The organism is Pseudomonas hunanensis, from assembly GCF_013393325.1.
In the GTDB taxonomy this organism is placed as follows: domain Bacteria; phylum Pseudomonadota; class Gammaproteobacteria; order Pseudomonadales; family Pseudomonadaceae; genus Aquipseudomonas; species Aquipseudomonas putida_P.
Genome location: NZ_QJRC01000092.1, coordinates 55,997 through 96,881, shown reverse-complemented (window position 1 = coordinate 96,881; position 40,885 = coordinate 55,997). Strand labels below are relative to the sequence as shown.

Below are 40,885 nucleotides of genomic sequence, written 5' to 3'. Positions count from 1 at the left end.
CAGGGATCGCGTCTGGGCTTAGTCGTTAGGCACCGGCAAGGGGGCCTCACTGTTCCAGGCCGTAACCGGTCGGCTGAACTGGTTCTCGGTCTGAAAATGCGCCATGCGCCACTGCCCCTCCTCCAGCGCAAAGCGCACCGTCAGCCGCGCAGCATTCAGGTGCGATGCACCGTCGGCAAAGGTGCTGGTCTGCAACATCACCCAGCGCCCCACACCCTGCTCGCCGTCCATCTCGATCACCTCACTGGTGAGAAAGTGCACGTTCAAGGCAAAGTGCGCCGGGGTTTTCATGTAGGTGGCAAACATCGCACGGATCGCCTCACGGCCACGGTAGCCGCCAAAGCTGGCGGCATACCGGGCGCCCTTGCCTTCCCACACGGCTTCACGGGTAAACAAGCCAGCCAGTTCGTCCAGCGGGGTGCTGCAATCGAGCTGATCGCACAGTTCCATATAGCGATTGATGCACACCCGAATGGCCTGCTGACGCTCGAACACCTGCAAGCGGGCCTGCAACTCATGCAAGTCAGTCATTGCTGCCCCCGTTGCCGCCATACAGGTTGAGCAACAAACGCTCGGCCACTGCCAACAGCTTCTCGTCCGCACCTTTGGCCCCCACCAGTTGCAGGCCCACCGGCAGGCCGGCCTCGCTACCCAGTGGGATGCTCAACGCCGGGTGCCCGGACAGGTTGAACGGCCGCACCAGCGAGGTCATGCCCAGTACGGCGCGAGTGTCGCTGGCCTCCTCCAGCCGCAGCGGGAAGTCCGGCATGGTCGGCAACGCCAGTACATCGTAACGGGCAAGGGCTTGGTCGACTTCCTCGGTAAACCGCTGGCGTACCGCCTCTGCCTCAGCCAGCGCGGCATCATGGGTCTGCCCCGCCGCCGCCAGGCGCCCGGCGATGTCACTGCCAACCTTGCCGGTTTCCAGCAGGTGGCCACAGGCCTGGAAGGTTTCGCGGTTGATCACCACCATGCCAGCCTCATACGCCGCGCCAAAATGCTTGAGCTCGACATTGCCCAGCGGCAAGCCGCTGGCGCTGAGCGCCCCCTGCACCGCCTTATGTATGCCTACTTCGGCCGTTACCCGCAGCACACCGATACGCGCCTTCGCAGGTACCTGGGCGGGCACGAACGTCGGGTCTATCATGGCCATGGCGCGCACCAGCATCGGTAGGCTCGCAGCGAACGGGCCAACACAATCGAGGCTGCTGCTGGCCGGCATCACCCCTTGGCGGCTGACCCGGCCAAAGGTCGGCTTCAAGCCGAACACGCCACAGCAACAGGCCGGCACGCGCACCGAACCACCGGTGTCGGTGCCCAGGCTGAAGTCGACCAGGCCAGCAGCCACTGCAGCCGCCGAACCGCTGGACGAGCCTCCGGGAATACGCCCCGGAAAACGCGGGTTGGCCGCCGTGCCGGTGTGGTGGTTGATACCGGTAGTGCCGAAGGCCAGCTCGTGCAGGCCGACCTTGGCAGTCAAGCGCGCACCGGCCGCCAGCAGGTGGCTGACCACCTCGGCATGCCGCACCGCCAACGGCGCATCCTCCAGCGCTTGGCTAGAGGCACGGGTGGCGGTGCCGGCGACATCGATGGTGTCCTTGATCGCGACCCGCGGGCCGCTGCCGCCAAGGTCGAGGGGTTCTACGATTATTGTCATTGTCATACCGCCCTTTGGATGATGGAGCCTTGCCAGATACTTGAAATGTCAACTGAATATTCCAGCACCTAGGCGCACCTTTGTAATAGCCAAATGCATGGAAACGTCTATGATGTCGCGACTATTTCCGCACACGTAGTGAAGCGATGAGCACTTCGAAGAACACAGGCCACAGCCATCACGATCCGGCCAGCGATGAGTTTCGCAAGGAAGACTTCCCTTTTTACTGGCTGGCCCGTGTGCATGGCCGCTACACCCAGAACATGGAACGGCTGCTGAAGAAGATCGACCTTGACGTGCCGCGCTGGCGCGTATTGTGGATCCTCAACGAGAACGGCGAATCGAGCATTTCCGAAATCTCCACCCATGCCATCGCCAAGCTGTCGACCATCACCAAAATCGTCTATCGGATGAAAGACGACGGCCTGGTCGACACCGCCCCCAGCCCCGAGGACGGCCGCGTGACCCAGGTACGCATCACCGAGGCTGGGCTGCAGAGCATCGCGCGCATGCAGGATGTGACCCGCGACCTGTTCCAGCGCAGCTTCAAGGGGCTGACCGAGGCGCAGGTGCAGCGGTTGAACAAGATGCTCGAAGTGGTTTTCCATAACCTGGATACCTTCTAGGCCGCAGGAGCGCGTTCAGCAGGCCTTGGAGGTTTCGCACACCCGGTGATACGCGCGGTTGAAGTACACCAGCCCATCATCGGCACCGCCCTGGCGGATGTCCTGGATCTCGCAGTAGAAAATGCTGTGCGAGCCAACTTCATGCACCTGGGCAATGCGGCAGTCGAAGTTCACCAACGCCTCCTGCATCACCGGCGCCCCGCTCTCCAGGACCGTCCACAACGTCGAGGCAAAGCGTGCTTCCATGCTCAGGTTGCGGTTGGCGAACACCCCGGACAACTCCTGATGGGTGCCGGCCAGCACGTTCACGCACAAGGCGCCGTTGGCCTTGAACTGCTCGTTGGAATACGAAGCACGGTTCATGCAAACCAGCAAGGTGGGCGGTGAGTCGGTCACGCTGCACACCGCCGAAGCGGTGAAGCCGAAGCGCCCGGCCGGGCCGTCGGTGGTAATGACCGAGACGGCGCCACCGAGCATGGCCATCGCGTTGCGAAAACGGGTTACCTCTACCATGGTCATGCTCCTCAGATATCCAGCACCAGCTTGTTCGACTTGGCCCGCGAGCAGCACACCAGGATCTGGTCGTTCGCGGCCTTCTCTTCATCGGTCAGGTACACATCGCGATGGTCGGGCTCGCCTTCGAGTACCTCGCACATGCAGGTGCCGCACACACCCTGCTCGCAAGAAATATCGATGCGTATACCCACCTGGGCCAAGGCATCGAGGATGGTCTGGCCCTTGGCGACCTGCACAGTCTTGTTGCTGCGCGCAGCGACCACTTCGAAGCCCTGGCCAGTGGCGTCGACCTCGACCTGGAAGTACTCCTTGTGAATGTGCTCCTCGGCATAGCCCTGCTGGCGCGCTCCTGCGATCACCCAGTCCATGAAGCCCGACGGGCCGCAGGTGTACAGGTGTGTACCGGGCATGCCAGCGCCGAGTACATCGGCCAGGTTCAGGCGCTGCGTCGCCTCTTCATCGTCAAAATGGGTAACCACCCGTGCCGCGAATGGCGCATCGGCCAGCGCTTCGAGAAACGCACTGCGGCTACGCGAGCGCCCACAGTAATGCAGTTCGAAATCGGCGCCCTGCTGGTGCAAGGCGTGGGCCATGGCAATCATGGGTGTGATCCCGATGCCGCCACCCAGCAGGATCGAACGGGCGGCGCCAGCCGCCAACGGGAACAGGTTGCGCGGTGCGCTGATCTGTACCTCGCGCCCCTCCATCAGGGCCTCGTGCACACCCACCGAACCACCACGGGACGCCGGGTCTTTCAAGACGCCCAGGCGATACACCGTCACATCCGCCGGGTCGCTGCACAGCGAGTACTGGCGCACCAGGCCGGGCGCCACATGGATGTCCACGTGCGCGCCGGCCTCGAAAGCCGGCAAGGCAGCGCCGTCGGCTCGCCCAAGGTCGAGTACGACCACGTCGGCCCCTTGAATCTCGCGCTTGCGCACGACTACGTTCAACAGTTCTTCATTCATGCTCGGTGTCCTGTAGTAACCAGGGGCGCGCGGGCGCCCCGTCAATGTCAACGCATGAACAAGCCGCCGTTCACATCCCAGGTCGCCCCGGTGGTGAAATAGGCCTCGGGCCGTGCCAGTTGCACGATCAGGTCACCCAGAAAGTCGGCATCCCCCAGGCGCTGTACCGGAATGTTGGCCAGAAGGCCCGGCAGCCGTTCGACCGGCACCGCGGCATGCACCGCCGGCGAGTCGACAGGGCCCGGGGCGATGGCATTGACGGTAACGCCGCGAGCGGCAAACTCCTTGGCAAACACCTTGGTCAGGGTGATGATCGCGCCCTTGCTCGCCGCATAGTGCGCGCCGGTGGCCGTGCCGCCGTTTTGCCCTGCCAGCGAAGCCATGTTGATGATCCGCCCGTAACCGGCCTCGGCCAGGTACGCGCCGAACACCTGGCAGCCGAGGAACACGCTGCGCAAGTTCAGGCCGACCACGGCGTCGAACTCTTCCGGGCTGATCTGCATCAGCGGCGTGGTCCTGGTCACGGCGGCGTTGTTCACCACCACGTGCAAGCCGCCGAAGCGCTCAAGCACCTGGGCCAGGGCCTGCTCGAAATCGGCCTTGCTGGCGACATCCAGCTTTACCGCCAACGTGCGTCCAGCCTGCCCTTGCAGCTGTTCGGCAGTGGCCTGGGCAAGTGCCAGGTCACGGTCCGAGACCACTACGTCGAAGCCTGCGGCCAGCAGCCGGGCGCAGAAACGCTGGCCCAGGCCCTGGCCGGCGCCGGTTACCAATGCGACTTGGTTCATGGCCTTGCCCTCAGAGGATGTAGCCGATACCGGCGAGGGTATCGTCACTGTTGATCAGGCTGATCACCTTGCGATGGACCCTGAACCCGCCCTCGGCTCGCACCAGGGTGTACGTGAGGTCGGCGCTGTAGTGCTTGAGGCTTTCCTTGCGGAACTCGCGCACGTTCTGCGCAGCGCGCACGGTGACATTGACGCCGTCGTCCGCGAGCACACGGATACGCGAAATCGTGCGCACGGTACGTGGCTGCGGGCTGGTCGAGATCGACTCGCCACCGATGAGCCGCTGCACACGCAGGGCACGCATGTGGTGGTCGTCATAGGCGTAGTTCAAGGTGTTCTCGTAGTCGCTTTCCTTGGGGTCGATCGGGATGATGTAGGTGCCTTTGTCAGTCCACAGGTTGAGCCAGGCGTCGTACTCGCCATGGTCGAGCATGTCGCCTTCCTGCCAGATGAACGCGGTGACTTCGTTGAACAGGTTCAGGTTCATCATTTGGCCTCCGCGGTCATCATCTTCTTCCACTGCTGGTACGCCGCGCGCATGCCGGTCTCGGCACTGACGTCGGAAATCAGGCCATCGGCGCTGGGCTTTTCACCCACCAGGCCACGGTTGAGCATGATCCACAGGTCTTCACCGGCGCGGGCGCCCTTCTGCACCCGCTCCCACGCCTCGGAATCGTCCGGGGTGCCGAAGCCCATCGGCCCCTGGAAATGCTCGTGCAAGCGCAGGCGATAGCGGTTGGCCGCCGCCGGGCCGCCATCCATGGTGATTACCGCATGATGGATTTCGGTTTCGCTCACCGAAATCGGCTGCAGCACACGGAAGAACGCCATCGAACAGGCCACGTTGGGGAACAAATTGAGGTTGAAGCCCGAACCACCGACCGCGCGGACGATGCGCCGCACCTGCGCCTCGTCGATGCCTTCGTCGCGCAGTTCGGCGGCAAGGCTTTCGAAGCGCTCCGGGATCGGTTTGTCGAGGTCGGCCTCCAGGTCGACCAGTTCGGGGATCATCACCATCACGCTGTGGCCGTTGCCCAGGTCTTCGACATAGCCAGGGCCCTTGACGAAGTCGAACAGCTCCAGGGTCTGCTCATCGACCGAGGACAGGAAACTTTTGTGCACCAGCGGGAAGTGGTAGGCGTCGGTGGTGTTTTCCAGCTGGATCTTCCAGTTGCCGGGGAAGCGGAAGCGGTGCTCGCCCGGCACTTTGATGCCATAACCGGCGCCCTGCTTCATGAACAGGTCCATCCACTTCTTCGCCGCACCGAGAAAGTCCTCCAGCGGCTCGATGTCATCCTTGAACGTGGCGAAGACCATGCCGGCGTAGCTTTCGGTGCGCAGGCTGACCAAGGGCAGCTCGGCCTTGTCCAGGCAGTCGCCGTAGCTTTCCGGGTGCGGGATACCGCGCAGCGAACCATCCAGGGCATAGCCCCAGCCGTGGTACGGGCAGACAAAGCTGTTGGTCTTGCCCTTCTTGTGCTCGCAGACGGTGGCGCCACGGTGCCGGCAGCGGTTGAGCAGCACGTTGATGGCCTTCTTGCGGTCGCGTACCACGATCACCGGCTGCTTGCCGATGTAGGTGGTCTTGTAACTGCCGGCTTCGGGGATTTCGCTTTCATGGGCGACCCAGATCCAGGTGCTGTGGAAGATTTTTTCCAGCTCGGCATCGAACAGCGCCGGGTCGGTGTACAGAGAGGTGTGGACACGGTCGGGCTGCACCAGCTCGGCCGGATCGATTGCCAGGTTGATGGCGGGAATCAGGTTGCTCACGGGATTATTCCTCTTCTCAGGCGCGCTGGATGATCAGTTCACGGCCAACACGGGCCTCGACCTTGGCGTAGCGCCACAGCTTGTAAGGCCCCTCGCCCACCGCCGTGGTGCGGAACAGGTTGCAGGCGGCGTGCACGGCCTCGATGTTGGGCACATCGGCCAGCAGGTAGGTGGTCCAGGGGAAGCCATCGGACGGCCCGACCATGGCTTGGTCATCGTCCATGTTGCCCAGCACGCGTACCCCGGGCAGGTCGTGGATGCCGTTCCACATGGCGCTGAAGGCGGCCCACACCTGCAGTTGCTCTTCACGCGGGGCATCGAAGAAGTTCTGGTTGATGCCCATGCAGAACAGCACGCGCAAGGCTTTTGTGTCGCTCATGACAAATCTCCCGAGGGTTACAGGTAGCCCGGCAGGGGCTGTTTGCCGAAGAACATGGCTCCGGCGTTCTGGTAGGTGACGTCGCCCATGAAGGCGTGCTGGGTGACCACTTGCGCATCGTTGACGCAGCGCGCCAGTGGGCTCTCGTTGTAGATGCCAGTCATGCCGGACAGCAGTTGCGCACTGCGCGCCACTTCGGCGGCAACGCGCGCGGCATGGGTCGAGGACAGGCGCAGCAGGTTGGTCACCTCGACCGGCACCGGGTCGCCAGCCAGCACATGCCCCCAGGCCTGCTCGATGGCTTCGTAGAAGAAGGCCCGCGCCGAACGCAGGGCGGCCTCGGCCTTGGCCACGTCCACCTGGGCCAGCGGCCGGTCGGCCAGGGCCGGGGCGCCGGTGACCGAAATGCGCCCGCTGGCCATGCCCGACAGCTCGTCCAGTGCGGCGCGGGCAATGCCCAGGCCGACCACCGACAGCACCTGGGTGGCGAACGACAGCGACGGGTAGCGGAAGAACGGCTCGTCCAGGTTCGGCTTGCCGCCGCGCACGAAGGTCCACTGCTCGCCCACCCGCACATCCTCGACCACCAGGTCGTGGCTGCCGGTGCCGAGCAGGCCGACGGTGTCCCAGGTTTCTTCGATGCGCGCCTGGCTGCGCGGCAGCACCGCCAGGCGCGGCAGGTCGAGCTTGTCGCCGTTGCGCGGGGTGATACCGACGCCAACGATATCGGCGCCCATCGAGCCGCTGGAGTACTTCCAGCGGCCGTTGACCTTGAAACCGCCGGGCACGGTTTCGGCCGGCTGCGGCGGGAAGATGCCACCGGCGAACACGGTGTCAGGGCTGTTGCCGTAGATTTCGGCGATGGTATCCAGCGGCAGCGCCGCCAGGTACACCGGGCTCATGCCGAAGCTGGCGACCCAGCCGGCAGAGCCGTCAGCGTGGGCGATGCGCTCGATCATTTCGCAGAAGGCCGCTGGCGAGCACTCCAACCCACCAAAGCGCTTGGGCACCAGGGCGCGGTATACGCCATGTGCTTTGAACGCATCGATCACGTCGCGGGAAATATGGCGCTGGCGATCGAACTCGCCGAGGCGGGCACGATCACGAACGCCGTCAAGCAAGGCCTCGAAAGCAGGGCCGCAGGCAAGCGCCGACAGGGGCGCGTCACGCAGGCAAAGCGAATCCATGGACTATCTCCGTCTCAGGCGCGGTTCGGGTGTTGAGGCTGGGAATGGCGGGCGGCGCTGGCCACTGGCAAGCACCGGCCACGCGGGGAAGCGAAGGCAGGTTGGGGCGGCATATCTGTCTCTCTTGTTTTGGGTGCCGGTGACAGATATTTGCGATTATTTACGTGAATTGTCAATTGAATTTTCACGCTAAATACAAAGAAAGTTACCTCGCTCATTTGCGCTTGAAGACAGATAAAACCACGTTAATCATTGATTTATGTGGGTTTTTTATAAGAAACAGATGGACCTAGGCTCACGCGCAAGCGAAAAATATTTAGACCACTTTTCACGTAATTTGGCGAGGGATATTTCGAAAGGACCAGAGGGGGGAAACAGAAGGGAAATGCAGATGGATTTTCAGCGGACAGCAAAAAGCCCAGGCCCTCCCCGCACGGAAAGGCCCAGGCAAAAAACACAGTGAAAGACGCTCAGAATGCCGGGGGCTGCTGCGCAGCCCCAACGTTCTGCGCCTGGTACTCAGCCTTCCTGCAACGCACGCGGCCGGTGGCTGCGCGCCTCGGCCTCCGGCGCCGCGGCCCCCTGCAGGTGGAAGTCGAACGAAAGCTCGGCAAAGCGCTCGCCTTGCACGCCACGGTCACGCGCCGCCGCCGCATCTTCGACAAAGCGCAGCTCGCCAATCAGCCCGTCACGGGTGGCGTAGGCAAAGTCGTCCCACAGGTACTTGTCACCCTCGAAGTTGATCTGCGTGGTCAGGTGGCGGTACCCCGGCGCCGAGATGAAGAAGTGCACATGCGCCGGGCGCTGGCCATGACGGCCGAGCAGGTCCAGGCATTCCTGGGTCGGCCCCTGCGGATCGCAACCATACCCCGACGGCACGATCGAACGTGCACGGTAGCGGCCCTCGGCATCGGTGATGATGCGCCGGCGCAGGTTGTAGTCGGACTGGGTCGAGTCAAAGTACGAATAGGTGCCCTGGGTGTTGGCATGCCACAGGTCGACGGTGGCACCGGCCAACGGCTTGCCGTCGGCATCGAACACCTGGCCCTGGAGGAACATCACCACACCTGGGTCGGTGCCGTCGTCCATGCGCACTTCGCCTTGCGCCAGCGGCGCCCCGGCGACGTACAGCGGGCCTTCGATGGTGCGCGGAGTGCCGCCAGCAAGGCCGGCTTCGGCGTCCTTGGCGTCTTGCAGCAGGTCGAGGAAGTGCTCGATGCCCAGGCCAGCAGCCAGCAGGCCCGCCTCGTTACGGCCGCCCAGGCGGTTGAGATAGTCAACGGCGTGCCAGAACTCGTCTTCGGTGATCTCCAGGTCTTCGACCAGGCGTGCAGTGTCTTGCAGCACGCGCAGGATGATCTGCTTGAAGCGCGGGTTGCCTTCGGCATGGTCCAAGCCAGCAACCTGCTTGAAGAAGGCTTGAATGTCGGCAGTGTGGGAAATTTTCACGGTCATCGTGCTTACCTCATATTGTTCTTGTCAGGTAGACAGGTGCGAATCAGCGGTCGTCGCTGTGGATCGACGAGGGATGCCGGCACAGGCCGTCGACCTCGATGTCCATGTACGGGAACAGTGGCAGCTGCATCAGCGTGTCATGCAGCGCCTCGACGCTGGGCACATCGAATACGCTGTAGTTGGCGTAGTGCCCGGCAATGCGCCACAGATGGCGCCAGGTGCCTTCGCGCTGCAGGCGCTGGGCCAGTTCCTTTTCGTCGGCCTTGAGCTGGGCGGCCTTGGCCGGGTCCATGTCGACCGGCAGTTTCACGGTCATCTTCACGTGGAACAGCATGGTTATCTCCTTGCTTGCTTATCAGCGACGGGCGAAGCGCGCCAGGCGCTGTTCGTCCAGGGTCAGGCCCAGGCCTGGGGTACGGGGGATGTGCAGTTGGAAGTCGCGGTACTGCGGCGGCTCGTTGACGATTTCCTCGGTCAACAGCAGTGGCCCGAACAGCTCTGTGCCCCAGGTGAGCTGGCGCAGCGTGAGGAAGGCATGGGCCGAGGCCAAGGTGCCGATCGAGCCCTCGAGCATGGTGCCGCCGTACAAGGCGATGCCGGCGGCCTCGGCGATCTGCGCGGTGCGCAGCACGGCGCGCGGGCCACCGTTCTTGGCGATTTTTAGGGCGAAGATGCTGGCGGCGCCGTCGGCGGCCAGGCTGAAGGCGTCTTCGACGCTTTCGATCGACTCATCGGCCATGATCGGTGCCGGGCTGCGCTGGTTCAGGCGCACCTGGCCACCGCGATTGATGCGCGAAATCGGTTGCTCGATCAGGTCGATGCCGTTGTCGCCCAGTACCTGGCAGGCGCGAATGGCCTGGGACTCGTCCCAGTATTGGTTGACGTCGACACGCACGCTGGCGCTGTCGCCCAGCTCACGCTTGATCGCCACCACGTGTTTGAGGTCCTGCTCCACCGGGTTGGCGCCGATCTTCAGCTTGAACACACGGTGGCGGCGGATTTCCAGCATGTGCTGAGCTTCGGCGATGTCGCGGGCGGTGTCGCCGCTGGCCAGGGTCCAGGCCACTTCCAGGCTGTCACGCACACGGCCGCCCAACAGCTCGCTGACCGGCAGGCCCAGGCGCTTGCCTTGGGCGTCGAGCAAGGCGCTTTCGAGGCCGGACTTGGCAAAGGTGTTGCCCTTGGCCAGCTTGTCCAGCTTGAGCATGGCGGCATTGATGTTGTCTGCCGGCAGGCCGATCAGCGCAGGCGCCAGGTGCGCGTCGATATTGGCCTTGATGCCCTCGGGGCTTTCGTAGCCATAGGCCAGGCCGCCGATGGTGGTGGCCTCACCGATACCTTCCACGCCATCGCTGCAGCGCACGCGCAATACCACCAGGGTCTGCTGCTGCATGGTGTGCATTGCCAGCTTGTGCGGGCGAATGGTCGGCAGGTCGACGATAATTGCCTCTATACGTTCAATCAGCGCACTTGTCATTGTTGCCAGGTCCCGTCAGATCGGGCTGCCAGTTGCAGGCCCGAATGGTGCATTTACTTGATTGTTCAAGGATTGCGCGAGACCCTGATGACAGTCCAATATCAAATGAATCTCCCACCATACCCTGGAGGTCTGATGGAGCTGCGCCACCTGCGTTACTTCAAGGTTCTGGCCGAGACCCTGAACTTCACCCGCGCCGCCGAGTTGCTGCACATCGCTCAACCGCCGTTGAGCCGGCAGATCAGCCAGCTGGAGGACCAGCTCGGCACCCTGCTGGTGGTGCGCGAACGCCCGCTGCGGCTGACCGAAGCGGGTCGCTTCTTCTACGAGCAGACCTGCACCGTGCTGCAGCAGTTGCAGAACATCAGCGACAACACTCGTCGTATTGGCCAGGGCCAGCGCCAGTGGCTAGGCATCGGTTTTGCCCCCTCCACCCTGTACAACGTGCTGCCAGAGCTGATCCGCGAGCTACGTCAGGACAGCGAGCTGGAGCTGGGCTTGAGCGAGATGACCACGCTGCAGCAAGTGGAAGCGTTGAAGACCGGGCGCATCGACATCGCCTTCGGGCGCATTCGCATCGATGACGCGGCCATTCAGCAACAGGTACTGCGCGAAGACCCGCTGGTGGCCGTACTGCCCAAGGGTCACCCGCTGGCGGGTAGCCCGCTCAGCCTGGCCCAGCTGGCGGGCGAAGCGTTCATCCTCTACCCGGCCAACCCTCGGCCCAGTTATGCCGACCATGTGCTGGCGCTGTTCGCGCAGCACGGCATGAGTATCCGCGTCAGCCAATGGGCCAACGAACTGCAGACCGCTATCGGCCTGGTGGCTGTAGGTGTAGGGATAACCCTGGTGCCGGCGTCGGTACAGCAGCAGCATCGCACCGATATCGAGTATGTCGGTTTGCTGGATAGCGGCGCGGTCAGCCCGATCATCCTTAGCCGGCGCAAGGGGGATGTGAGCCCGGTGGTGCAGCGGTGCCTGGCGTTGATTGCGCAGCAGGCAGTCTGAGTGAACAGCACAGGGCCTTGGGGGCAAGCGTTTTAGCGGACATCGTTTGTTGCGGGTGCACTGCGAGATTCAAGGTCGATTTCCGTTGGCCACCGGACCTTGGGCGCTAGGCGATGCATGGGGCTAAGACCATCGTCATCGTTCCAGTCCCGGGGTGGGTGGACGAATTTTGGTAGGGCGTCAGGGCCTCAGCAAAGCCACGACTCCTCTTAAGCTGAACGTTGATCTTGGTAGTTCTAGATACACGTCATCATAGTAATTGGGTGATGGCCTTACATTTTTCACGTCGCATCTGAGATCAGGTATTTCTCTGACATGGGGCAAATCGTAGCTCCACCCAAGCGACCGCTCCCATTGAGTTTTTGATCCGCGATTAATCATTTTCCCCTCGCTCACATACCTCTAGGTAAGCACTCGGAATAGTCCGATCTAGCCAATACATGACCAACAGCGTTGCTCCAGTTATTGTGTGCTTCCCGACAGTGGGCATAAGCTCCACTACGCCTGAAACCTCCAACCAGCAAACACCGTTCTGCTCACTATATTTTCGCTGTTTTATTACTATAGAATCAGCTTTATAGTCGGGTATCCTTGGTGGGGTGAAACTAGAAAATCTTGTAGATTTCGATAACTCCTCTTAGTGATAGCGTGAAAGTCATCAACAACAATGGTCTCTCCACCTTTGTACTCAGGAAACTCTCCGTCGCCGACGCGGTGGACAATTAGAACCCAGCGAAAAGCAGAAGCACCATCTCTATAGTTTGGCAAAACCACCTGAAATCTAAGTTTTTGCTCTGTCACCAGACCCACTAGACCTCCAATTTTCGGCGCTGCGGGATCTGTTACCATGCTCGACTCAAAATTTAACTTCGCCTTAACACCAAGAACTGCTGCATTAAGCTCTGCAAACGCAATATCTGCGTATTCAGGCGCATCCCAATGTACTGCCGGTGCTTCATCTCCTTTTCCAAACCAGCAGCGCCTTGCCCAACGCTCCAATGCTGAAGATCTATTTTTTTCAGCCTGCTTGCTCAATGCAAATGCAGTCAAGCTCAATATTACAGCGAGGCCTAAAGGTCCTAAAATTAGCGATTTAAATACGGCACCAGCAAAAGCCACAGCACCTATTCCGTAGAATACAGCAGAAGTAGCATGAAGAATCCGCGCTGTTTTATCCCCCGCTGCCGAAGCTCGCTTGGCGGCGGATATTGCTTGTGCGGTATCGAAAACTCCGGCTACTGCACTGAACAAGGCGCCGAACTTAACGAGCGCTACTCCAACTGCTGGTACGCCGCGGGTCCAAGGCGCTTTTATATAACCAGCGCTGGAGCGCATAACGAGTCCAACCAGTTCAATCTGCCCTCCCAATATCCCCAGCTGCGCTCCCTGCAGCGCCAGCTTGGCCTCATGCGCTTTCGGTCCAATCTCCTCCTCCGCTTTTTCCTGATTCCTGACCAGGCTGTCGTATTGAAAGTACAGCCCTCCAATTGCCAGCAGTACTTCCCAACTTCCCGCCACACCGCGCAAGCCGCGAAAGCCGGTTCGCACCAACTGCGCCGCCTGCTGCGAAGTGATCCTCATCCCCTGCAACACCTTGCGCGCATTCGCCTCCAGCGTCCCCGCCGCCACCGAGACATCCACCAAGGCTATCTGTGCCGCGCTGCTGGCCTGAGTCACCTTCATATTGGCCTCTTCAAACAACCGGCCACGCACCTCTTCAGCCGTGCCTTCGACCCACACCGTCACGCTGATCATGGTGTTGGTGAACCGTGGGTCGAGCACTGCCAGGCTCATCAACCCATGCTGGATGATCGGGCGCACCTTGCGGAACGCCTTCATCGAGCCAAATTCGAAGTCATCGATGCTGCGATGCATCCGGTCCCGTGCCTCGGCGATAGAGGCATTGGCCTTGTGCTGCAATTCGCGCAGGTGGGCACTTTGCAAGGCGTAGTACTCGCCCAGCTTCATCTTCACTTCCAGTTCGATCAGGTGCACGCCGTTGTAGAGGAACTGCGTCGCGCTGTTCAGGTGCCGCACCGCTTTTTGAATGCCAGGGAGCACGTTGGGCGCCAGGCGCTGGCTGGCCGCGTTGAGCGCGCTCTGCGTTTCGGCGATGGCCTGTTTGAGGGTGTTGCGCATGCGCAGGCCCGCGTCGTCGCTGGCAATGATCTTGCTCAAGATGCCGTAGAGCTTGTCGCTGTCGTTCCAGTTGATGGCTTCGGCAGCGGTAAAACTGGGCAGCAGCCCGGCCAGCAATGCACGGTCCCGCATCAACAACGCGCGGTAAGGTGGGCTGTCGGGGTCTTGCAGCCATTTCAGCCAGAGCGTTTCGCTGGTGCCGGCCGCTGGCACCGTACCAAGCACCACGGCCTCGGTAATACCGCCCCCCAGGCACAACGCCATGGTCTTGGCATACGCCACGCCAGACTCACGATGATCACCGTCGTAATCGTACTGCTCGGCCACCTTGAACATGGGCGTGTCGAACAGTGCGGCATACGCACGGGCGTCCTTGTCGATGTAGCGCTGGAACTCGGCTTCCTGCTGGTCGTACTCGGCCTGGAACGCCGCCCGTTGCGGTTCGTGGTAGCGCTCTTCAAGCCGCTCGTCACTTTCCAGCTGCGCACGCTCGACCAGGCGCTGACGCTCTACTGCCGGATCCACGAACACCGGAGGCCCGTCGCCGGTCATTGGCTCCAGCGACGGTATTTTCTGTGCCGCCCACTGCCGGTGCGTCGCGCGAATGATCTGCAGAATTTGTGAAGTCTGCAGTTGATACGCCCGCATGGGCTCTTCGCGCCAGACCTGGCGTTTCACCACCCAGTTCAGCCGTTGATGGTTGTACTCCTGAATCAAGCCAACCGTATCGTCGAGCACCACCGCCAGCACGCCGTTTTCCAGCGTGTGCCGGTTCATCGCGTTGACCAGATACCCCTTCAGGGCGAACCGGCGTAGCCAACGGCTGTGAAAGCCATGCGCACTGTCGAACGGCGAACACCCGTGCTGCGCGTACTCAAGTACCTCCTTGTCGATTTGCAGGTTGTCAGGCGTCATGGCGATGCCCAGCAATTCAGGGTTGTTGCGCGCCTGGGTCAGGTCCAAACCCTCAAAGCGATGTGCAGGTGCCGTGCCGCGTTTGTAGGCATTCAGCACGCTCACCGGCCAAGGGTCGCTCGAAAAGGCCAGCCAGGCACTGCCATAGCGGTCGGTATCGATGTTCAGGAAAGATGAGGGAATGTCGTGGTTTTCATTCACGCACTTTTCGGGGAGTGGTGCGGGCAGGCCGTCGGAAGGTTCATAGGGGTTGAAGCGGCGCAGGTGGCCCTGCTCGCTGACTTCGTAGGCATGCCAGACCTGTTGGTCCAGCAGCACGTACAGGTAGCCCATGCGCAAGGTGCGCAGGCCCATTTTCGTCGAAACATGTAGGCTGCCGGCAACAGTGGTGACACAACCAGGACGTGCATCCGGCACTAAGGCGCGGCGCAGTGGCAGAATCGGCAGGCCTTGCCGCTCGCAGGACATGCACTGGTCGTGCGGCAGCCCGGCTTCGGCTACCGCAATGGCGATACGTTGGCTAAGGGGCATAAGCGACCTCGCGTAGAAAGGGACCCTGATGGTCCCTGAACCCTAACGAGGAATCGCTTGCCGGAGGCTCAGTGGGCTTCCTAAAAACCTGTAGGAAACTTCTCTAAATCAACCACTGGACGGTCACGCCACTGTCGGCTCATTAATTGTGCTCACGGCGACGATGGTAAGCCACCAGCAAAAACACGAACCACAACGGCATCACGCATAGCGCCAACCGGGTATCCGGCTGCAGCGCCAGCAGCACCAGCACAAAGCCGAGAAAGCCCAAGGTCGTGACTGCCATCGGCACCCCGCCCGGCAACTTGAACAGCGAGGCGTCGTGCGCAGCTGGGTTGCGTCTGCGATAAGCCAGGTACGCAGCAAGGATCATCGACCAGGTGAAGATCACCAAAATCGCCGACACCGTCGAGATCAGCGTGAACACGGTCATCACCTCGGGAATGATGAACAGCAAGCTCAACCCGATCAACATGCACACCCCGGAAAACACCAGGCTGTACACCGGCACGCTCAGTGCCGAAAGCCTGGCGAACAGGGCCGGTGCGTTACGCCGCTCGGCCAGGCCGAACAACATCCGGCAACCTGAGTACACCCCACTGTTGGCCGATGACGCAGCTGACGTCAGCACCACGAAATTGATCATGCCCGCCGCCGCCGGAAAGCCCGCCAGCAGGAACAGTTCGACGAAGGGGCTGCGGTTGGCCGGCACTTCGGCCCACGACACCACGCTGATGATGCACACCAGCGCCAGGATGTAGAACAGCAGGATGCGCAGCGGGATGGTGTTGATCGCCTTGGGCAGCGAGCGATGCGGGTTCTTGGCCTCGGCGGCGGTGGTGCCGATCAGCTCGGTACCGGCGAAAGAAAACACGGCAATCTGGAACCCGGCAAAGAAACCGCTGATGCCATGGGGCAGCACCGCACCCGGCGCGACCACGTTGGACAGCGAGGCGACCACACCATTGGGTGAGGTATAAGAGGTAGCGATCATCACCGCCGCCGTGATGATCAACAGCACGATGGCGACGATCTTGATGATACCGAACCAGAACTCCACCTCGCCGAATATGCGCACCGCCAGCAGGTTCAACCCCAGCAGCACGAACAGGGTGAAGAACGCGGGCAGCCAGGCCGGCGCATCGGGGTACCAATACTGAAAGAACCCCGCCACCACGACCACGTCGCCGACCACCGCCACGCTCCAGCTCAGCCAGTACGACCAGCTCAGCACAAAGCCGGCGCGCGGGCCCAGGTAATGGGCAACGATGTCGGCGAACGACTTGAAGCGCAGGTCGGACAACAGCAGCTCGCCCATGGCGCGCATCACGAAGAAGACGAAGAACCCGAGGATGGCGTAGACCAGAAGGATCGAGGTGCCGGACAGCGCGATCACCTTGCCCGACCCCATGAACAGGCCGGTGCCGATGGCGCCTCCGATGGAAATCAGCTGGATGTGGCGGTTTTCCAGCGTGCGTTGCAGGTGCCCGTCACGGGCGGGCTCTGCCGGTTTGCTTTGCTCAAGGCTTGCGGACATGTCTTGCATGGGCGACCTCTTGTTATTGTTGGTCTGGCTAGTCGTGCTGTGCCGTGGCCAGCGTGGCCACGGCTTGTCGCGGGGCTTACTGCGCGCTTTCGAAGCCTTGCAGGGTGTTCACCGCGTTGATGCCGATCTCATCGACCATGTAGCCGCCTTCCATCACGAACAGGGTCGGGATGCCAGCACTGGCGATCTCGGCGCCCATGCGCAGGAAGTCTTCACTGGTGAGTTTGAAATGGCTGATCGGGTCGTCCTCGAAGGTGTCGACGCCAAGCGACACCACCAGGTATTCGGGCCGATGCGCGACGATGCGCTTGAGCGCGTCCTGCAGGGCCAGCTGGTACTGCGCCCAGCGCGTGCCTTTGCCCAGCGGGTAGTTGACGTTGAAGCCTTCGCCTGCGCCCACACCCTGCTCATGGGCGTAGCCGGAAAAGTACGGGTAGGACACGTGAGGGTCACCATGCAGGGAGGCGAACAGCACATCGGGGCGATCGTAGAAGATGTTCTGCGTGCCGTTGCCGTGGTGGAAGTCCACGTCCAGCACGGCCACACGCTTGGCGCCCTGGCTCAGGCAGCGCTCGGCGGCGATGGCAGCGTTGTTCAGGTAGCAATAGCCGCCCATGTATTCACGCGCCGCATGGTGCCCAGGCGGGCGGCACAGGGCGAAGGCACTGTCGGCACCGTCGATGATGCGCTGCATGCCGGTCAGGGCAACGTTGGCGCTGCTGCGTACCGCCTCCCAGGTGCCAGCGGTGATCGGCGCGCCGGCGTCCATGGCGTAGAAACCAAGCTTGCCGTCGATGAAGCCGGGCTCACGGTCGATGGCCAGGTCACGCACCGGCCACACCAGCGGCAGCGCGTCGTGGGTCTTGCCGGTGGCGGCCCATTCCTGCCAGGCGTTTTCCAGGAAGCTCACATAGCGTTCGCTGTGCGCCGCCACGTAGCAGGCACGGTCGAACGCCTGCTCGGCGATGACATCGCCCAGGCCGGTGCCGAGCACCCGGGCCAGCACGGTGTCGGCACGCTGGGGGTTTTCAAACGATGGCGTTATCGCGCCGTCCTTGAGTTCCGAGCCATGGTGCAAGCGGTGGTTGTTACTAAAGACTGTCAGCACGCGAATATCCTTTTTCAAGGGAGTTACCGGGTAACCAATTTTCGCGAGAGACCGCTGGAAATGCTTTGCTTTATGCTCAACCAAACCGGATTCTTTAGCAAAGTATTCACAGGACCACCAAGCCATGAGCAAAGCTTTTGCTATCGAAGAATTGGACGAAACCGATCGCGAGCTGCTGCGCCTGTTGCAGGCGGACGGCACCCTTTCGAGCGCGGCACTGGGCGAACGCCTGTCGATGACCGTGACACCCTGCTGGCGTCGGCGCAAAAAGCTGGAAGAGCTGGGCATCATCAAGGATTACCAGGCCAACCTCGACCGCAGGAAATTGGGGTACGACGTGATGGCATTTGCCCAGGTGCGCTTTGGCAACCACTCGGCCAATGCGCCGGACGAGTTCGAGCAGGTGATTCTGAAGCTGCCGCAGGTGCTGTCCTGCCACAAGGTGACCGGTGAGGCTGACTATGTGCTGACCGTGCTGGCGACCGACCTGGAGAGCTATGGGCGGTTTGTGGAAGAGGTGTTGCGCCGGCAGCCGGGGATTGCCTCGATCCAGTCCAGCCTGGCGTTGCGCGAAGTGAAAGCGGTTTCGCGTGTACCCGTACCCTGAAGGCCGCTCCTATACAAAGCGCGCGTCAGGGCCAGTGTCTACTCTGGCAAGCTATACCGCTCGGCAAAGTACTGCCGGAAAAAGTCCACCGCCACCCGCACCTTGGCCGAACTGGCCAATGGTGAGGTGTACACCGCCCAGATATCCGCTGGCTGGTGATAGTCCTCCAGCACCTGGACCAGGCGCCCATCCTGCAGGCTGTCGTGCACATCCCACCACGAGCGCAGCAAGATCCCGCGCCCGTCCAGGCACCACTGGTGCGCCACTTCGCCATGGTTGGTCGACAAGCCGCCGGTGACCCGCACGCCTTCCTCACCGTCCGGCCCCATCAACTGCCACACGCCAAACGGGTGATCACGTTCCTTGATCACCAGGCAGTCATGGCTGGCCAGTTCGCCCAGCACCTTGGGCGTACCGCGCCGGGCCAGGTAAGCCGGCGCGGCGCACAGTACCCGGCGGTTACGCGCCAGCGGCTTGGCGATCAGGTTGGGCGCAATGGCGTTGCCCACGCGGATGTCCAGGTCGACGCCTTCGGCAATCAGGTCCACCAACCGGTCGTGCACGTCCAGGCGAATGTCCAGGCGCGGGTAACGCTCGGCCAGCTCCGACAAGGCCGGCGCCACGAAGCGGCGGCCCAGGCCAAGGCTGCTGGCAATGCGCAATTGCCCGGCCGGCTCACGGTGCTGGGCACTGATGTCATCGCCCATGCGCTGCACCGCATCGAATATCTGCAGCGCCCACTGATACACCCGCTCACCCTCCTCGCTCACCGTCACCCGCCGGGTGGTACGGTGCAGCAGGCGTACTTCCAGGGTTTGCTCAAGCATGCGGATGCGCTTGCTGATGTACGCCGCCGACATGCCCAGCTCGTCCGCGACGGCGGCAAAGCTGGCGCGCTTGGCCACCTGAAGGAAGATATTGAGGTCGTCGAGGCTGGGCAGATTATTCACGTATCGTGTTCCAAGAATCCATGATTGGCCAGATTATCTCCGGATAAAGCCCTTATAGCATAACCAGCACCTGTTCCCTGGATAACGAGTGCACCCCATGAGCAAGACTTTCAGAATTGCGGCAATCCCCGGCGATGGCATCGGCAACGAAGTACTGCCTGAAGGCATTCGTGTAGTCGAGGCCGCTGCGCGCAAGCATGGCCTGGACATCAGCTTCGAGTTCTTCGAGTGGGCCAGTTGCGACTATTACCTGGCCCACGGCAAGATGATGCCGGACGACTGGTTCGAACAGCTCAAGGGCTTCGATGCCCTGTACTTCGGTGCTGTGGGCTGGCCAGACAAGGTGCCGGACCACATCTCGCTGTGGGGTTCGCTGCTCAAGTTCCGCCGAGACTTCGACCAATACGTGAACATCCGCCCAGTGCGCCTGTTCCCTGGCGTGCCTTGCCCGCTGGCAGGTCGTGAACCAGGTGACATCGACTTCGTGGTCATCCGCGAGAACACCGAGGGCGAATATTCGTCGCTGGGTGGGCGCATGTTCGAAGGCACCGAAAACGAGTTCGTGCTGCAGGAATCGGTGTTCACCCGTCGCGGCGTCGACCGCATTCTCAAGTACGCCTTCGACGTGGCCCAGACCCGCGAGCGCAAGCACGTCACCTCGGCCACCAAGTCCAACGGCATGGCCGTGAGCATGCCGTACTGGGACGAGCGCACCGCTGCGATGGCTGCCAATTATCCGGAAATCAGCTGGGACAAACAGCATATCGATATCCTCTGCGCGCGCTTCGTGCTGCAGCCGGACCGCTTTGACGTGGTGGTGGCTTCGAACCTGTTCGGCGACATCCTCTCCGACCTCGGCCCAGCCTGCGCCGGCACCATCGGCATCGCGCCGTCGGCCAACCTCAACCCCGAACGCAAGTTCCCGTCGCTGTTCGAACCCGTGCACGGCTCGGCACCGGACATCTACGGCAAGAACATCGCCAACCCGATCGCGATGATCTGGTCGGGTGCGCTGATGCTCGACTTCCTTGGCAACGACGGCGCCGACCCACGCTACCGCGCCGCCCACGACGACATCCTCAAGGCCATCGAGCAGGTCATCGCCGCCGGTGATGTCACCCGCGACATGGGTGGGCAGCAGTCCACCCAGCAAGTGGGCCAGGCCATCACCGCGCTGGTCGAAGCCTGACGCACAGGGGCCGATTGTCAGAAGTGTCTGACAATCGGCCCCTTGCCTCTTGCTAGCGGCGCAGATTGTATGCAGAATCTGTTAACCATTAGATATTAGTAAACTAAAGGTTAACAACCACGGAAGGAGTTGTACCGCTACACCCCGGATGCCTGCCGGGTATGACAAGTACGCCAACGTCCCAGGAGACGATGATGTCGCACAAGAATAAAAAGATTGATGTGTTCCTGATTACCGTGAGCCTGATTGCCGTGCTGCTCACCGTGATCGGCCTTGCAGCCTTCCCCGCCCAGGCTGAAAGCGCCGCCAACCAGTTGTTCGAGCTGTCCACCCGCACCTTCGGTACCAGCGTGCAGGTGCTGGTGTTCGCCAGTACCCTGGCGGTGCTGTACCTGGCTTTCAGCAAATACGGCAACATCCGCCTGGGCAGTGGCAAGCCTGAATACGCCACCGCCACCTGGGTGTTCATGTTCATCTGTGCCGGCATGGGGTCCTCGACCCTGTACTGGGGCGTGATGGAATGGGCCTACTACTATCAGACCCCAGGCCTGAACATCGCCGCCGCCACCCCCAAGGCGCTGGAGTACAGCGTGGGCTACTCGTTCTTCCACTGGGGCATCAGCGCCTGGTCGATCTACGCCTTGGCTTCGCTGGCCATGGCCTACCACTTCCATGTCCGCAAGAAGAGCGGCCTGAACCTGGCGTCGATTATCGAAGCGGTGACGGGTTTCAAGGCCACCGGGCCAGTAGGCCGTACTGTCGACCTGATCTTCCTGTTGACCATGATGGGCGCCCTGACCGTGTCGCTGGCCCTCACTGCCTCTACCCTGACGCGCGGCCTGCATGACCTGACCGGCACCCCGGATACCTTCACCGTGCAATTGATGGTGATCGGCGGCGTGGCGGTGATGTTCTCGCTCAGCTCCTACATCGGCATCGATGGCGGCCTGCAGCGCCTGAGCAAGATGGTGTGCATCGGCGCGCTGGTGTTTGCCGCTGTCGTCCTGCTGGTCGGCCCAACCCAGTTCACCCTCAACAACACCGCCAACTCGATTGGCCTGATGATCCAGAACTACGTGCACATGAGCCTGTTCACCGACCCGGCCGGCGACGGTGCCTTCACCCGCAACTGGACGGTGTTCTACTGGCTGTGGTGGGTGTCGTACGCCCCGGGCGTAGCCATGTTCGTCACCCGCGTTTCGCGCGGCCGGCAGATCAAGGAAGTGGTCCTGGCCCTGCTGCTGGGCGGCAGCTTCGGTTGCTGGTTCTTCTTCGGCGCACTGGAAAGCTACAGCATGCACCAGTTCATCACCGGCGCGGTGGACGTACCGAAGATGCTGGCCGAGCAAGGTGGTGAATCGGCTGTAACCCACCTGCTGCTGGCGTTGCCGTGGGGCCAAGTGTTCCTTGGCGTGTACCTGTTCATCATGGCCATCTTCTGCGCTTCGCACATGGATGCCGCAGCCTACGCGGTGGCAGCCACCAGCACTCGCAACCTGCGTGAAGGTGACGACCCGACACCGACCCACCGCCTGTTCTGGTGTGTGGTATTGACCCTGGTGCCGTTGGCCATGCTGTTCGCCAAGGCTTCGCTGTCGACCATGAAGACTGCCGTGGTGCTGACCGCAATCCCGTTCATGGTGATTCTGCTGGTGAAGATCTACGGCTTCCTCAAGTGGATGGTCGCTGACTACGGCCAGGTACCGGCCCACATCATCGAAGAAGAGGCTGCACGGATGGCCGGTGAACAACCTGCCGAGCATGCACCGCGCAGCGCTGCTGCCGTGCATTGATGAAATCAAAGGGGCCGCACTGCGGCCCCTTTGAAGGGTTGCAAATTTTTTTGCCTGATCTGTTAACCAACAGATACGCGTTAACCAACAACTAAAAACCGAGCTTGTGAGAAACCTGTCATGAACGACTTCAAACGCCTGCCCGCCGATTTCTGCGCAAACGCCGACGAGGCCTTCACCATCCCGGCCAATTTCTACACCAAGGCCGCAGTGTTCGAACACGAGAAAGAAGCCATCTTCGCCCGCAGCTGGATCTGCGTGGGCCACCGCAGCGAAGTGGCAGACAACAATGCCTACATCACCCGCGAAGTAATTGGCGAAAGCATCATCGTCGTGCGCGGCCGTGACAGCGTGCTGCGTGCGTTCTACAACGTCTGCCCGCACCGTGGCCACCAGTTGCTCAGCGGCAGCGGCAAAGCCAAGAACGTCATCACCTGCCCATACCACGCCTGGACCTTCAAGCTCGACGGCGAACTGGCCCACGCCCGCAACTGCGACAACGTGGTGAACTTCGACAAAGAGAACTCCACCCTGGTGCAGCTGCGCGTAGAGGAATATGCCGGCTTCATCTTCATCAACATGGACATGGACGCAGGCTCTGTCGAAGACCAGTTGCCAGGCCTGCAAACGCGCATGCGCGAAGCCTGCGCGGTGATCGACGACCTGCACCTGGCAGCACGCTTCGTCAGCGACACCCCTGCCAACTGGAAGTCGATCGTCGACAACTACCTCGAGTGCTACCACTGCGCCCCGGCGCACCCAGGCTTCTCCGACTCGGTCGACGTCGGCCAGTACAGCCACACCATGCACGGTAACTGGACCCTGCAATATGGCCTGGCCAAGCCTTCGGAACAGTCGTTCAAGTTCGACGAAAACGTGAAGGACCCGTCGTTCGCCGGCTTCTGGGCCTGGCCGTGCACCATGTTCAACGTGCCGCCAGGGGCCAACTTCATGACCGTGATCTACGAGTTCCCGGTCGATGCCGAAACCACCCTGCAACACTACGACATCTACTTCCTCAACAAGGACATCACCGAGGAACAGCAGAAGCTGATCGACTGGTACCGCGAAGTGTTCCGCCCAGAAGACCTGCGCCTGGTCGAAAGCGTGCAGAAGGGCCTCAAGTCGCGAGGCTACCGTGGCCAGGGCCGCATCATGGCCGACCGCGAACGCAGCGGTATGAGCGAGCACGGCATTGCCCACTTCCACAACCTGATCGCCGTGGCCCACCTCGACGATTGATGGCAACCGCTCCACGTTTTTTTGCACGTAAAGGTGCGCGGCAGGGCCTGCCGCGCGCCCAGGCAGTCGAGGTGAACCATGGCCAACACTTATGAAATGTTCAGCGTCCGCGTAACCGACGTGGAACAAGCCACGCCGCTGATCAAGCGCTTTACCCTGGCCCGCGAAGACGGCGCGGCGATGCCCGCCTTCACCGGCGGCAGCCATGTCATCGTGCAGATGCAAGGCGCCGACGGCAGCCAGTTCAGCAACGCCTACTCGCTGATGAGCGACCCGCGCGACACCCGCAGCTACCAGATCGGCGTGCGCCTGGAAGAGCAGTCCAAAGGCGGCTCGGCGTTCATGCACCAGCAGGTGGAGGTCGGCACTCGCCTGACCATCTCCTCGCCCAACAACTTGTTCGCCCTCGACCCTTCGGCTGGCCGTCACGTGCTGATTGCCGGCGGCATCGGCATCACCCCGTTCCTGGCGCAATTGCACGAGCTGGAAGACGGCAGCACCGACTACGAGCTGCACTATGCCTTCCGTGCGCCAGAGCACGGTGCGTTCCAGGACCAGTTGGCCAACGGCCCGCACGCTGCCAACACGCAATTCTACATCGACAGCCTCGACCGCAAGCTTGACCTGGCCGCCTTGTGCGCGGGGCTGGACGCGCAAGCGCACCTGTACGTCTGCGGCCCCAAACCGCTGATCGATGCGGTCATCGCCTGCGCAGCCCAAGCCGGCATCGCCGAACAGCGCGTGCATTGGGAACAGTTCGCCGCCACCCCGGTCACCGGCAGTGCCTTTACCGTGGTGTTGGCGCAGTCGGGTGTGGAGTTGCAAGTGGAAGAAGGCATGACCATTCTGCAGGCCATCGAGAAGTCCAAGGCCGCCAAGGTCGAGTGCCTGTGCCGCGAAGGCGTGTGCGGTACATGCGAGACGGCCATTCTTGAAGGTGAAGCCGAGCATTACGACCAGTACCTGAGCGACGAAGAAAAAGCCGCGCAGCAGAGCATTATGCTGTGCGTCTCGCGCGCCCGTACGGCGCGGCTTGTGCTTGATCTCTGACAAATGCGGTCCCTGTAGGAGCGGCCTTGTGTCGCGATGGGCCGCACAGCGGCCCCAGGATCTTTGCCCTGGCACACAATTGCCGGGGCCGCTGTGCGGCCCATCGCGACACAAGGCCACTCCTACAAGGAGTTGCAAATCGCCCAGGGCCGTCAACCCAAAGTTGACAAGTTGCGTATACTGGCAGGCTCTTGGCCCAGATCAGGACACCCTGCCGATGTTGGAAAACAGCTTCGCCTTCCGCCTCAAGGAACTGCTCGAGCATCACAAGCTGACCCTGCAAGCCGTGGGCACGGCCTTGGGTATTTCGCGCACCGCCGTGCACAAATGGACCCGTGGCGGCGAGATCGACTACGACAACCTGCGCAAGCTGGCCGACTTTCTCAAGGTCAACTGGATCTGGCTGCGCTATGGCGACGAGGCACTGCAGAACATCCAGCAACCACAGGTGGTCGAGCTGCCCATGACCGACCTGCGCCGGCGCCTGACCGCCGAGATCATGGAAAGCGAAACACGCATGAAGCTGGCCCAGGAAGGCGCGCGCATCGTCACCTGGGAATGGAACCTGATCAGCGACGAAGTTACCTACTCGCCCAACGTCGAGCAGGTCTATGGCTGGCCGGTCCACCACAACGAAGACTTCTGGAGGCACCTGCCCGACGAAGACGTGCAGCGCATGCAGGGGATGTACGCCGACGCGGTGGCCGACGGCAGTGGCTGCGAATGCGACTTCCGCATCACCCGCCCGGACGGTGAAGTGCGCTGGATTTCTTCCCGCGCCACGGTCGTGCGTGACAGCGCCGGCCGCTCGGTGAAAATGGTCGGCATCAGCATGGACAACACCGAACGCCAGGTCGCCCAGCAGGCGCTGAGCCAAAGCGAGGAGCGCTTTCGGGCGATCTTCGAGCTGGCCTGGGGCGCCCTCGCCTACATCGACCCGGACGGCACCTGGCAGCGGGTCAACAACAGCCTGTGCGAGCTACTGGGCTACCGTGCCGACGAGCTGTATGGCATGACCTTCCAGCAGATCACCCACCCCGACGACCTGGCCCAGAACCTGCAGTTGCTGCAGCGCATGCTGGCCGGCGAAACCGAGCGTTACGAGGTGGAAAAGCGTGTGCGCCACAAGAGCGGCGAGTACATCTGGGTACGCGCGCGCACCTCGCTGCAGCGCCGTGCCAATGGCGAGCCGGAGCACCTGATCAGCGTGTTCGAAGACATCGGCGCCGAGCGCCAGGAGCATGAGCGGCTACAGGCGCACATCGCTGCACTCGAGGCTCGACTGGCGTCCCGCTAAGCAACCTACAGGACGTCGTCAAAAGCCGAGCGCACAGCGTGCACAACGCGCTCGGCCCGTGCGGCATCCTCCAGCTCCGGGTAAGCCTTTTTCAACTTGCCGGAAACCTGCCAGCCGTTTTCCTTGAGTGAGCGGATAATGCGACTGGCGTCCGGATCGGGCATTTCCAGCACGTCCTTCAGGTGCTCCTGGGCACGCCGGAATACCACCAGCACCCGCGCTTCATCGGCCATCTCCTTGCGCACGGTATGCTCGATGACTCGCGCGGTGTACAACACATGCGCGGTCAAATCCGGGTATCGCCAGGCGACGGCCGCATCATCGTACTCATCGAACATGAAGTTGCTCGAGGTGCCGTCCGTGTAAGTGGTGGCTTTGCCAAACCGATATGACGCCCCATAGCGCTGCATGAACGGCCTGGAAAATACTTCCAGCACCTGGTCGTATCCCACACGAAACGCGATCGAACTGGTGATGGTAGCGGACACCGGCAGGATGACCCCGGCAGGCATGGCCTTGTCGCGAATCAAGGTGTCATTGATGAGAAAACGATGGATGCGGCCATTGCCATCACGCATCGGGTGGATGTACACGAAACCAAATGCCAAAACGGCGGCCCTGGCTAAAGACTCGGCACCTCGTGTAGCTGCTTCGAAAGCCTTGAGCCCATCGATCAGCTCCGCGACCTGGCCGTAATGGGGCGCGATGTAGTGCACGATGTCTTCGCGCATGGTCGCCTGCCCGACAAAAACAGGGGACTGCCGCAACCCCAGACCAAGTGCTTCGTGCCCCAATATCCCGGCCTGCAACTTGTGCAGCGATCGCTCGCTCAGCGGTTCTTCGACAGTGCCACAATACCTGGCAATCACGTGCGCAAACCGTTGGATCCTGTCCGCTTGATCGGCTTCTTTCTCGATTAGAAAGCTGGCGCGCGACTCCTTGAAGGTCAACCAGCTGGCGCTGCGCAGCAGAATGTCGGCACCGAAGGCCTGGTCGAGTTCACCCAATGCAGCCGCCAGGTCGAATGCCAAGGCATTTTGAACCTCCTCGGTACGGCGTAGCACCGGGCAGAAACCTGACGTACCCGGCAAGTTGTCGTTTACCCGCCAGCGGCGCACACGCAGTGGCGAGGTACGAACCAAATATTTATGACTGGCGACGGCATCACAGTAGGCACCATTGCCGACATCCGGCACATCCAGTCGGGTGCCTGTGAGCCATTCGTAGAAAAAACCGGTACGGCGGGCAAACTGGCCAAAAGGGGATTGCCTGCACCAGGCCTCGACCGGCTCAGGGCCCACGGCAGCAAACAAGCGCGCAAAGAACTCGAGGTGAATGTCCTCGTATTTGAGGCCGAATTCGAAATGCCCTGCAAAATTGTCCGATGGCCGATAGCTTGGGGGGTATTGATTGCTCACAAGCCCGTCGCTGTCACGGCTCACCCGGGTGGTTCCGATCGTCGATTCGACACGAAGTGGCTGCACCATCGTGATGCCATATCGATCGGCCAACGCCCTGAATCCTACCTGCATTGCTGAGTCCTTTACCTTTTGCCCGAAAACGCTATCTACTCAAAGAATTTACGCGAAAACATTAACGCCGCAAGTACGAAATGACTAACGGATCAACGAAAACATTAACAAATGGCGATTTCTGGTGAAAAACGCTAACAGGGTGGCATCAAGCGACTACCACCGCAGTCCCCTGTCGCAACCAGTCGATAAACCGTGCAAACAGCTCCGACTGCGAGTTGATCTCCAGCTTCAGGTACAGGTTCTTGCGGTGCATGCGCACGGTCTCCGGGGAGATACCCAGTTCCAGCGCAGTGGACTTCACCGAATGCCCACGCAAGATCATGTGTGCCACCTCTCGCTCACGGTCGGTCAGCACTTGGCAGCCAAAACTGTCGAACGCCGCCTGCAGGCTGCCGCGCTCGGCTGAGGCAGGCTCGGGGTCCAGGTTGTGCCTGGCATAGCGCCCCAGCAGTTCGCGGACCATCGGTTCCAGCGCACGCAACAGGTCGATTTGCCCGGCACTCAGGCGCGTGCCGCTGCAGCCCTGGAACAGGCTCAGCGACAGCTTGCGGCCTGCGCTGAGGTCGACGATGTAGTAGCTGTCTTCACTGCAACCGGTGCCCAGGTAATAGGCCTTGTAGTAGTCGCTGTCGAAGAAGTTGTCGGGGGCGATTTCCTGCAAATGGTAAAAGCCTTCGGCCAGCCCGCTTTGCACGGCCAGGCAGAACGGGTCGAGCAGGTAGCCTGCGCTGAAATAGCGCTCCAGCACTGCGGCGCGGTGCAGCTCGGGAATACCTTGCTGATAGAGCAACTGCGGTGCGCACCCCTGGCACTCGAGGCTGATCATCATCGACTCCACCTGCACCAGCTGGCCGATGGCAGCGGCCACATATTCCAGTGCATCGGGGGTTTCGCTTTGCGCCAGCGCGCGCTGCAGCGCCGCGTGCCATTGCTGCAGCGCGCCCATCGTGAGGGTAAGCGGGGTGTCGGGAGAGGCCTGTGTCATGCCCGGCAGTCTAGCTTGCCAGGCACGCCCCCGCACAGCCCTTTGCGCCAGGTTCATCGGCCCTGGTACAGGCCAAGCGCAGTCAATTCACGTGCTGTTTCGATGATGCACTGGCGCAGGGTCTCGACGATTTCGTCCACCTGCGCATGGGTGATGATCAACGGTGGCGACATCACGTTCAGGTGCATGATCGGGCGTACCAGCAACCCTTTGGCCTGGGCCTTGCTGTGGATGCGCTCACCGATGTTCACCTCGTCCGGGAACAGCGCCTTGCTGGCTTTGTCGGCAACGAACTCGACACAGGCCATCAGCTTCATGCAGCGCACATCTCCCACCAGCGGCAGCTCGCGCAAGCTTTGCAGGCGCTGCTCCAGGTAACTGCCAACGTCCTTGACGTGATCGAGCAGTTGCTCGCGCTCGATGATCTCGATGTTCTTCAGCGCCGCCGTGCAGCACACCGGGTGACCACTGTAGGTGAAACCATGAGTGAAGCAGCGCCCCTTGCCCGGCTCGGCGATCACCTCCCAGATACGCTCGGAGAAGATGCACGCGCCCAGCGGCAAGTAGGCCGAGGTCAGGCCCTTGGCGGTGGTGATGATGTCGGGGGTGACGCCAAACAGTTCTTCACTGGCGAAGAAGGTGCCCAGGCGTCCGAACGAGGTCACCACTTCATCGGCGACGAACAAGATGTCGTAGGTCTGGCACAGTTGCCACATGCGCAGGAAGTAGCCCTCGGGCGGAATGATCACCCCGCCCGAACCCATGATCGGCTCGGCGAAGAACGCCGCCACGTTGTCGGCACCCAGCGACAGGATCTTGTCTTCGAACTCGGCCACCAGGTAGTCGAGGAACTCGGCCTCGTCCATGTCGTCCGGCGCGCGGTACGGGTTGGGGTTGGACACGTGGTGGATCAGGTCGTGGTGATAATCGAACTCCGGTACCCGGTCGGCGGCCTTGTTGCCAATCGACATGGTCAGGGTGGTGGAGCCGTGGTAGGCGTTGTAGCGAGCGATGATGTGTTTCTTGTGCGGCTTGCCACGGCAGTTCTGGTAGTACTGGATCAGCCGGTAGGCGGTGTCGACAGCGGTCGACCCACCGGTGGTGAGGAACACATGGTTAAGGTCGCCCGGCGCCAGTTGCGCAAGCTTCTGGCACAGTTCGATGGCCACGTCGTTGGCCATGTCGGAGAACGGGTTGGAGTACGCCAGCTGGCGCACCTGGTCGGCGATGGCCAGGGCCATTTCCTCGCGGCCCAGGCCGATATTGGTGCACCACATGCCGCCGACGGCATCGAGGAAGCGGTTGCCGTGGGCGTCACGAATGTACGCGCCCTCGCCGGCGACGATGTTCAACGCACCTTGCGCGCGGTGCTCATCGAACACATGGTAGCCGTGCATGTAGTGGGCCTTGTCGGCTTCGACCAGCGGGTCGTGGGCAATGACGAATGCTTTGCTTGGGGTGGCCATGGGCAGCTCCTTGGCGGGAATCGTTGGGCAGTGTTCAGAAACCGGTCTTGACCGTGCTCCAGACCCGGGTGATGGCACGCATGTCCTTCGGGCTCTGGGTTTTCTGCGCGAACAGGCGTTCACGGGTTGACGCGTCCGGGTAGATGGCCGGGTCCTGGCGGATGTCATCACGCACCAGCGCGGTCGCGGCGGCGTTGCTGTTGGCGTAGTGGATATAGTCGGTGACCTTGGCCATGGTCTGCGGCTGCAGCAAGAACTCGATGAAGCGGTGGGCGTTGGCCGCGTGCGGTGCATCCTTGGGGATGTACAGGTTGTCGAACCAGATCAGCGAACCTTCCTGGGGGATGAAGAACGACAGTTTGATGTCCTTCTTCGCTTCCACCGCGCGAGCCTGGGCGGTGGCGTAGTCACCGGACCAGGTCAGCGCCAGGCAGACATCGCCATTGGGCAGGCTGGTGAGATAATTCACCGAGTCGAACTTGCGAATGTACGGGCGGATGCCCAGCAGCAGCTGTTCGGCCGCCTTGAGGTCAGCCGGCGACGCGCTGCGCGGGTCCTTGCCCAGGTACTGCAGGGCCAGCGGGATCACTTCGGTGGGTGCGTCCATCAGGGTGACGCCGCAGTCGGCAAAGCGCGAGACGATCTTGGGGTCGAACAGCATGGCCAGCGAGCCGATCGGTGCGTCGGGCATGCGCGCCTTGATCTTGTCGACGTTGTAGGTGACCCCCGAGCTGCCCCAGGTGTAGGGCGCCGAGTACTTAAGGCCCGGGTCGTAGCCCTGCAGGTTGTCGACCACCTGTTGGTCGAGGTTGTGCCAGCTGGGCAGTTGCTGCTTGTCCAGCGCCTGGAATACCCCGGCACTGATCAGCGGGGGAACGAGGGAGGCGTTGAGCATGACCAGGTCATAACCGGAGCGGCCAGTGAGCAGTTTGGTCTGTACCGTTTCGTAGCCGTCGAAGGTGTCGTAGATGACCTTGATGCCGGTGGCCTTCTCGAAGTCGGCCAGGGTGGTTTCGCCGATGTAGTCGGTCCAGTTGTACAACCGTAACGTATTGGCGCTGTCCACCTCTGCCGCCTGGGCCAGGCTGGCGCCAGACGCCAGCAGCAGACCACCAATCACCTTCAGTACCTTGCGCATGGCAACTCCATCGTGTGAATGCTCCGGAATCGAGCCGATGGGTTCACTATCGTGGGATTTGCCGAGGGGGGACATACCCCGAATGTGTGGGTGGTCGCTTTTAGTGCCTAGCTGCGTGCGCGCTTTTTTGTAGGAGCGGCATCGTGCCGCTCATACGAGAAACCGCGCACGGCTCAAGGGAGTGGGTATAACGCCTCATCGAACTGTGCCAGGCGCGGGAACACCAATGGCTGGTCGTCCGACAGTTGCTCCAGGCGCTGCCGGTACTGCTGTAGAAAATCCTGCCGCGCCTCATCGCTGATATACGGCACATGCCAGGCCACGAACGGCGGCAGCACCTCGAACCCGACATAGGCCAGCGTGCCCCGCAGAATCGGCCGCAGCATGTCCTCCAGCGGGCCATGAATCGCCCCCTCGCCAAACATGTGCTCGCGCCCACCCAGGGTCACGGTCACCAGCGCCTTCTTGCCGGCCAACCCACCTTGGTCGTAGAAGCGCTTGCCGCCATAGCACACCCCCGACACCAGCACCCGGTCGATCCAGCCCTTGAGCATGGCCGGTGCCGAGAACCAGAAAATCGGGAAGTTCAGCACCAGCAAGTCGGCCCACAACAGCTTGTCCAGTTCCTGCTGGATATCTGCGGCAATGCCGCCGCGCTTCACGCCCTGGCGCTGCTCCAGCGCATACACCAGGTATTCAGGGTTCTCACGCTGGGTAAAGTCATCGGCACTGGCCACCGGGTTCCAGCCCATGGCGTACAGGTCGCTGACCTGCACCTGATGGCCCTGGGCGCGAAAGGTTTCCACGGCCTGGTCACGCAGGGCTGCGGTGAACGATTGCGGCTCGGGGTGAGCATGGACGATCAGTACATTCACAAACACTCTCCTCATACAAAACTGGTTGTCTTGCCGCAGGGGCTCAGCACTGCACCGCTTTGACCTCGACGAACTCCGCCAGGCCCTCCTCGCCCCACTCGCGGCCGTTGCCCGACTGCTTGTAGCCACCGAACGGCGCCTGGTAGTTGAACCCGCCTCCGTTGATGAAGCACTGCCCGGCACGTATCTGCCGCGCCAGGGCAAGGCCCCGCTCGCGGTTGCCGGCCCACACCGCGCTGGACAGGCCGAACGGCGAATCATTTGCCAGCGCAAGCGCCTGGGCCTCGTTGGCATAAGGGATCAGGCACAGTACCGGGCCAAAGATTTCTTCCTGGGCAATGCGCATGCGGTTGTCGACGTCGGCGAACAACGTCGGCGCCACGTAGAACCCGCGCTCGAAGCCGCCGTAATCACCGCCGCACACCAAGCGCGCGCCCTCCTCCTGGCCTGCGCGAATGTGGTCGAGCACGGTACGCCGCTGGCCTGCCGAACACATCGGCCCGAGGAAACTGGCCGGGTCACGCGGGTCGCCCATGACCAGTGCACGGGTTTCGGCCTCGGCAATGTCCAGTGCCTCGGCATAGCGGCTGGCCGGCAACAGCATGCGGGTCAGCGCCGTGCAGGTCTGCCCCGAGTTGATCATCACGTCCTGCACGCCATGGCGCACCGCAGCATGCAAGTCGGCGTCGGCGGTGATCAGCAGCGGCGACTTGCCGCCCAGCTCCAGGCACACACGCTTCACCGTCGGCGCGGCCGCTTGCGCCACCCGCACCCCGGCGCCGGTGGAGCCGGTGAACGACACCATGTCCACCTGTGGGTGTCGGGCCAGCGCCTCGCCGACCTTGGCCCCGGGGCCACTGACCAGGTTGAACACCCCGGCCGGCAAGCCGATGGCATCGACCATTTCAGCCAGCAAAAACGCGTGCAACGGCGTTTCCTGGCTGGGCTTGACCACCACTGTGCAACCTGCAGCCAAGGCTGGCGCCAGCTTGCCGATCATCTGGTGCAGCGGGTAGTTCCAAGGGTTGATGAATGCGCATACGCCAACGGCTTCGCGGTACACCAGCGAGTTGCCGACTTCACGCACTTCATCCATCAGCCCGGCCAGCTCGGCGTACTGCGCCAGCCCGGCAATCGGGCCTTCGACCTGCACCGCCTGGCACCACTGCACCGGCATGCCCAGCTCATCGGTGATGACCGCTGCCATTTCCGCCGCACGGTTTTTCAGCTGCGTGGTCAATGCCCGGATATACCCTGCGCGCACATTGGACGGCGTGCGCGACCAGCTATCGAAGGCCCGTCGCGCCGCCATCACCGCCCGCTCGACATCGGCCTCGTCGCCCAGCGGTACACGGCCGATGGCCTGCTCACTGGCTGGGTCGATCACCTCGGCCACACCCTGCCCGCTCGGCACCTGCCAGGCGCCGTCGATATAAAGCCGCGCATACTCACGCATCGGCCTGCTCCTGCATCAGTTCGCCAGCACAGCGGGCAATGCGCTGGCAGGCGTCGGCCAACGCCTCGCTGCCGAGCACCAGGCCCAGGCGAATGTGCCCGGCGGCGCTGGGGCCAAAGGCCTCACCCGCCAGCACCGACACGCCCTGGCTGTCCAGCAGGCGGTCGGCGAAGGCCTGGGCGCTGAGGCCGGTATCGCGGATATCGACCATCACGAACATGCCGCCGTCGGGCTTGAGCGCCTTGATACCAGGGCGGCCTGCCAACTGCTCGCACACCAGGTCGCGGCGCTGGCGGTAGGCCTCACGCATGGCATCCAGCTCGGGCAGTTGCTGTTCCAGCGCCACCACGGCGGCATCCTGGATAAAGTCCGGCGAGCCGTACAGCATGCACAGGGCGAGGTTTTCCAGGTGCGTGGCCAGCTCGGCCGAACCGACTACCCAGCCCATGCGCCAGCCGGTCATGGCATGCGACTTCGACAGGCTGTTCAGGGTCGCGGTGCGCTCGGCCATGCCCGGCAGGCTGGCGGGGCTGACATGCTCGCCTTCATACAGCAGCTCGCTGTACACCTCGTCAGAAATCAGCCAAAGGTCATGGGCGATGCACAGCTCGGCCAATGCCTCCCAGGTGGCACGCGGCAAGCTCGCCCCCGACGGGTTGTGCGGGCTGTTCAGGGCCAGCGCGCGGGTGCGCGGGGTAATACGCTCGGCAACGTCACGCGGGCACACGCGAAAGCCGTTCTCCGGCTTGACCGGCACCGGCACCACCTTGGCACCACAAGCCCCGAACACCGCTTCGTAGGTGACATACATCGGTTCGGCGACGATCACCTCGTCGCCTGCTTCGAGCACGCATTGGGCCACGCAGTACAGCGCGCACTGGGCCCCCGCCAGCACCGTCACCTGATCGGCGCTTACAGCCTGGCCGCTGCGTTGCCGGTGGCGGTTGGCGATGGCCTGGCACAGGGCCAGCTTGCCGCGCACATCGGCGTAATGGGTGTGGCCGGCCCGCAGGCTGTCGATGGCCGCCTCGACGATCGGCGCGGGGGTGTCGAAGTCCGGGTCACCCACCGACAGCAGCAGGATATCCTTGCCCTCGGCCTGCAGCGCCAGGGCGCGGTAGTGGATGTCCCAGGCCGCGGCCCCGTCGCCGGCGATGCGTTGAGTGAGCTTGGCGTAGCGCATGGCAATCTCCCTTCAATAGCGGTTTCAGTCGACGAGAATCTTCGGGTTGGAACTGCCCCACACGGTGTACAGATCGGCCAGCAGCGCGCCGTTGATTTCTTCCATCTCGGCCTGGGTGATTTCGCCCCCGGCCTGTTTGCCGAACAGCACCACTTCGTTGCCACCCTTCACGTCCGGGAAGTCGGTGACATCCACCATCAGCGTGTTCATCGACACCTTGCCCACCACCGGCACACGGTGGCCGTTGATCAGCACATGGCCCTTGTTGGTGAACACCCGGCGGTAGCCATCGGAGTACCCGACCGTGATGTTGGCCAGGCGCGAGTCACGGGTCAGGGTAAACGTGCGGTCATAGCCGACGGTGTTGCCGGCCGGGTAGCTGTGCACCGCCGCCACGTGCGACTTGAACTGCATGGCGCGTTTGTACTCGGTACGCTCCGGCACGGTATCGCCGAACAGCGCGCCACCGGTGCGCACCATGTCCAGGCGCGCCTCCGGCACTTCCAGGGTGGCGAACGAGTTGGCCGCATGCAGGGTGAGCTTGCTGCGGTCGAGCTTGGCGTGCTTGATCAGCCAATCGGTCTGCTCATTGAATGCCGCCAGGCCCTTGCGCACATCGTCCTTGTCTTCGACGGCGAAGTGGGTCATCAACGCAACCAGCTCGAGGTGTTTCTGGTCGGTGATCTGCAGCGCTTCGCCACGGCCGGACCAGCTGCCCATTTCCACCCCATTGCGGCTCATACCGCTGGAGTTGAGTGCCATATGGATACGCAAGGTCTTGCCATGGCGCGCGGCGATGGCGTCAACCTGGCGGGCGAACTCGGCGCTACCGACCAGTTCTTCCATGTCGTACTGCAAGGCATCTTCCAGCTCGCTGAGGCTGGCCAGGCGCACCCGCACCAGTTGCCCGGTGAAACCGCTGGCGCGGACCACGCGGGCTTCCTCGTTGCTGGCTACCGCCACGCAGGGCACGCCCTGGGCGATGATCGACGGCATCACCAGGCCGATGCCGTGGCCATAGGCATCAGCCTTGAGCACGGCGCACAGTTTGGACTTGCCGGCCAGCTCGGCCTGCAAGGTGCGGATGTTGTGCTGCAGGGCACTGGCGCTGACTTCGACCCAGGCGTTGCTGTTCTGCACGGTCAGGGCGTTGGTGCCGTTGTCCATCGACAACGGCGGTGCGGCATACAGGGGGGCCTGGCCAGTGATCAGCAGGGCCAGGGATGCGGCCAGAAGGGTGCGGCGAAATGGCATGGTGTTCACTCTGGTTCTTGTCGTTGTGCGCGCCTTAGCAGACGCAGGTGTGTTTGAGTTCGATGAAGGTCACGCCTGGGGTGGCGAAGCCACTGGCCAGGTCGGCCTGCAGCGCGTCCAGGTCGCGTGGCTGGTGCACTGTGCAACCGAAGGCGCGGGCCAGGCCGATGAAGTCCGGGTTGCGTGGCAGCACGCCGACCGGCTCGATATCCAGGCCGAGCATATCGTCGCGGATCTGGCCAAGGGCGTCATTGTTCCACAGCAACACCACCAACGGCCGCTGAAGTTCTTCGACCGCCGGGGCCAGCTCCTGGGCGGTGTAGAGGAAGCCGCCGTCGCCCACCAGCACCAGGCCGGGGCGGTGGTCGGTGGCGAACATGCCGCCGATGCCGGCTGGCAGGCCATAACCGAGGGTGCCGTAGCCGGTGGGGTGCAGCCAGCTGCGTGGCGCCCGGCTGGCGAAGGCGTAATTGCCGGTGTAGGCCAGCTGGGTCATGTCACTGCTGATGAAGGCATTGTCGGGTAGTACGGCGGCAATGCGGTCCAGAATGGCCTGGTGGGTCGCCTGCAACGGTGCATGCCCATTGCGGATGGCCTGGCGCAGGTTGGCTACCGCCTCGCTGGCCTGGGCAGGGTCGCGCTGGAGTGCTGGCAGGTGCTCCAGCAAGCCGGCCAGGGTTTGCCGGGCGTCTCCCAGCAGGGCAATGGCACAGGGATAGAAATCGTTGAACTTGCGCGGGTCGATGTCCACCCGCAGCAATTCGCCCGTGATCGGCAAGCGTTCGCGCCAGAAGTCGGTGTCGGCCATCTCGGTGCCTACCGCCAGCACCACATCGGCCTGGCTGATCAACTGCCAGCCAGGTTCCACGCACAGGCTGGCCCCCGCATTCAGGGGAGCCTGCGGTGGCAGCAGGCCCTTGCCGGCCACGCTGGTGAACACCGGTGCCGCCAGCCGGGCGCTCAACTGCGCCAACTGCTCGGCCGCGTGCAACGCACCGCCACCGGCGATGATCATGGGCCGCTTGGCCGTGGCCAGTTTCAGGGCAGCCTGGTCGAGGGTTTCGCGGCACGGCTGGCCACGCGCAGGGCGGCGCACCACCTCATCGCTCCAGTCACGGCTGACGCGCGCCGCCAGCACGTCCAGCGGCACCGAGATATGCACCGGGCGTGGCCGTTCGCTGTCGAACACAGCCCAGGCGCGGGCGATCAATTCGGGCAGGTCGTCGCCGCGCAAGGCCACAGCCGAAAACGCGGTGATCGGCGCAGTCATGGCACGCTGGTCCTGGGTTTCATGCAGGCAACCCCAGCCCTTGCCCAGGCTGGCGGTGTGGTTGACGCTCGAAATCACCAGCATTGGTACCGAGTCGGCATAGGCTTGACCGATGGCGGTGGCGGCGTTGGTCACACCCGGGCCGGTGATGACGAAGCACACCCCCGGCTTGCCGCTCACCCGCGCATAGCCGTCAGCCATGAAACCGGCGCCCTGCTCGTGACGGGTCAGCACGTGGCGGATGCCACTGCCCGGCAAGCCTCGGTACAGCTCCAGGGTGTGCACCCCAGGGATGCCGAACACGGTCTGTACGCCGTAGTTGGCCAGCAGGCGCACCAGTGCCTGGCCGGCGGTCAGGGTCAGCTCATTCATGTCGTTCTCCTTGCGCCTGGCCGAGGCGGATCAGCGCATCGACCGCGGTGGTGCCGTGGGCACCGACCATCAATGGGTTCACATCCAGCTCAAGCAGTTGCCCGGCGTTCTCACAGGCGTAGTCAGCCACTGCACGAATGGCCGCGACCAAGGCGTCGAGGTCGGCGGCCGGGCGGCCACGGAAGCCTTGCAGCAGGGTGGCACTGCGCAGGTTCAGCAGTACGGTGCGGATGGCGCTGTCGGTGGTAGGCAGCAACAGGCTGGCACTGTCCTTGAGCAGTTCGACCAGCACGCCGCCGGCGCCGATTATCAGGGCAAGGGCAAAGTCGGGTTCACGCTTGATGCCGACAATCAACTCGGCCAAGGGCGCCTCGGCCATGGGTTCGAGCAACACTTGATCAAACGCGACCTGCGGGGCGTAGGCAGCGATGCGCTGGCGCATCTGCACCAGTGCGGCGTCCAGGGCAGCGGCATCGCGCAGGTTCAGCGCCACCGCACCGGCCTCGGTCTTGTGCGGCAGCTGTGCGCTGACCGCCTTGAGTACCAGCGGGTACCCCACGCCGGCAGCGTCTGCCACGGCACGCTCGGGTGTACTCAGCACACCCGCTGGCACGGGCAAACCGAAGGCGCGCAGGGCTTGCTTGGATTGCCATTCGTCCAGCAGCCGGCTTTCGCCCGCAAGGGCCTGCGGGCACAACGGCATGCGTGCGGCCTCGCCCTGCTCCAGCAAACGCTGGCGGTTGCGTTGGTAGGCGACGATGCGGCCCCAGGCCGCCAGGCCATCTTCCACGCCCTGCAGGGCCGCAATGCCCCGTGCATGCAGGCGCTCGCGCGCGCTGGCAAGCAGAAGTTCGGGGAATGCCGAGGTGACGAAACCGATTTTGCCGTGGCGTTCGAGGGCATCGCTGTACAGCCCCAGCAGCAGGTCGCACTCCTTGCGTTCACCGGTGAACGCCGCCGGGTAGTCCAGCACCAGCATGGCCGCACCCGCTGCGCCGCTCAGGGTGCTGTCGAGCATGCGTTGCAAGGCCGCTTCATCGCCCCAGATGGCAGTGGTGAAATCCAATGGGTTGACCAGGTTGGCATATGCCGGTAGCACCTCGGCCAGCGCCGTCACCTGCCCTTGTTCAAGTTTCGGCAGGTGCAGTTGGTTGCGTTCGGCATAATCGGCGATCAGGCCAGCATCGCCACCTGAACAGGCCAGCGCGATGAGTTCGCCGTCTGCGGGCAAGCGCCCGCAAGCGGCTGCCTTGAGCGTTTCGACAAAGCTCACCGGGCCGCTGACGCGGATTACACCCAAGCGTTGGAACAGGCTGTCGTACAGGGCGTCGGAGCCGGACAACGAGCTGGTGTGGCTCAGCGCCAGTTCAGCGCCGATCTGCGACACGCCTGTCTTCAGGGCAATGATCGGTATGCCCTGCTGCAACGCCTTGTAGGCGGCGCGGGCAAAACCCGGCACGTTCTTCAAGCCTTCCAGGTGCAGCCCGATGGCCGTTACCCGTGGGTCATCGAGCAGCACGTCCATCAGCTCGGCCACGCCCAGTTGTGCCTGGTTGCCGACCGAGGCCATGTAGGCTACCGGCAGTGAGCGGTCGCTCATGGACAGGTTGTAGGCAAAGTTGCCACTTTGCGTGAGGATCGCCACGCCTTTCTCCACCTGCTGGCCGCCATGCGCGACCGGCCACAGGGCGGCGCCATGCAGGTAGTCGAGCAGGCCGTAGCAGTTGGGGCCGAGCAAGGCCATGTTGCCGGCGGCGTCGAGCAGGCGCTGCTGCAGCTGGCGCCCCTCCTCACCGCTTTCGGCAAAGCCCGAGGCATAGCAGATGGCGCCACCGGCGCCGCGTGCGGCCAGCTCGGCAACGCACTGCAAGGTCAGTTCGCGGTTGGTGGCGATGAACACAGCGTCCGGGGCATAAGGCAAGTCGGCCACCCGTGCCACGCAGGGGATGCCTTCGAGGCTTTCATGCTGTGGGTTGACCAGAAACAGCTCGCCGCCAAAGCCACCTTCGGCGCAGCGCTTGAGCGCCCGAGCCATGCTGCGCCCGCCGACGAAGGCCAGGTGCCGGGGCGCCAACAGGCGCTTGAGGTTGTCACGAATCGATTGCGACATGGGGTTCTCCAGGCGCTCAGCGCAGCAGCGGGCGCAGCAGTTCGCGGGCGATGATGTGCCGCTGGATTTCCGAGGTGCCCTCCCAGATGCGTTCGATACGCGCATTGCGCCAGATGCGCTCGACCGGCCCTTCGTCCATAAGGCCCATACCGCCAAATATCTGCACGGCTTCGTCGGCCACCTTGCCCAGCACTTCGCTGGCAAACAGCTTGGCCATGCCGGCCTCGCCATCGGTCATGCTGCCCTGGTCCATCTTCCAGGCAGTGTGCAGGGTGAGCATCTCGGCGGCGCGAATCTGCGTGGCCATGTCGGCCAACTTGAACGACACACCCTGGTAGCTGCCAATGGCCTGGCCGAATTGCTTACGGTCGGCGGCCCATTGCAGCGACAGGTCGAGTGCGCGCTGGGCCTGGCCCACGCAGTTGGCGGCGACCATCACCCGGCCTGCGGTAAGCCAGGCGTTGGCCACTTCCCAGCCCTTGCCAACCTCGCCCAGTACCTTGCTGGCCGGCACCCGGCAGTCGTCGAAGAACAGTTCGTAGGTGTGGTAGCCACGGTTGCTGACGCATTTGGGGCCACGGCGGATGGTCATGCCCGGCGTACCACGGTCCACCAGCAACGCCGTGACCGCATTGCGCTTGCGCCCGTTGTGCTCGTAGGTGTCGGTGACCGCGAAGACAATGGCGAAATCGGCGTGGCCGGCGTGGCTGATGAAGTGCTTGCTGCCGTTGATGACAAAGTCATCGCCCTGGCGCACGGCGCGGGTCTTGATGGCGTTGGCATCGGAGCCGGCGCCCGGTTCGGTGAGGGCGAAACAGTCTGTTTTCTCGCCCTGCACGCAGGGCAGCAGGTAGTCGTTGATCTGCTCATCCTTGCAGGCCATGAGAATTTTCGACGGCCGTGCGACAAATACATGCAGGGCCCAGGACACCTTGGACAGCTCACGCTCGATCAACGCCTGAGACAAGTAGTCCAGGCCGCCGCCACCGACTTCCTCGGGCATGTTGAAGGCATAGAACCCAGCGGCGATGGCCTTGCCGCGG

34 protein-coding genes and 1 pseudogene (1 of these 35 only partly in view) are annotated in these 40,885 nt (G+C 62.7%); 8 read left to right on the top strand and 27 right to left on the bottom strand.

The genetic code is table 11. The features are described 5' to 3' along the window. Positions 1 to 18: 18 nt before the first annotated feature. Positions 19 to 531: a nuclear transport factor 2 family protein gene (locus DM807_RS15275; protein WP_012271865.1), complete on the bottom strand. Its 513-nt coding sequence runs from the start codon at positions 529 to 531 to the stop codon at positions 19 to 21. Further along, positions 524 to 1,657 carry an amidase gene (locus tag DM807_RS15270; RefSeq protein ID WP_179027515.1) on the bottom strand — a complete coding sequence of 378 codons (1,134 nt, stop codon included), beginning with the start codon at positions 1,655 to 1,657 and terminating at the stop codon, positions 524 to 526. The genes DM807_RS15275 and DM807_RS15270 overlap by 8 nt, the downstream gene beginning before the upstream one ends. 146 nt (positions 1,658 to 1,803) lie before the next feature. Here DM807_RS15270 and DM807_RS15265 point away from each other — a divergent pair, with 146 nt between their 5' ends. Then, positions 1,804 to 2,283, top strand: a complete 480-nt coding sequence (locus DM807_RS15265; RefSeq protein WP_012271863.1) for a MarR family winged helix-turn-helix transcriptional regulator — start codon at positions 1,804 to 1,806, stop codon at positions 2,281 to 2,283. A gap of 15 nt (positions 2,284 to 2,298) precedes the next feature. Here the strand turns inward: DM807_RS15265 and DM807_RS15260 are convergent, their stop codons facing one another. The 10 genes from DM807_RS15260 to DM807_RS15215 form a co-directional block, all read right to left on the bottom strand. Beyond that, positions 2,299 to 2,796 carry a flavin reductase gene (locus DM807_RS15260; protein WP_012271862.1) on the bottom strand — a complete coding sequence of 166 codons (498 nt, stop codon included), beginning with the start codon at positions 2,794 to 2,796 and terminating at the stop codon, positions 2,299 to 2,301. Positions 2,797 to 2,807: 11 nt separating this feature from the next. Continuing rightward, positions 2,808 to 3,767 (bottom strand): PDR/VanB family oxidoreductase, encoded by a 960-nt coding sequence (locus DM807_RS15255; RefSeq protein WP_179027514.1) that lies wholly within the window; start codon positions 3,765 to 3,767, stop codon positions 2,808 to 2,810. Positions 3,768 to 3,814: 47 nt separating this feature from the next. Continuing rightward, the gene (locus tag DM807_RS15250) at positions 3,815 to 4,555 is read right to left on the bottom strand and encodes an SDR family NAD(P)-dependent oxidoreductase (RefSeq protein ID WP_060494558.1); all 741 of its coding nucleotides are present in this window, start codon (positions 4,553 to 4,555) and stop codon (positions 3,815 to 3,817) included. A gap of 10 nt (positions 4,556 to 4,565) precedes the next feature. After that, positions 4,566 to 5,042, bottom strand: a complete 477-nt coding sequence (locus tag DM807_RS15245) for an aromatic-ring-hydroxylating dioxygenase subunit beta (RefSeq protein ID WP_041166471.1) — start codon at positions 5,040 to 5,042, stop codon at positions 4,566 to 4,568. After that, positions 5,042 to 6,325, bottom strand: a complete 1,284-nt coding sequence (locus tag DM807_RS15240) for an aromatic ring-hydroxylating oxygenase subunit alpha (protein WP_012271858.1) — start codon at positions 6,323 to 6,325, stop codon at positions 5,042 to 5,044. The genes DM807_RS15245 and DM807_RS15240 overlap by 1 nt, the downstream gene beginning before the upstream one ends. A 16-nt stretch (positions 6,326 to 6,341) precedes the next feature. Next, positions 6,342 to 6,704 (bottom strand): hypothetical protein, encoded by a 363-nt coding sequence (locus DM807_RS15235; protein WP_012271857.1) that lies wholly within the window; start codon positions 6,702 to 6,704, stop codon positions 6,342 to 6,344. A 17-nt stretch (positions 6,705 to 6,721) separates the two neighbouring features. After that, a complete protein-coding gene (gene iacA / locus DM807_RS15230) occupies positions 6,722 to 7,891 on the bottom strand; it encodes an indole-3-acetate monooxygenase (RefSeq protein WP_012271856.1) in 1,170 nt (389 codons plus the stop codon). A 519-nt stretch (positions 7,892 to 8,410) separates the two neighbouring features. Beyond that, entirely contained in the window at positions 8,411 to 9,346 is a 936-nt protein-coding gene (gene catA, locus DM807_RS15225; RefSeq protein WP_060494559.1) for a catechol 1,2-dioxygenase, read from the bottom strand. A gap of 43 nt (positions 9,347 to 9,389) precedes the next feature. Beyond that, positions 9,390 to 9,680: a muconolactone Delta-isomerase gene (gene catC / locus DM807_RS15220; protein WP_003256111.1), complete on the bottom strand. Its 291-nt coding sequence runs from the start codon at positions 9,678 to 9,680 to the stop codon at positions 9,390 to 9,392. A gap of 21 nt (positions 9,681 to 9,701) precedes the next feature. After that, positions 9,702 to 10,823, bottom strand: coding sequence for a muconate cycloisomerase family protein (locus DM807_RS15215; RefSeq protein WP_060515537.1), 1,122 nt, complete (start codon positions 10,821 to 10,823; stop codon positions 9,702 to 9,704). A gap of 135 nt (positions 10,824 to 10,958) precedes the next feature. Between DM807_RS15215 and catR the strand changes: the two genes are divergently transcribed. After that, positions 10,959 to 11,831, top strand: a complete 873-nt coding sequence (catR, locus tag DM807_RS15210; RefSeq protein WP_012271853.1) for an HTH-type transcriptional regulator CatR — start codon at positions 10,959 to 10,961, stop codon at positions 11,829 to 11,831. 373 nt (positions 11,832 to 12,204) lie between these two features. On the opposite strand, the pseudogene DM807_RS15205 reads toward catR, so the two are convergent. The 3 genes and pseudogenes from DM807_RS15205 to DM807_RS15195 all read right to left on the bottom strand — a co-directional run bounded on the left by DM807_RS15205 (position 12,205) and on the right by DM807_RS15195 (position 18,070). After that, positions 12,205 to 15,416, bottom strand: a pseudogene (locus DM807_RS15205) (T6SS effector BTH_I2691 family protein). 142 nt (positions 15,417 to 15,558) lie between these two features. After that, a complete protein-coding gene (locus DM807_RS15200; RefSeq protein ID WP_060494637.1) occupies positions 15,559 to 16,962 on the bottom strand; it encodes an amino acid permease in 1,404 nt (467 codons plus the stop codon). 76 nt (positions 16,963 to 17,038) lie between these two features. Further along, the gene (locus DM807_RS15195) at positions 17,039 to 18,070 is read right to left on the bottom strand and encodes an arginase family protein (protein WP_179027513.1); all 1,032 of its coding nucleotides are present in this window, start codon (positions 18,068 to 18,070) and stop codon (positions 17,039 to 17,041) included. Positions 18,071 to 18,194: 124 nt separating this feature from the next. Here DM807_RS15195 and DM807_RS15190 point away from each other — a divergent pair, with 124 nt between their 5' ends. Then, positions 18,195 to 18,677, top strand: coding sequence for an Lrp/AsnC family transcriptional regulator (locus DM807_RS15190; RefSeq protein WP_060494639.1), 483 nt, complete (start codon positions 18,195 to 18,197; stop codon positions 18,675 to 18,677). Positions 18,678 to 18,715: 38 nt separating this feature from the next. On the opposite strand, the gene DM807_RS15185 is transcribed toward DM807_RS15190, so the two are convergent. Next, positions 18,716 to 19,627, bottom strand: coding sequence for a LysR substrate-binding domain-containing protein (locus DM807_RS15185; RefSeq protein ID WP_012271847.1), 912 nt, complete (start codon positions 19,625 to 19,627; stop codon positions 18,716 to 18,718). A 97-nt stretch (positions 19,628 to 19,724) separates the two neighbouring features. On the opposite strand from DM807_RS15185, the gene DM807_RS15180 reads away from it, so the two are divergent. The 5 genes from DM807_RS15180 to DM807_RS15160 all read left to right on the top strand — a co-directional run bounded on the left by DM807_RS15180 (position 19,725) and on the right by DM807_RS15160 (position 26,198). Further along, positions 19,725 to 20,816 carry a tartrate dehydrogenase gene (locus tag DM807_RS15180; RefSeq protein ID WP_069943397.1) on the top strand — a complete coding sequence of 364 codons (1,092 nt, stop codon included), beginning with the start codon at positions 19,725 to 19,727 and terminating at the stop codon, positions 20,814 to 20,816. 194 nt (positions 20,817 to 21,010) lie between these two features. Beyond that, entirely contained in the window at positions 21,011 to 22,609 is a 1,599-nt protein-coding gene (locus DM807_RS15175) for a BCCT family transporter (RefSeq protein ID WP_012271845.1), read from the top strand. 120 nt (positions 22,610 to 22,729) lie between these two features. Then, positions 22,730 to 23,851, top strand: a complete 1,122-nt coding sequence (locus DM807_RS15170; protein WP_012271844.1) for an aromatic ring-hydroxylating oxygenase subunit alpha — start codon at positions 22,730 to 22,732, stop codon at positions 23,849 to 23,851. A gap of 78 nt (positions 23,852 to 23,929) precedes the next feature. After that, a complete protein-coding gene (locus DM807_RS15165) occupies positions 23,930 to 24,901 on the top strand; it encodes a PDR/VanB family oxidoreductase (RefSeq protein WP_179027512.1) in 972 nt (323 codons plus the stop codon). 217 nt (positions 24,902 to 25,118) lie between these two features. Further along, positions 25,119 to 26,198 carry a helix-turn-helix domain-containing protein gene (locus tag DM807_RS15160; RefSeq protein ID WP_012271842.1) on the top strand — a complete coding sequence of 360 codons (1,080 nt, stop codon included), beginning with the start codon at positions 25,119 to 25,121 and terminating at the stop codon, positions 26,196 to 26,198. A gap of 5 nt (positions 26,199 to 26,203) precedes the next feature. On the opposite strand, the gene DM807_RS15155 is transcribed toward DM807_RS15160, so the two are convergent. From DM807_RS15155 to DM807_RS15105, 11 genes are all read right to left on the bottom strand, one after another. Beyond that, positions 26,204 to 27,730, bottom strand: a complete 1,527-nt coding sequence (locus DM807_RS15155; RefSeq protein ID WP_012271841.1) for a Fic family protein — start codon at positions 27,728 to 27,730, stop codon at positions 26,204 to 26,206. Between the two features lie 148 nt (positions 27,731 to 27,878). Further along, positions 27,879 to 28,775, bottom strand: a complete 897-nt coding sequence (locus DM807_RS15150) for a helix-turn-helix transcriptional regulator (RefSeq protein WP_179027511.1) — start codon at positions 28,773 to 28,775, stop codon at positions 27,879 to 27,881. Beyond that, positions 28,772 to 30,184 (bottom strand): aminotransferase, encoded by a 1,413-nt coding sequence (locus tag DM807_RS15145; protein WP_012271839.1) that lies wholly within the window; start codon positions 30,182 to 30,184, stop codon positions 28,772 to 28,774. Before DM807_RS15145 ends, DM807_RS15150 begins: the two co-directional genes overlap by 4 nt. Positions 30,185 to 30,218: 34 nt before the next feature. Beyond that, complete coding sequence (locus tag DM807_RS15140) at positions 30,219 to 31,322, bottom strand: polyamine ABC transporter substrate-binding protein (protein ID WP_060493368.1); 1,104 nt, start codon at positions 31,320 to 31,322, stop codon at positions 30,219 to 30,221. Positions 31,323 to 31,495: 173 nt separating this feature from the next. After that, positions 31,496 to 32,197 (bottom strand): NAD(P)H-dependent oxidoreductase, encoded by a 702-nt coding sequence (locus DM807_RS15135; RefSeq protein WP_012271837.1) that lies wholly within the window; start codon positions 32,195 to 32,197, stop codon positions 31,496 to 31,498. Between the two features lie 43 nt (positions 32,198 to 32,240). Continuing rightward, entirely contained in the window at positions 32,241 to 33,653 is a 1,413-nt protein-coding gene (locus DM807_RS15130) for an aldehyde dehydrogenase family protein (RefSeq protein WP_179027510.1), read from the bottom strand. Beyond that, on the bottom strand, positions 33,646 to 34,836 hold the full coding sequence (locus DM807_RS15125; RefSeq protein WP_179027509.1) for a pyridoxal phosphate-dependent aminotransferase: 1,191 nt from the start codon (positions 34,834 to 34,836) through the stop codon (positions 33,646 to 33,648). The genes DM807_RS15130 and DM807_RS15125 overlap by 8 nt, the downstream gene beginning before the upstream one ends. Before the next feature lie 24 nt (positions 34,837 to 34,860). Next, positions 34,861 to 36,090: an alanine racemase gene (gene alr / locus DM807_RS15120; protein WP_012271834.1), complete on the bottom strand. Its 1,230-nt coding sequence runs from the start codon at positions 36,088 to 36,090 to the stop codon at positions 34,861 to 34,863. A gap of 34 nt (positions 36,091 to 36,124) precedes the next feature. Next, positions 36,125 to 37,732 carry a 5-guanidino-2-oxopentanoate decarboxylase gene (locus DM807_RS15115; RefSeq protein ID WP_179027508.1) on the bottom strand — a complete coding sequence of 536 codons (1,608 nt, stop codon included), beginning with the start codon at positions 37,730 to 37,732 and terminating at the stop codon, positions 36,125 to 36,127. Next, positions 37,725 to 39,842, bottom strand: coding sequence for an acetate--CoA ligase family protein (locus tag DM807_RS15110; RefSeq protein WP_179027507.1), 2,118 nt, complete (start codon positions 39,840 to 39,842; stop codon positions 37,725 to 37,727). The genes DM807_RS15115 and DM807_RS15110 overlap by 8 nt, the downstream gene beginning before the upstream one ends. Positions 39,843 to 39,858: 16 nt before the next feature. Further along, positions 39,859 to 40,885, bottom strand: partial view of an acyl-CoA dehydrogenase family protein gene (locus DM807_RS15105; RefSeq protein WP_012271831.1) — the 3' portion only. The gene runs 134 nt beyond the window's last position; 1,027 of the gene's 1,161 nt are visible here — the last part of the coding sequence; its start codon lies beyond the right edge, outside the window; the stop codon is at positions 39,859 to 39,861.

Bases quoted from the DNA above. Each gene is read 5' to 3' on its own strand.
- DM807_RS15180 (WP_069943397.1), top strand. From the start codon at position 19,725: ATGAGCAAGACTTTCAGAATTGCGGCAATCCCCGGCGATGGCATCGGC.
- DM807_RS15130 (WP_179027510.1), bottom strand. From the start codon at position 33,653: ATGCGTGAGTATGCGCGGCTTTATATCGACGGCGCCTGGCAGGTGCCG.
- DM807_RS15160 (WP_012271842.1), top strand. From the start codon at position 25,119: ATGTTGGAAAACAGCTTCGCCTTCCGCCTCAAGGAACTGCTCGAGCAT.
- DM807_RS15260 (WP_012271862.1), bottom strand. From the start codon at position 2,796: ATGGTAGAGGTAACCCGTTTTCGCAACGCGATGGCCATGCTCGGTGGC.
- catR (WP_012271853.1), top strand. From the start codon at position 10,959: ATGGAGCTGCGCCACCTGCGTTACTTCAAGGTTCTGGCCGAGACCCTG.
- DM807_RS15150 (WP_179027511.1), bottom strand. From the start codon at position 28,775: ATGAACCTGGCGCAAAGGGCTGTGCGGGGGCGTGCCTGGCAAGCTAGA.
- alr (WP_012271834.1), bottom strand. From the start codon at position 36,090: ATGCCATTTCGCCGCACCCTTCTGGCCGCATCCCTGGCCCTGCTGATC.
- DM807_RS15265 (WP_012271863.1), top strand. From the start codon at position 1,804: ATGAGCACTTCGAAGAACACAGGCCACAGCCATCACGATCCGGCCAGC.
- DM807_RS15165 (WP_179027512.1), top strand. From the start codon at position 23,930: ATGGCCAACACTTATGAAATGTTCAGCGTCCGCGTAACCGACGTGGAA.
- catA (WP_060494559.1), bottom strand. From the start codon at position 9,346: ATGACCGTGAAAATTTCCCACACTGCCGACATTCAAGCCTTCTTCAAG.
- DM807_RS15200 (WP_060494637.1), bottom strand. From the start codon at position 16,962: ATGCAAGACATGTCCGCAAGCCTTGAGCAAAGCAAACCGGCAGAGCCC.
- DM807_RS15110 (WP_179027507.1), bottom strand. From the start codon at position 39,842: ATGTCGCAATCGATTCGTGACAACCTCAAGCGCCTGTTGGCGCCCCGG.
- DM807_RS15115 (WP_179027508.1), bottom strand. From the start codon at position 37,732: ATGAATGAGCTGACCCTGACCGCCGGCCAGGCACTGGTGCGCCTGCTG.
- DM807_RS15250 (WP_060494558.1), bottom strand. From the start codon at position 4,555: ATGAACCAAGTCGCATTGGTAACCGGCGCCGGCCAGGGCCTGGGCCAG.
- DM807_RS15215 (WP_060515537.1), bottom strand. From the start codon at position 10,823: ATGACAAGTGCGCTGATTGAACGTATAGAGGCAATTATCGTCGACCTG.
- DM807_RS15235 (WP_012271857.1), bottom strand. From the start codon at position 6,704: ATGAGCGACACAAAAGCCTTGCGCGTGCTGTTCTGCATGGGCATCAAC.
- DM807_RS15190 (WP_060494639.1), top strand. From the start codon at position 18,195: ATGAGCAAAGCTTTTGCTATCGAAGAATTGGACGAAACCGATCGCGAG.
- DM807_RS15175 (WP_012271845.1), top strand. From the start codon at position 21,011: ATGTCGCACAAGAATAAAAAGATTGATGTGTTCCTGATTACCGTGAGC.
- DM807_RS15270 (WP_179027515.1), bottom strand. From the start codon at position 1,657: ATGACAATAATCGTAGAACCCCTCGACCTTGGCGGCAGCGGCCCGCGG.
- iacA (WP_012271856.1), bottom strand. From the start codon at position 7,891: ATGGATTCGCTTTGCCTGCGTGACGCGCCCCTGTCGGCGCTTGCCTGC.
- DM807_RS15125 (WP_179027509.1), bottom strand. From the start codon at position 34,836: ATGCGCTACGCCAAGCTCACTCAACGCATCGCCGGCGACGGGGCCGCG.
- DM807_RS15140 (WP_060493368.1), bottom strand. From the start codon at position 31,322: ATGCGCAAGGTACTGAAGGTGATTGGTGGTCTGCTGCTGGCGTCTGGC.
- DM807_RS15245 (WP_041166471.1), bottom strand. From the start codon at position 5,042: ATGAACCTGAACCTGTTCAACGAAGTCACCGCGTTCATCTGGCAGGAA.
- DM807_RS15170 (WP_012271844.1), top strand. From the start codon at position 22,730: ATGAACGACTTCAAACGCCTGCCCGCCGATTTCTGCGCAAACGCCGAC.
- DM807_RS15255 (WP_179027514.1), bottom strand. From the start codon at position 3,767: ATGAATGAAGAACTGTTGAACGTAGTCGTGCGCAAGCGCGAGATTCAA.
- DM807_RS15275 (WP_012271865.1), bottom strand. From the start codon at position 531: ATGACTGACTTGCATGAGTTGCAGGCCCGCTTGCAGGTGTTCGAGCGT.
- DM807_RS15155 (WP_012271841.1), bottom strand. From the start codon at position 27,730: ATGCAGGTAGGATTCAGGGCGTTGGCCGATCGATATGGCATCACGATG.
- DM807_RS15145 (WP_012271839.1), bottom strand. From the start codon at position 30,184: ATGGCCACCCCAAGCAAAGCATTCGTCATTGCCCACGACCCGCTGGTC.
- catC (WP_003256111.1), bottom strand. From the start codon at position 9,680: ATGCTGTTCCACGTGAAGATGACCGTGAAACTGCCGGTCGACATGGAC.